We start from the raw sequence: 56137 nt of genomic DNA on the forward strand, positions 1-56137 counted from the left end.
CAGCTGAAAGCGGTCCGGGAAGCGGTCCTTCAGATCGGCGACCTCATCCAGGAACATCGTGGACGCCGCGGTGCGGTCGCTTCGTATCAGACAGAACTGCGCCTCCGGCTCCCGCGCCAGCAGCGTCGCCGCCATCGACAGCACCGGGGTGATGCCGCTGCCGCCGACGACCGCGGCGAAGTGCCCGGGACGCGGCGCGAGGAGGAACCTGCCCATCGGGGGCATCACCTCGACGGTGTCGCCCACGACGAGCTCCTTGAGCGCATACGTCGAGAACTCGCCGCCGTCGACCAGCCGGATGCCCACGCGCAGTACCGGATCACTGCCGGCCGTGGCGGCCGGAGCGCAGATGGAATACGTACGACGGATCTCCTGGCCCTGCACGAGCCTGCGCAGAGCGAGATGCTGACCGGGGGTGTGGCGGAAGGTCTCCCGCAGCTCGGGCGGCACCTGGAGAGTGACAGCGACCGAGTCGTCCGTGAGCTGTTCGACCTCGCTGACCCGGAGCGGATGGAACATCTACAACTCCTTGAAGTGGTCGAAGGGTTCGCGGCAGGCGACACAGCGGCGCAGTGCCTTGCAGGCGGTGGAGGAGAACCTGCTGAGCAGCTCGGTGTCGGTCGATCCGCAGTGCGGGCAGCGCACGGAGAGAGTGAGCGGCACCGGTCCCTCCGCCGCGTGTGAGCGGGGTGGGGCTATCCCGAACTCGGCGAGCTTGCGCCGTCCTTCCGCGCTGATGTCATCCGTGGACCAGGCCGGGGAGAGGACCTTGATCACCGAAACGTCCGGTATCCCGTGGCTGTGCAGCACCTGCTCGATGTCCGAAGTCATGGCCTCGATCGCCGGGCAGCCGGTGTACGTGGGGGTCAGCTCGACCTCCACCCTGCCGGGTCCGAGGATCTGGACTCCGCGGAGCACGCCGAGCTCCTCCAGTGTCAGCACCGGCAGCTCCGGGTCGGGCACGGAGCCGGCGAGCCTGCGCAGCTCGGCCTCGAGCCGGGTATCGGTCCCGGTGGGGGTCCTGGTTGTGGTCCCGGTCGAGGTTGCGGTTGTGGCCCCTGTCGCGGTCCCGGTCTCAGCGGCGGTCATCTCGGTCATCTCGGTCACCTCGGTCACCATGACGCCCCCGGATGGCTGCGATGCAGATGCTGCATCTCGGCAAGCATCCGCCCGAAGGACTCGGTGTGCAGACCCTGCCGTCCCGCGCCCGCCGACCATCCGCCGGACCGCGGCCCGTCGGGCACGGTCAGTGTCGCGCGCTCCAGGACCGTGGTGACGGTCTCGAGCCAGCTGTCCTGCAGCGACTGCCAGTCGATGTCCAGCCCGTCGACCGGCTGGAACATCTCGCCGGTGAACCGCCACAGCGCGTCGCACGCCCGCTGCATCCGCTCATGGCTCTCGTCGGTGCCGTCACCGAGCCGCTCGGTCCAGTGCTCGGCGTGGTCCTGGTGGTACGCGACCTCCTTGACCGCCTTCGCCGCGAGCCCGGCGAACTCACCGTCCCCGGTCGCCAGCCGTCCGTACAGCAGGCGCTGGTAGACGGAGAAGTAGAGCTGGCGGGCGATGGTGTGTGCGAAGTCGCCGTTCGGCTGCTCGACCAGCTGGAGATTGCGGAAGGCCCGCTCCTCGCGCAGATACGCCAGCTCGTCCTCGTCCCCGACGAGGGAGAGCAGCACCCGCGCCTGGCCCAGCAGGTCCAGCGCGATATTGGCGAGGGCGACGTCCTCCTCCAGCACGGGCGCATGGCCCGCCCACTCCCCCAGCCGGTGCGAGAGCACCAGCGCGTCGTCGCCGAGAGCGAGTGCCGCGGCATTCACCGTCGTGGTCACAGGTGCTTCACCCCTTCCGGGATCTCGTAGAAGGTCGGGTGCCGGTAGGGCTTGTCGCCGGCCGGCTCGAAGAACGAGTCCTTCTCGTCCGGCGAGGAGGCCGTGATCTCCGTGGACGGCACCACCCAGATCGAGACGCCTTCGTTCCGCCGGGTGTAGAGATCGCGGGCGTTGCGCAGGGCCATCTCCGCGTCCGGAGCGTGCAGGCTTCCCGCGTGGGTGTGGGACAGCCCTCTGCGTGAGCGGACAAAGACCTCCCACAGCGGCCAGTCGGTCGAGCTGCTCATGCCGTCGCCTCCCCGGGCTTCACGTGCTGTGCTTGGTGCTTCGTGGCGTACGCCGCGGCCGCGTCCCGGACCCAGGTGCCCTCTTCGTGCGCCTGGCGGCGCTGGGTGATCCGCTGTTCGTTGCAGGGCCCGTTGCCCTTGAGGACTTCCTGGAACTCGGCCCAGTCGATCGCGCCGAAGTCGTGGTGCCCCCGCTCCTCGTTCCACCGCAGATCGGGGTCAGGGAGGGTGAGGCCCAAGGCTTCGGCCTGCGGGACGCAGATGTCGACGAAGCGCTGGCGCAGCTCGTCGTTGGAATGCCGTTTGATCTTCCACGCCATGGACTGTGTCGAATGCGCCGACTCGTCGTCCGGCGGGCCGAACATCATCAGCGACGGCCACCACCAGCGGTCCACCGCGTCCTGCGCCATCTCGTGCTGTGCGGGCGTCCCGCGGGAGAGGGTGAGCAGCAGCTCGTACCCCTGCCGCTGGTGGAAGGACTCCTCCTTGCAGATCCGGACCATGGCGCGGGCGTACGGGCCGTAGGAGCAGCGGCAGAGCGGCACCTGGTTGGTGATCGCCGCGCCGTCCACCAGCCAGCCGATCGCGCCGACATCGGCCCAGGTCAGCGTGGGGTAATTGAAGATCGAGGAGTATCTCTGGCGGCCTGCGTGGAGCTTGTCGAGCAGCTCCTCGCGGCTCGTGCCCAGGGTCTCGGCGGCGCTGTACAGGTACAGCCCGTGGCCCGCTTCGTCCTGCACCTTGGCCATCAGGATCGCCTTGCGACGAAGCGAGGGCGCCCGGGTGATCCAGTTCGCCTCGGGCTGCATTCCGATGATCTCGGAGTGGGCGTGCTGCGCCATCTGGCGCACCAGCGTGGCCCGGTACGCGTCCGGCATCCAGTCGCGTGGCTCGATGCGCTCGTCGGCGGCCACGGCGGCGTCAAAAACCGCCTCGCACGTATCCGCAGTCACTGCCGTCATCCGGGCCCCCTACCGACCGATCGTTCGGTTCATTGACTTCAATGGTGAGTCGACGGCCCGTAGGGTGTCAACCCTGTGGATAACTGAGGTGGACCGATGGAGATCGGGGCGGGATGGACTCCCACGAGGACGAGGACGTCAAACGCGCCAGGAGCCTGAGCTCTGGGCCGCCGCCCGGAGACGCTCCCGAGCCCGCTGACCAGCCCGAATCCCCGACCGAGTCGGAGTCTGAGCCCGAGTCGGAGTCCGAGCCCGGGCCGCAGCCCCTGTACGAGTCCCAGCCCCAGTTCGAGTCCCAGCTCCAGTTCGAGTCCGAGTCCGCCCCCACGCGTGGCATGGCGGCGCTCTCCCTCCCCTACCAGGTGGCCGCCGCCGTCTCGCTCGCGATTATCGGGGCCCTCGCCTGCGTCCACCTGGCCATGGTGTTTCTGCACGTCGCCCCTTCCAACACCGTGACCAAGGAGTACGGCGAGGCGGTCGACGGCTGGATCTATCCCGAGTTCGAGCAGAACTGGAAGCTCTTCGCCCCCAATCCACTCCAGCAGAACGTCGCCGTGCAGGTCAGAGCCGAGTTCACCGTTTCCGACGGCAGCCGCAGGAGCAGCGACTGGATCGACCTCACCGACGAGGACGGCGAGGCGATCCGCGGCAACCTCCTCCCCAGCCATGTCCAGCAGAACGAGCTGCGCCGGGCCTGGGACTTCTACGTCAATGCTCACGACAGCGAGAACCGCCCCAACGGTCTGCGCGGCCAGCTCTCCGAGAGCTATGTCCGCCGCATCGTGATGCAGCGACTGGATGCGCACGATCTGGGCGGCCCCGTCGAGCGGATCCAGCTCAGGTCCTCGACCCGCTCGGTCAAGGCCCCGGAGTGGAGCGACGAGAAGATGGACACCCGCCCCGCCCACCGGGTCCTGCCCTGGTGGACGGTGACTGCCGCTGATCTCCCCGGGGGAGTTCGTAACGGTCGTACGGAGGCGGGCACGTGAACAAAACCGTCGACGGCCGGCTCGCCCGCAGCGTCCAGCGCGTCACCTCCACCGCCCTCGGTCCGTACCAGAGCGCGACCATACGGATCGGCTTCGCCGCCGGCTGGCTGCTCTTCCTTCTGCGCGAGCTGCCCAACCGCCATGAGATGTACGGGCCCAACGGTCCGTGGAGCTGGGAGATGTCGCGGCAGCTCATCGCGGGCAATGAAGCCTTTACCGCGCTCATGTGGTCGGACAACACCCTCTGGTTCGAGATCGTGTACGGCGTCGCTGTGCTGTCCAGCGTGCTGCTGATGCTCGGCTGGCGTACCCGCACCATGTCCGTGCTCTTCATGATCGGCGTACTGTCACTGCAGAACCGTTCCATCTTCATGGGCGACGGCGGCGACAACGTCATCCATCTGATGGCGATCTATCTTGTCCTGACGCGCTGCGGGCAGGTCTGGTCCCTGGACGCACGCCGAGCCGCCCGGGCAGCAGCGGCGGCAGTCCCGGGCCTGCCGCCCCGCGACCGGGTCGGCCCCGCGCTCTGGGTGGTGCTGGGATTCGGCCTGGTCATCGCCACCTTCCTGAACCAGACCGGCTCCTTGGTACTGCTGCTTCTCTGGGGACTGTGGGTGGTGCAGGGGCTCTGGTGGATGGTGAGCCGGTACGCCCCGTCCAGCGAGCCACGAACCCTGCTGGATGTTCTCGCCAACCTCGCGCACAACGCCGCGCTCGTCGTGATCATGGCCGAGGTCTGTCTGATCTATGCGACGGCCGGCTGGTACAAGATCCAGGGCTCGCGCTGGCAGGACGGCACCGCGCTCTACTACCCGCTCAAGCTCGACTACTTCACGCCGTGGCCGGCCCTGTCCGACCTCCTGGCCTCCAGTGGCGTGATGGTGATGGCGCTGACGTACGGCACAGTCATCGTGCAGGTCGCCTTCCCCTTCACGCTCTTCAACCGGCGCGTCAAGAACGTCCTGCTGGCGGCCATGATGATGGAGCACGCCGCGATCGCCGTGCTGCTCGGACTGCCGTTCTTCTCGCTCGCGATGATCGCCGCCGACGCGGTCTTCCTGCCGACCGCCTTCCTGGTCTGGCTCGGCGGCCGGGCCGTGCGAGGGCGGGACCGGCTGTTCTCTCGGGTGGACGTGACGCCGCGGCAGCGGCAGGGAAGCCAGGAGCAGCCCCGTACGCTCGTTGGGTGAGTACCACCGAAGAACCGATTCAGTACGACGAGGCCGCCTTCTTCCCGGGCAAGCAGAGCGTCCCGGAAGAGGTCGGCGTCGGGCCGCACCCGAGGCCGTGGCCGCAGGACGCGCGGTATGACCCCGAGCTACTGGCCGAGGGCGACCGGCGCAACGTTGTCGACGAGTACCGGTACTGGACGCGCGAGGCAATCGTCGCCGAGCTGGACACACGGCGGCACGACTTCCATGTGGCCGTGGAGAACTGGGGTCACGACTTCAACATCGGTTCTGTGGTGCGCACCGCCAACGCTTTCCTGGCGAAGGAGATCCACATCGTCGGCCGGCGACGCTGGAACCGGCGCGGGGCCATGGTCACCGACCGGTACCAGCATGTGCGGCACCACCCGGACACCGAGTCGCTGACCGCCTGGGCGGCGGCCAAGGGTCTGCCGATCATCGGGATCGACAATCTGCCGGGGTCGGTCCCGCTGGAGCGGACCGAGCTGCCAAGGCGGTGTGTGCTGCTCTTCGGACAGGAGGGGCCCGGGCTGACGGAGGAGGCGCGCAAGCACGCGGCGATGGTGTGCTCGATCGCGCAGTTCGGCTCGACCCGCTCGATCAACGCGGGCGCGGCGGCGGCGATCGCGATGCATGCGTGGGTGCAGCGGTACGCGGAGATCCCGGCACCGTAGGGGTATGTGTGAGCGGACGCGAGGCGGTGACCCGTACCCGTCCTACGGGTCACCGCCTGTCCTGCCGTCATGCTCGCCGCTACGCCCGTCGTCACGCCTGGCGGCGGACCTCCACCACACGGAATCGGTTCGAGACGAACGCTCCGTCGCACAGTGCCGCGTTCGCCGCCGGGTTGCCGCCCGAGCCGTGGAAGTCGGAGAACGCCGCGGTCTGGTTGACGTACACCCCGCCCGTCAGATTCAACGAGAGCTGAGCCGACTCCTCCAGGCAGACGTCCTCGATCGCGCGCTCCGTCTCCGCCGAGGTGGTGTACGCGCCGACCGTCATCGCGCCCTTGTCGCGGACCGTGCGCCGCAGCAGCTCCAGCGCGTCCGCCGTCGAGTCCACGGCGACCGCGAACGACACCGGGCCGAAGCACTCCGACAGATACACCGATTCGGCGTCTGGCTTGGCGCCGTCGAGCTTGACCACGACCGGCGTACGGACGACGGCATCCGGGAAGTCGGGGTTGGTGATCTTCCGTGAGGGCAGAGCCACTTCGCCCAGTCCGGAGGCCGCCTCCAGGCGCCCCTTCACATCAGGGTTGACCAGCGCACCCAGCAGGGCATTCGCCCGGGCGTCGTCGCCGAGCAGGCCGCCCACCGAGGCCGCGATATCGGCGACCACCTCGTCGTACGACTTGGGTCCGACGTCCGTCGTGATGCCGTCCCTCGGGATGAGGAGGTTCTGCGGGGTGGTGCACATCTGGCCGCTGTACAGCGACAGCGAGAAGGCCAGGTTGGAGAGCATCCCCTTGTAGTTGTCGGTGGAGTCGATGACGACGGTGTTGACGCCGGCCTTCTCGGTGTAGACCTGCGCCTGGCGGGCATTGGCCTCCAGCCAGTCGCCGAACCCGGTCGACCCCGTGTAGTCGATGATCTTGATCTCGGGGCGTACCGCGAGGGTCTTGGCGATCCCCTCGCCCGGACGCTCGGCGGCCAGGCAGACCAGGTTCGGATCGAACCCCGCTTCGGAGAGCACTTCGCGGGCCACGCGCACCGTGAGCGCGAGCGGCAGCACCGCGCGGGGGTGCGGCTTGACCAGGACAGGGTTGCCGGTGGCCAGGGAGGCGAACAGCCCCGGGTAGCCGTTCCACGTCGGGAAGGTGTTGCAGCCGATCAGCAGGGCGATGCCGCGCCCGGCGGTGGTGAAGGTCTTCCGCAGCTCCAGGGGGTCGCGCTTGCCCTGCGGCTTGGACCACTCGGCGGCGGCCGGCGTGCGGGTCTGCTCCGCGTAGGCGTAGGCGACGGCCTCCAGGCCGCGGTCCTGGGCGTGCGGGCCGCCCGCCTGGAAGGCCATCATGAAGGCCTGGCCGCTGGTGTGCATCACCGCGTGCGCGAATTCATGGGTGCGGGCGCTGATGCGGGACAGGATCTCCACGCAGACCAGAGCCCGCGTTTCGGGGCCGGCCTCGCGCCAGGCGCCCATGCCCGCGCGCATCGCGGGCAGCAGTACATCCAGGTCCGGGTGCGGATACTCGATGCCCAACTCCGGTCCGTACGGCGAGACTTCGCCGCCCGTCCAGTCGTCCGTGCCCGGCTGGTCCAGCTCGAAGCGGGAGCCGCGCATGGCCTCGAAGGCCGCGAGCCCGTCGGCCGGCGCGCTGTCGCCGTACGCCTTGGGGTGCTCGGGATGCGGGGACCAGTACGCGCGGGTGCGGATCGCTTCGAGGGCCTGGTCGAGCGTGGGCCGGTGGGTCTCGGTCAGCTGCATGAAGGACCAACTCCTCGTCGAGCTGGGCAGGGAAGGAATGACAGAGTTAGAGTAACCGAACGATCGGTCGGTACAAGGGGGCCTGTCAAACCTGTGGACAACTCATCGGGGAGGATCACTCCCATGACCGCCATCGAGCCCATCGACGCCATCGACGAGAGCCGTACCGTCGCCGTCGTCGGCACCGGCACCATGGGGCAGGGCATTGCCCAGGTCGCCCTTGTCGCCGGCCATCCCGTACGTCTCTACGACGCCGTTCCCGGACGGGCGGGCCAGGCCGCGGAAGCCATCGGCGCTCGTCTCGACCGACTGGTCGAGAAGGGCCGGATGGACGCCGTCGAGCGCGACGCCGCCCGCGGGCGGCTGCAGCCGGCCGCCGATCTTGCCGAGCTCGCCGACGCGGCGCTCGTCGTCGAGGCGGTCCTCGAGCAACTTGCGGTCAAGCAGGAGCTGTTCACGGCGCTGGAGAAGATCGTCGCGGACGACTGCCTGCTCGCCACCAACACCTCCTCGCTCTCCGTTACGGCCGTCGCGGGCGCTCTGGAGCGCCCCGGCCGCTTCGTCGGACTGCACTTCTTCAATCCGGCGCCCCTGCTCCCCCTCGTCGAGGTCGTCAGCGGCCATGCGACCGACGAGGAGGCGGCCACGCGCGCGTGGGCGACGGCAGCGGCCTGGGGCAAGACTCCGGTGCGCTGTGCCGACACCCCCGGTTTCATCGTCAACCGCGTCGCCCGCCCCTTCTACGCGGAAGCCTTCGCGGTGTACGAGGAGCAGGGCGCCGATCCGGCCACCATCGACGCGGTGCTCAGAGAGTCCGGCGGCTTCAGAATGGGCCCCTTCGAGCTCACCGATCTGATCGGCCAGGACGTCAACGAGGCCGTCACACGTTCCGTCTGGGAGTCCTTCTTCCACAGTCCCAAGTTCCTCCCTTCCCTCGCGCAGCGCCGTCTTGTCGAGTCGCGCCGCCTGGGCCGGAAGTCCGGCCAGGGCTGGTTCTCGCACGCGCAAGAGGCGACGAAGCCCGCGCCGCACACCGCGGAGCCGGCGGACGCCCCCGAGTCCGTCGTGATCGAGGGTGATCTGGGGCCCGCCGGGGAGCTGATCGCGATGATCAGGGAAGCGGGCATCACGGTGCGGCACGAGAACGACGACAAGGGGACGCGGCTGGTCCTGCCCAGCGGAGGTCAGCTGGTACTCGCCGACGGCCAGACGTCCGCCGAATTCCGCGATGTCGTCTACTTCGATCTGGCACTCGACTACCGGTCCGCGACCCGGATCGCCCTGTCCGCCGCCGACAGCGTCGAGGAGCAAACGCTCAAACAGGCGACCGGTCTCTTCCAGGCGCTCGGCAAGCAGGTCAGCGTCATCGGTGACATACCGGGCATGATCGTCGCCCGTACCGTCGCGATGCTCGGCGACCTGGCGCTGGACGCGGTCGCCAAGGGGGTCGCGACCAGGGAGGACATCGACACGGCGATGCGCCTCGGGGTCAGCTACCCCCTGGGGCCGGTCGAATGGAACGAAAGACTCGGACGTGGCTGGGCGTGGGAACTGCTCGGCAACCTTCATGAGAGCGTGCCGACCGGACGCTACGCCCGGTCCCTCGCGCTCCATCAGTGGTCCTACGAGACCTCACAGGAGGACGCCTCATGACCACCGCCAAGCGCGATACGTACACCCCTGAGACGCTGCTGACCGTCGCCGTCCGGATCTTCAACGAGCGCGGGTACGACGGCACGTCCATGGAGCACCTCTCCAAGGCGGCCGGCATCTCCAAGTCCTCGATCTATCACCATGTCGCGGGCAAGGAGGAACTGCTGCGCCGTGCGGTCAGCCGGGCGCTCGACTCGCTCTTCGCGATCCTTGACGAGCCGGGCGCCGTACGGGGACGGACCATTGAGCGGGTCGAGTATGTGACCCGGCGCACCGTGGAGGTGCTGATGGCCGAGCTGCCCTATGTGACGCTCCTGCTGCGCGTACGGGGCAACACAAAGACCGAGCGGTGGGCGATGGAGCGGCGCCGCGAGTTCGACCAGCGGGTTGCCGATCTGCTCAAGGCTGCCGCGGCGGACGGTGATCTCCGCGCGGACATGGACATCCGGCTGGCGACCCGGCTGCTCTTCGGCATGGTGAACTCCCTGGTGGAGTGGTACCGGCCGCATGCGGGTGGCGGCTACGACGGCGATCAGGTCGCCGAGGCGGTCGTACGACTGGCCTTCGACGGGCTGCGGACGGGCTCCTAGAGCCGACTGAGCCGACTGAGCCGCCGCGGGGCCGACGGGGCCGACGGGGTCGACTAGGCCGACTGGAGCCACGGCTCATTGAGCCGACCGGGCCCACTGAACCGACCGATCCCCAGCCGGGCCTACAGGAGCGGCTCTGCGTCCCGGGGCGGCTCCGCGATCTGCCCCGGGCCCGGATCGAGATCCGTCTCCTCGAAGACCAGCAGCGTGCGCGTGGACAGCACTTCCGGGATGGACTGGAGCCTGGTCAGGACGAGCTCGCGCAGCGTGCGGTTGTCCGGGGTGTGTACCAACAGGAGTACGTCGAAGTCTCCGCTGACCAGCGCGATATGGGTGGCGCCGGGCAGCGCCTGCAGCTGCTCGCGCACCGTGCGCCAGGAGTTCTGCACGATCTTGAGCGTGATGTAGGCGGAGGCACCCTGACCTGCCCGCTCATGGTTGACGCGCGCGCTGAAGCCGCGGATCACACCGTCATCGATGAGCCTGTTGATACGGGCGTAGGCATTCGCGCGGGAGACATGGACCCGTTCAGCCACGGAGCGGATCGAGGCGCGACCGTCCGATTGCAGGATGCGCAGGATGTCTCGGTCGATGGCGTCGAGCGGTCGCGCTGGAGGGGCCTGCTCCGCGCGGTCACCACCCTCGGCCATTTGTTCAGCTGCCATATCCCCCCGCCTCCCTGGCATGGACGACCTGTCTCCATCACAGGCTGTGGAGAACCGTTTGTCCACAGGCTGAAGGCGCCTGTAGCCAAAATGCGTCCACGACCGAACAATCGGTAGGTGAGGCGCGACACACTCGCGCCACTTCGTCATTGCTTTCGTCGTCGCTCCCACGAGGAGGTGCTCGCGTTGAGAAAGAGCAGCATGACGGTCCAAGAGCTGCCCGGTGCCGCTGACGCCTACCGGCCCACCCCGCCCCCGGCGTGGAAGCCCCGGACCGACCCCGCACCACTGCTCCCGGACCCGGAGCCGTACCGCGTGCTCGGCACAGATGCCGCAGCCGGTGCCGACCCCGAGCTGCTGCTGCGGCTGTACGCGCAGCTGGTGCGCGGCCGCAGGTACAACGTCCAGGCGACCGCCCTGACCAAGCAGGGCCGGCTGGCCGTCTACCCGTCGAGCACCGGGCAGGAGGCGTGCGAGGTGGCGGCTGCGCTGGCGCTGGAGGAGCGGGACTGGCTCTTCCCCAGCTACCGCGACACCCTCGCGGCCGTGGCGCGCGGCCTCGACCCCGTACAGGCGCTGACGCTGCTGCGCGGCGACTGGCACACCGGATACGACCCGCGTGAGCACCGCATAGCGCCCCTGTGCACGCCCCTCGCCACGCAGCTGCCGCACGCCGTGGGCCTGGCGCACGCCGCCCGGCTCAAGGGCGACGACGTCGTCGCGCTCGCCATGGTCGGCGACGGCGGCACCAGCGAGGGCGACTTCCACGAGGCGCTGAACTTCGCCGCCGTATGGCGGGCCCCCGTCGTCTTCCTCGTCCAGAACAACGGCTTCGCCATCTCGGTCCCGCTGGCCAAGCAGACCGCGGCCCCTTCGCTGGCCCACAAGGCCGTGGGGTACGGAATGCCCGGCCGGCTCGTCGACGGCAACGACGCGGCGGCGGTGCACGAGGTGCTCGGTGAGGCCGTGGCGCGGGCCAGGCGTGGTGGCGGTCCGACGCTGATCGAGGCCGTGACGTACCGCATCGACGCACATACGAACGCCGACGACGCGACCCGCTACCGGGGCGAGAGCGAGGTCGAGACCTGGCGTGCACACGATCCGATCCGGCTGCTGGAGCGGGAGTTGACGGAGCGAGGGCTGCTCGACGAGGACGGCATACGGGCGGCTGCCGAGGCGGCCGAGACGATGGCCGCGGATCTGCGCGAGCGGATGAACGCAGACCCGGTGCTCGACCCGATGGACCTTTTCGAGCATGTCTACGCCGAGCAGACGAGCCAGCTGCGGGAGCAGTCGGCACAGCTGCGGGCCGAGCTGGACGCGGAGGGAGAGGCGCGATGACCACGGCCGCGGTGAAGCCCGCTTCCATGGCTCAGGCCCTGCAGCGCGCGATGCGCGACGCGATGGCCGAGGACCCGGCCGTTCATGTGCTGGGGGAGGACGTCGGCACGCTCGGCGGGGTCTTCCGGGTGACGGACGGGCTCTCCAAAGAGTTCGGCGAGGACCGCTGTACCGACACCCCGCTCGCGGAGGCGGGCATCCTTGGCACCGCTGTCGGCATGGCGATGTACGGGCTGCGGCCGGTCGTCGAGATGCAGTTCGACGCCTTCGCCTATCCGGCGTTCGAGCAGCTGATCAGCCATGTGGCGCGGATGCGGAACCGCACCCGGAGCGGGATGCCGCTGCCGATCACCGTGCGCGTGCCCTACGGCGGCGGAATCGGCGGCGTCGAGCACCACAGCGACTCGTCCGAGGCGTACTACATGGCGACTCCGGGGCTCCATGTCGTCACGCCGTCCACGGTCGACGACGCATACGGGCTGCTGCGGGCCGCGATCGCCTCCGACGACCCGGTGGTCTTCCTGGAGCCGAAGCGGCTGTACTGGTCGAAGGCGCAGTGGTCGCCGGAAGCGCCGTCCGTGGTCGAACCGATAGGCCGGGCCGTCGTCCGGCGTCCCGGGCGCAGCGCCACGCTCATCACGTACGGGCCGTCCGTGCCGGTCTGCATGGAGGCGGCGGAGGCCGCCGCGGCCGAGGGCTGGGACCTGGAAGTCGTCGATCTGCGCTCGCTGGTGCCCTTCGACGACGAGACTGTCTGCGCGTCCGTGCGGCGCACGGGCCGGGCGGTCGTCGTCCACGAGTCCACCGGCTTCGGCGGTCCCGGAGGAGAGATCGCCGCGCGGGTGACGGAGCGCTGCTTCCACCATCTGGAGGCGCCGGTGCTGCGGGTCGCAGGGTTCGACATTCCGTATCCGCCGCCGATGCTCGAACGGCATCATCTGCCGGGAGTGGACCGAGTGCTGGACGCGGTGGCGCGGCTGCAGTGGGAGGCGGGGAGCTGATGGCCCAGGTGCTCGAATTCAAGCTCCCCGACCTCGGGGAGGGGCTGACCGAGGCGGAGATCGTCCGCTGGCTGGTGGCCGTGGGCGATGTCGTCGCGATCGACCAGCCGGTCGTCGAGGTCGAGACGGCCAAGGCGATGGTGGAGGTGCCGTGCCCGTATGGGGGTGTGGTGACCGCGCGCTTCGGCGAGGAGGGCACGGAACTGCCGGTCGGGGCGCCCCTGCTGACGGTCGCGGTCGGTGCCATGGAATCGGACGGATCCGCGGGAGCTTCGGGCTCGTCCGACTCCTCGGGATCCGCCGGCGAATCGTCCGGCAATGTGCTGGTCGGCTATGGGACGGGGGCGCCGGCTGCGCGCAGGCGCCGTATCCGGCCTGCCGCGCCGACTGCCGCCGCGCCTGTCACAGCTTCGGCGGCCGCCTCGGCTCCGGCGCCTGTTGAGGCGCCCGTCGAGGCTCCGGTGCCCGTTGCGGACGTGATGCAGGGCGGGCCCGTGCCCGTCATCTCGCCGCTCGTCCGCAGGCTCGCCCGTGAACACGGTCTCGATCTGCGCCGGTTGACCGGGTCGGGGCCGGACGGTCTGATCCTGCGTGCCGATGTCGAGCACGCCATGCGGGCCGCCGAGACGACTGCCGCGCCGGAGCCCGCCGTGGCCGCCACCGCGGCCGCCTCCGGAACGCGCGGTGAGCGTGTACCGCTGCGTGGCATCCGCGGGGTCGTGGCCGACAAGCTGTCCCGCAGCCGGCGCGAGATACCGGACGCCACCTGCTGGGTCGACGCTGACGCGACCGAGCTGATGGCCGCGCGAGCCTCGATGAACGCCGCGGGCGGTCCGAAGATCTCGCTGCTGGCGCTGCTCGCCCGGATCTGTACCGCCGCGCTCGCCCGCCACCCGGAGCTCAACTCCACAGTGGACATGGAGGCCAGGGAGATTGTGCGCCTGCCCGAGGTGCACCTCGGGTTCGCGGCTCAGACCGAGCGAGGCTTGGTCGTCCCCGTCGTACGGGATGCGCACAGCCGCTCGGCCGAGTCGCTGACCGTGGAGTTCGGGCGTCTGACGGATGCTGCCAGGGACGGGACGCTGACTCCGGCGGATCTGACCGGCGGGACGTTCACACTGAACAACTACGGGGTCTTCGGCGTCGACGGCTCCACGCCGATCATCAATCACCCGGAGGCGGCCATGCTCGGCGTCGGCCGGATCGTGCCGAAGCCATGGGTGCACCAGGGCGAGCTGGCTGTCCGCCAGGTCGTCCAGCTGTCGCTGACCTTCGACCACCGGGTCTGCGACGGCGGCACGGCAGGCGGTTTCCTGCGGTTTGTGGCCGACTGCGTGGAGCATCCGGCGGTGCTGCTGCGCAGCCTGTAGATCCACCGGACGGTCCACCCCGTCCACATGCCAAGAGAGATCCAAACGGGGCTCCCCGCCCAAGCGATCGCGGCCCATACTTCAGGGATGACCGCGTATGACGCCATCGTGCTCGCCGGAGGTGCCGCAAAGCGGCTGGGCGGGGCCGACAAGCCTGCGGTGAGCGTGGGCGGGCGGGCCCTGCTCGACCGTGTGCTCGGGGTGTGCCGCGACGCCGGGCGCACCGTTGTCGTCGGGGGACGGCGGGTCACCGCGCGCCCCGTGGTCTGGGCGCGCGAGGAGCCCCCGGGCGGTGGGCCGCTCGCCGCGCTGGACGCCGGCGTGCGGCAGATCGGGGCACCGGCCGTCCTGGTGCTCTCCGCCGATCTGCCGTTCCTGGGGGAGCGGACGGTGCGGCAGCTGATCCACGCCCTCGACACGAGCGGGCGGGAGGCGGCCCTGCTCACCGATCCCGGCGGTCGTGACCAGCCCCTCGTGGCGGCGTACCGCACCGAACCGCTGCGCCGTGAACTCGCGCTCCTCGCCACCGAGCACGGGAGTCTGGCCGGGCTGCCATTGCGTCTGCTGACGCAGGAATTGGACCTCGCCCGGATCGCCGCGGAGCCGCTCGCCTCCTTTGATTGCGACACCTGGGAGGACATCTCCGCAGCCCGGGCCCGTATCAGGGAGCATGGGAACGTGCTGGACGAATGGATCACCGCAGTCAAGGACGAACTCGGCATCGAACTCGACGTCGACACCGGCGTCCTGCTCGACCTCGCCCGGGACGCCGCGCATGGCGTAGCGCGTCCCGCCGCACCGCTCACCACCTTCCTGGTGGGCTACGCAGCCGCCAGGGCGGGCGGCGGCCCGGAGGCGGTCGCCCAGGCCTCCCGCAAGGCCGCCGCGCTGGCCGCGCGCTGGGCCGACGAGGCCGATCAGGCCACCCCTGGCACCGCGGCCGGTCCGGCCGCCTCCGGCGGGAAGCCCGACAAGCCCCCCAAGACCGACGAGGCCGACGCCGGATGACCGGTCAGGACCACGAGGCCGACGCCGCCGACGGAACCGTGGACGAGTCCGATGCGGACGGCGTCGAGGAGGCCCTCGCGCTGGTCGGCCGCCGGACCCGGCAGACGCCGGCGCCCGTCCCCGGCACGGCCCGGCACCGTGCCGCCCCCTGGCCCGACGCCCGCGCTCTCGCCGCCCGCCTCGGACGGGCCGCTCCGCCGCGCACCCAGCGCGTGCCTCTCGATCAGGCCCTCGGCCGGGTTCTCGCCGAGCCGCTCACCGCGCTCTGCGATCTGCCCCCCTTCGACACCTGCGCAATGGACGGCTGGGCCGTCGCGGGGCCCGGTCCATGGACCGTTCAGGGCGACGGCTCGATCCTCGCCGGGCACGCCGACGCCCCGCCGCTCCCCGATGGAGCGGCCGTACGGATCGCCACCGGCGCCCGTATTCCGCCCGAGGCCACCGCGGTGATCCGCACCGAGCACTCCCGTACCGACACGGACAAGGGCCAGCTGTACGCCGAGCGCGAGGTGGTCCCCGGTCAGGACATCCGGCCGCGTGGACAGGAGTGCCGCTCCGGCGACCAACTGCTGCCTGCCGCATCCCTGGTGACCCCGGCGGTACTCGGCCTTGCCGCGGCCGCCGGCTACGACGAGCTGCTCACGGTCCCCCGGCCCCGCGTCGAGGTCCTTGTCCTCGGCGATGAGCTCCTCACCGCCGGACTCCCCCACGATGGCCTGATCCGCGATGCCCTGGGGCCGATGATCGGTCCCTGGCTGCGCGCTCTCGGTGTCGAGGTCATCGCCACGCGCCGCCTCGGTGACGACGCCGAAGCCCTCCATGAGGCCGTCACCACCTCCGATGCCGACCTCCTCCTGACCACCGGTGGCACGGCTGCGGGTCCGGTCGACCATGTCCACCCGGTGCTGCGGAAGGCGGGTGCGGAGCTGCTGGTCGACGGAGTCGCCGTACGCCCAGGTCATCCGATGCTGCTGGCCCGGCTCGCGCCCGACCCGCACCGGCCGGACGGATCCCGGGACAGATATCTGGTGGGGCTGCCCGGCAATCCACTCGCTGCCGTCTCCGGGCTCCTCACCCTCGCCGAGCCGCTGTTGCGTGCGCTCGCGGCCCGGTCCGCCCCTGCCCCGTATCGCGCCCCCGTACGTGACGAGGTGCACGGGCACCCGTACGACACCCGCCTTGTGCCCTTCGTCCACCGCGCCGACCAGCTGGTCCCGCTGCACTACAACGGACCGGCCATGCTGCGCGGTATCGCCGCCGCCGATGGTCTTGCCGTCGTGCCGCCGGGCGGCGCGCGTGCCGGTGACGAGCTGGAGGTTCTCGATCTGCCCTGGGCGCCATCGAACGCCCAGGATGGGTGTTTCACGTGAAACTTCCCGGTCGTGACGCCATTGCCCGCGATGCCGACGAGCGCCTGGTCACCAGCCGGGTGAAACTCCCCGCCGTATCGTCGAGCGCCCGCTCCGCCAGGTCGCCAAGCGGGTGATGATGGCGCTGGGGTGCTGGCGCTGACGATGCTGCTCGTCTGGTCCGACCGGGCCGGCTACCAAAACAACTCCGACGGCTCCGTCGACTTCCTCGACTCCGTCTACTACGCGACGGTCACCCTCTCCACGACGGGACACGGCGACATAGTCCCGTACAGCGACGGAGCCAGGCTCACCAATGTGCTGGTGGTGACGCCGCTGCGTGTGCTCCTTCTGATCATCCTGGTCGGTACCACTCTCGAGGTCCTCACGGAGCGGACCCGGGAGGAGTGGCGGCTGAACCGCTGGAGTCAACGGTTCGCCGGATGCGCCACAAGTAGAGCCTGGTCAGCCGTGTGACTTCGCCCGCGTCACCGTGATCAGCCGATCGCCGGGCCTGAGCGTCGCGGCGTCCGGGTGGTCGTAGCCCAGAATCTCGCGCCTGCGCACGACAGCGACGACCAGGTCTGTGCACACGCGGGCTGATCGGCCCACTTCCTCGTCCGTCACCGGCCGCTCAGACAAATCAAGCCCGCTGCCATAAGTCATCAACTCGTCCAACACCGTGCCCACATAAGGCTTGGTGGTGGAGAGCCCGAGCAGCCGTCCGGCCGAACTGGAGCTGGTTACTACGGCATCGGCTCCACTCTGCTTGATCAGCGGTACGTTCTCCTCTTCCCGGACAGCCGCGACGATGGAGGCCCGCCTGTTGAGCTGTCTCGCGGTGAGCGTGACCAAAGTGGCTGTGTCGTCCCGCTGGGGGGCGATGATCACTCGTGCGGCGCGCGGCAACTCTGCTCGAAGCAGTGTTTCGGAGCGGGTTGCGTCCCCGTGGACAGCCACGAAGCCGTCACTACTGGCGGCATCCACTGCCTTCCTTTGTGGATCGATGACAACGACCTTGTCCTTGGGGGTTCCCTGGCCGAGCAGCGTTGCGATGGCGTGACGACCCTTGGTTCCGTAGCCGACGACGACCACGTGATCTCGGGTGCGGCTCTTCCAACGGTGAACACGAGCCTGCTGCCGCGTTCGTTCGGTGAGGACTTCGAGTGTGGTGCCCACCAAGATGATCAGGAAGAGCACACGCAACGGGGTGATCAGAAGGATGTTGGTCAGGCGTGCGCTGTCGCTGTGCGGAACGATGTCGCCGTATCCGGTGGTGGAGAGGGTGACCGTCGCGTAGTAGAACGCGTCGAGGAGATCGACCGAGTTGTTGGCATTGTCGTGGTAGCCGTCGCGATCGACGTAGACGACAGCCACTGTCGCCAGCAGTACGCCCAGGGCCATGGTGACGCGTCGTAGGACTTGCTGAAGTGGAGGCACCACGCCCATGACCGGCATGACGACGGTACGGGCAGTGTCGGCGTCGACCTGGCCGGCAGTCCGCGTGCCGGACCAGAGAGACCGGAAAACCGAGGGTCTTGCTGTCCCGGCCGACTGCGTCTCGTCTTTCATGACCGGCCCTCGCGTGCAGTGATCCGTTCATTCAGCATGCCGACCATGCTTGCGTACCGGACCGGGGAATGGTGTGTATCCGGGAGGCTTGATCTCGGCTCGCCATGGCTTTGGCCCGGTAAGGGTGAGAGGACGGTTGTCGCCAATCGACGGGCCACTCCACGCGGTTTCCCCAGCCGAGGTACGGCCGCTCTCGGTGCTCCGGAAAGTGCTGGATGCGCAGCCGCTGTGTGTGGTGCATGGGCAGAGTGTCGAGCTCCTCCGGCGATACGAACCGTAGTTCCGTGGACTCGTCAGGGATGGCAAGTTGACCGCCGAGTACGCGTGCTGTGAAGCAGACGTTGAATTGACGGCGTACCTCGCCGTCCGTGTAGGCGTCGACGGTGACGGCGGCGCCTCGGATGCCGTACTCACGTTCCGGTCTCGACCATGGCTGCGGGGTGTGGCATCAGTACCGCAATGCGTTGCGGACCTCGGCGGTCACCGTGCTGTTCAGGTCCCGGTTACTCCGGGCGGTGGCGTGGGCCGTGCCGCCCGCGGTGACCTGGGGGACCTCGAGGACGACCACATCGACCAGGTTGCCTGACTGGTCCTTGAAATTGACCACGATGGTGTAGCGCCTCGGCTTCGAGTCGTGGTTGGCGACGTTCACCGGGACATCCGCCCGGCCGTTGGAGCCGGTCGCGATGCTGCCGAGGGTGACGTCCGCCTTGGCGTCCAATCCGCCCTTCACCTTTGCCAACGCAGACGACGCAGCCGCCTCGGCGGAAGCGACCGCAGAGGCCACCGCCGACGCTGCCGTGGTTCTGGCCGCGGAGGCAAGGGCGGACGCCTTCGACCTCGCGGCAGAGGCCGCCGACGACGCGGGGGAACTTGGAGACTCGTTCGACGAACAGCCGGTCAGTCCGGCCCAGCTGAGCATGACGGCCACCCAAGCAGCAGTGCATCGGTTGACCTGGCGTTCCATGGCTTCTCCCGACTCGACGGCACTTTCCCGTCCACCGTCGGCTGTCCCGGCCCGCCGCACCAGCCACGCGTGGCACCCGGGTGACGTCGACAGACAGTCGACAGGATCGCCGCCAGTAACGGCCCCCTGCCGAGTGAGGCCCGGACCGCCCCAGCGTGGCCTTCCGCTGGGCGGCCTCCTCTTGATGCTTGGCGATCACCATCGTCGAAAGTGCCTTGTCCGCCTCCGGACCCGCGATCTTCGTTCCGCCGCACCCGGCGGGGACACTGCCGGTGCGGGCACGTGTAGTAGAAGTACCCCTCCGGCTTGCTTCGGCTCTTCGCAGCCTTCGTCACCCGCAAGGGCGCTCCGCACCCGTCGCGGTCGCAGCGGAGCGTGCCGTGCAACAGGTACTTGCGAGTGTTGTGCGCACCGTCAACGCGGTCGCCGTTCGGGGTTACGCCGCGCTTGAGATCTTCCAACGCGCCTTCGAAGACGGGGCGGATGACGCGATATCCGATCTCACCGTTTGACAGACGGACCCGCTTGCGCTTCCAGGCGCTGATGTCCGGCTCCTCGTACGTGTGGACGTACCGCCCGCCTCGCTGCTCCCCGAACTTGCGGCTGTCCTTCTCCTGCTCGTCCCGGTTCTTGATGTCGCGCCCGGTCAAGGGGCGGAATTCCTTCCTGGCGTGTGTGGTGTCGGTACCGTCGCTCCCATCGGCACCGGGGCCATCGTCGGGCTCGAAGGAAAGCCGGACGAGACCGGTCCAGTTCCGGACTTCAAGATCGCCCCAGCGTGCCCGCTTCACGAGATCATCGGTCCTGCTCATAGGTTACTTTCGGAAATCCGCTGGAGGCTTCGCTTGCGTGAGCACACGGTCATCGTCGGCTTCGGCACCAAGGGGCGGTCCGCGATGCAGACGCTGACCGCGACAGGCCTGAAGAAGGCCCAGATCATCGTCGTCGACCCCAGCGCCAAGGTGATCGAGGCCGCCGACGCCGAGGGCTTTGTGGGGGTGATCGGCGATGCGACCCGCAGCGATGTGCTGATCCGCGCCGAGGTTCACAAGGCCCGCCAGATCGTCATCGCGACACAGCGCGACGACACTGCGGTTCTGGTCGCGCTGACTGCGCGCCAGCTCAATCGGGGCGCGAAGATCGTCGCCGCGGTCCGCGAGGAGGAGAATGCGCCGTTGCTGCGCCAGTCCGGCGCGGATGCGGTGATCACCAGCGCGAGCGCGGCCGGTCGGCTGCTGGGCCTGTCCGTGCTCAGCCCCAGCGCGGGCACGGTGATGGAGGACCTGATCAAGCAGGGCAGCGGCCTCGACCTCATCGAACGGCCGGTGATAAAGGCCGAGGTGGGCCGCAGTGTGCGGGAGACCGACGATCTGGTGGTGAGCGTGCTGCGCGGGCACCGGCTGATCGGCTACGACGACCCGGCGGCGAGTCCGCTGCAGCTGACGGATCGCCTGATCACGATCGTGCGTGCGTCGAAGGTCCAGCCCCTCAACCCGCCTGAGTAGGCCCACTCCGGAGTAGCCTCGCGGCCATGCATGCGATCACGATTCCCGAACCTGGCGGTCCCGAGGCGCTTGTGTGGGCCGAGGTGCCCGATCCCGTACCCGGCGAGGGAGAAGTCCTCGTCGAGGTCGTCGCGAGCGCCGTCAACCGTGCCGATCTGCTGCAGCGGCAGGGCTTCTACGACCCGCCGCCCGGCTCGTCCCCGTACCCCGGCCTCGAGTGCTCGGGCCGGATCTCGGCGCTCGGGCCGGGTGTCTCGGGGTGGGCTGTGGGCGACGAGGTGTGTGCCTTGCTGGCAGGCGGCGGTTACGCGGAGAAGGTCGCCGTGCCGGCGGGGCAGCTGTTGCCGGTGCCGGAGGGGCTGGATCTTGTCACGGCCGCGGCGCTGCCCGAAGTGACGGCCACGGTGTGGTCGAACGTGTTCATGATCGCGCACCTGCGGCCGGGTGAGACGCTGCTGGTCCATGGTGGTGCGAGCGGTATCGGCACGATGGCGATCCAGCTCGCGAAGGCGGTGGGCGCGCGGGTGGCGGTCACCGCGGGCGGGCCCGAGAAGCTGGCGCGCTGTGCGGAGCTGGGCGCGGACATCCTGATCGACTACCGCGAGCAGGACTTCGTGGAGGAGCTGCGGAAGGCGACGGACGGGGCGGGCGCGGACGTCATCCTCGACATCGTCGGCGCGAAGTATCTGGACCGGAATGTGAAGGCGCTGGCGGTCAACGGCCGCCTTGCCGTGATCGGCCTGCAGGGTGGCGTCAAGGGCGAGCTGAACCTGGCGATGCTGCTCGGCAAGCGGGCCGCCATCGCGGCGACGTCGCTGCGGGGCCGCCCGCTCGGTGAGAAGGCGTCGATCATGGCGGCTGTACGGGAGCATGTGTGGCCGCTGATCGAGGGGGGCCTGGTCCATCCGGTGGTGGACCGCATGGTTCCGCTGCCGGACGCGGCGGAGGCGCATCGGGTGCTGGAGTCGGGCGCGAATGTCGGCAAGGTGCTGCTGGTGGCGCCTACGGCGGGCTGACCTGACTCGCCCCTGGGTGTGGGGGACCGAAGCACCCCCACACCCCTGAGCGTCATGCAACAGCAGCCTCAGACCCCGTCAGGCTGGGCGACTACAAATACGGCCCCGAGCGGATTGCGCCGTGGGGGCCCTCTTCGTCGGCTTCGTGAGAGGCGCCGGGCGGGAGGGCGCGGCGCATCTGTTCGAGTTGGGCGCGGGCCGCCATCTGCTGGGCGAACAGCGCCGTCTGGATTCCGTGGAAGAGACCCTCCAGCCAGCCCACCAACTGGGCCTGCGCAATGCGCAGTTCGGCCTCGGACGGGATCGCCTCGTCGGTGAAGGGGAGGCTGAGGCGTTCGAGTTCCTCAACAAGCTCCGGAGCCAGGCCGTCCTCCAGCTCCTTCACCGAGCTGGCGTGGATCTCCTTGAGCCGGACCCGGCTCGCCTCGTCCAGAGGTGCTGCCCTGACTTCCTCCAGCAGCTGCTTGATCATGCTTCCGATGCGCATGACCTTCGCAGGCTGTTCGACCATCTCTGTCACCGGGACCTCGCGCGACTCGTCGTCACCGTCACCGCCGCCGAGTGCCATCCCGTCCTGTCCCACAACAAGGACGTGGGGGCTCTCCTGCGACCGTTCATTCCTCGGCATCTCCATGCCGCCATTCTCTCGCATCGGTGCCTCACCACACGGTGTGCCCCCGTACGAGGGTGATCCACCCTCGTACGGGGGCACAAAACCCCAGGTTGTACCGGTCAGGTCGCCTCGCGGCGGGACAGCGCCCCGCGGGAGCGGGTGACCACTGCCGCCAGGAGCGCGGCGCCCAGCGGAACGGCGATGAGCAGCGCGGCCAGGGTCGCCCAGGGCACGATGATCGGTACATACGGTGTCGAATTGAACGAGCCGAAGCCCTGGTCCAGCGCCTGCTCGTAGAACTTCATCTGCTGGCGCTTCTCGGTGAGCCGCAGCCCGACCGCCGGGAGCACGCCCGCCGCCGAGCCCAGCAGCACACCCATCGCAGCCACCACGCCGCACTGGAACCCGCTGAGCGTCCTGCGGACCCGCGGCGGCGCGCCGACCGCGGCGAGCGTCTTCAGATCGGCCTCGGCATCCGCCTGGGCGAGGCCCGTGGCGATACCGGCCGCACCGATGGTGATCAGTCCGGCGAAGACGGTCAGCGCCAGCAGGATGATGCTGTTCTCGCTGGTGTAGCCCTCTTCGACATACAGGTTGATGTCGGAGCCGGTCTTGTCGAGCTCTCCGTCCAGCCGCTGGCGCTGCTCACTGCTCGGCATCTTGTCGGTGGAGTAGTACGCGCCGAGCGGGACGGTGTTCATACCGGAGGCCTTGGCCGCGGCAGTCGGCACGATCATCGAGACACCGTACGAGGTGGGCTCACCGGCGACCTGGTGCGCGGTGAACGTCTTGATCTCGCCGGGTGCCTCCTTGCCCTTCTCCGAGGCCGCGTCGGCCTTCTTGGTGTCGGTGACCAGACGGATGCTGATCTTTCCCTTGGTGTCGAGGTTGCGCTTGTCGAACGAGAGGATCTGTCCGGCAGCCAGTGCCTTCCCGGCCGCCGCGTCCTCGATTCCGAGCACCTTCAGCAGCTTGGCGTCGCCGACCAGCACACCGCTGTCGGCGTACGCGGAGCCCCCGCCCGAGTTCTCCATGCAGCGCCAGTCCTGGCTGAGCTTGCGGCGTTCGGCCTTGCTGAACTTCGTCGAAGGGTCCTCGTTCGGCTTGGCCGGGTCGGTCATCCACAACGGGCACTGGTTGGCCTTGGGCACGACGACCTCGTAGCGGCCGCAGCCCTCTGCACCGCCGTACATCGAGCAGTTGGACTTCCCGACGGAGATACGGTCCACATCGGCCCGTACGTCGATCGGCAGCATCTTCTGCACGGTGGCGCGCACCGCAGGCACGTCCCGCCCGCCGGCCTCGTCGAGCATCACGGCGACCACGCCGTGGGGCAGGCGCGCCTCGTACTCGGCCCTGCCCTGGGCGTCGCTGCTCGCGGCGTAGGTCGCCACGGCCACCGTGCCCGCGACGGCGGCCAGCACCGCGGCCACGGCGGGAGCCGTACGGCCCCGGTTGCGTACCGCGTCACGCAGCGCGAGGCGCGGCGAGAGCGGAAGGATGCGTCCGGTCCGGCCGAACAGGCCCACCAGGGCGGGGGTCAGCGCGACCACGCCCAGCTCGGCGATGGCGCTGCCGCCCGCGACGACGATGGACTCGTCGGTCATCGTCGACCCGTAGAGCGCGATCGCAGCGCCCAGACCGACCGCGATCAGCCCGATCACCGGGAGCACCCGGCTGCTCTTGCGTACACCGCGACGGCCGGTGAGCGAGGCGAGCACGCTCTGCCGGGAGGAGGTGACGGCCGGGACGATCGCGGCCATCAGGCCCGTGAACACGGCGAGCAGCCCGATGCCGAGCAGCTCCAGCGGCCGTACGTCGAAGCTGCCGAAGCGCTTGCCCAGGTAGTCCTCGAGCAGCGGCTGCAGCGCGAAGGTGAGGAGCAGACCGAGGATGGTGCCGACGACGGCCGCGGCGAAACCGATCACCAGACCGCCGGCGAGGACGATGGCACGGATATGGCGCCGGTCACCGCCGTTGGCGCCGACCAGACCGAGCTGGCGGCGCGAGCGCCGGGCGCCGACCGCGAAGGCGGGCCCTGCCAGCAGACAGATCTCCAGCATCGCGAGGCCGACGACGGTGCCGACGGCCGCGAGGGCCGCGGCCTTGGCGGCCGTGCTCTCCTCGTAGTTGCCCCAGCCGTCTTGCTCGTAGATCGGGATCTCGGACCTGGCCGGCGGGTCGAGGGCGACGGCGCGTGAATTGACCGTCACGCCCTTGGCGTTGGCCTGCTTGACCATGTTCCACGTGAAACCACCGGAGATGCGCACCAGCTGCGTAGTGCTCGCTTCGGTGCCGGGCAGTCCGGACTTTTCGAGAGCCTTGTCGAGCGGGGTGAGCAGCGCGCCGGGCAGCGCGTTGACCTGGTCGGTTTCCAGCGCGTCGGGGAGTTCGTATGCACCGACGATCTTGTACTCGCGGTCGAGCCCGCGCGCTGTGAGCGTGGAGCCCACCTTCAGACCGCTGGACTCCAGGAAGTGCGTGGTCGCGGCGACCTCGTCGGCCTTCTGCGGGAGCCGGCCGTGGTCGACGACCATGATGCCCTTGGCCATCGGGTCGGAGGACTTCAACTCGCGGATCTCGGTGTTCAGCAGACCGTGCGTGGTGCGGAGCTTGCCCGAACCCTGCGAGTCCGTCAGGGACTTGGCGCCGGCAGGCAGTGCCTTGTTGATATCGGTCTTGCCGTCGGGCCACGGCTTGTTGTCGAAGTTCCCCACCGGCGTGGAGCTGTTGGCGTCCGGTGTCTGCATGATGGGCACACCGCCCATGCCTGGATCTGTCAGCCGTGCGTCGGCCGCCCCCAGCGAACGCTCAAGGCTCTGCTCGGTGGAGAGCTCGGCGCTGCGCAGGGTCAGATCCGCGGCGCTCACGCCGAGGATGGGAAGGGCGATCATCGCCAGGACGAGGAAGCTCCGGCCCTTGGAGCGCCAGGCGTCTCGGCGGGCGATACGGATCGCGGCCCGCCAGGAGTGATACCAGGTCATCACAGTTCTGCCGCCTGGCCGGAGAGCAGCGAGTCGGCCTGGCTGCGGATGGTCTGGTCGACTACGGCGCCGTCGCGCAGGAAGACCACGCGGTCCGCCCAGGCCGCGAAGCGCGGTTCGTGGGTCACGAGAATGCCGGCCGCGCCACCGTCGCAGCGCGAGCGCAGCAGGGCGAGAACGGACTCGCCGGTCTCGGAGTCCAGTGCGCCGGTCGGCTCGTCGGCGAGGACGAGACGCCGCTCGCCGACCAGGGCGCGAGCGATGGCCACCCGCTGCTGCTGACCGCCCGACATCTCGTCCGGGAAGCGGTCGGCGAGATGGCCGAGGTCCATCTCCTCCAGGGCGGCGACGGCCTCGGTACGGGCCCTGCGTGCGGAGATCCCGTCGAGTTCGCGCGGCAGGGCGACATTCTCGGCGGCGGTGAGGGCCGGGATGAGGTTGTAGTCCTGGAAGACATAGCCGATGCTGCGGCGGCGCAGGGCGGCGAGCGTCTTGCGGTCGGCGGTGGTGATGTCGGTGTTCTCCACGATCACCCGTCCCGAGGTGGGCGCGTCGAGGCCGCCCGCGATGGTGAGCAGCGTGGACTTGCCGGAGCCCGACGGGCCCATGACGGCGACGAGTTCGCCCGGAAAGACATCGAGGTTGATGCCGCGCAGGGCATGCACCTCGGTGGCGCCGCTGCCGTGGACGCGGGTCAGTTGCTGGAGTTGCAGCACTGGTTGCTGTGACGGCTGTGACTGGTGGTCGGACATGAAGGGTCCCCCCTTGGACGGATGGCGTTCGTACGAGCGGATGTACGGAGACTGGGTGGCCGGTGGCCGGTGGCCGGTGGCCCGGAGATGAGCGGGAAGCCGCGGGAAGCTCGGGTGGGCTACGTCGGCGGTGCGGGCGGCGCGTGCGCCGGAGACGTGGACTGCGTCGAGGACGCGGGGGGCGGCGGAGATGCGGAATGCGGCGGAGGTTCGGGGTGCGGCGGGGGCGAGATCAGGGAAGCGGTCGTCGCGTGCCCGGCTGCCCGCTCGGCCGCCGCTGAGAGGCGGATCAACCGCACCTCGCAATGGTCGAGCCAGCGCGCCTCGGCTTCGGTCTGGAAGATCAGCTGCTCCAGGACGAGCAGCCAGGCCACGTCGTCACGCTCCTGCGAGCCCCCGCTCTCGATGGCGGCGAGGGCCTGCGCCTTGAGCCGGGTGTAGTCCTGCATCGCCTTCACGGTGTGGTGGCGCTGGGACTGGATGACGGCACGGATGTCCACGCCGGGCGCACCGACCGCCATCGCGAGCTTGATGGCCAGCTCGTCACGGGGCGGACTGCTGCGGTCCACGGGCGTCTCGAACCAGCTCTTCAGCTCGGCGCGCCCTGCATCGGTGATGACGTACAGCGCATGGCCGGCGTCGTCCTCGCCGTCCTGCGCGACCATGCCGTCGCGCTCCAGGCGGTTGAGGGTCGTATAGACCTGCCCGACGTTGAGCGGCCAGGTGGCACCGGTGCGCGACTCGAACTCCGTACGGAGCTGGGAGCCGTAGCGAGGACCGGGCTCCAGAAGGGCGAGAAGCCCGTGGCGGATCGACATACTCAGTATGTATACCGAGTATGGCGGACTCGGCAACCATCGAGAGACGGAGTCTGTGCGTCCGTCTTGAGGGGGACATGATGATCAACGGCGCCTCAGTCGCACGCCCAGGAAGCCGATTCCGAGCCCCATGAGCGTCATCCCGGCCCCCAGTGACAGCGGCGAGATCTGGTGCCCGACGACCTCGGGGACGGCCTGAGGGGCCTGCTGATGTGCGGCGGCGGGGACGGAAGGGGTCGGAGTGGGGATCGGGGAGTCCTGGGGATCCTCCTGCTCCTCCGTCTGGAGTTCCTCATCCTCCGTGGGAGGGGGCTCGGACGCGGACAGTCGCGTGTCGGACGGAGCGGAATGAGACGCGGACGCTGCGTCGGACGGCGTACGGTGCGGCCGGTCGGGGTGGTCCTGGCGGTCGGGATGGTCGGGATGGTCGGGATGGTCGGGGCGGACCGGCCGGTCCGGGCTCTCTGACTCACTCGGGCTCGTGCTCCTGGGAGACCGCCCGGGCCGCGGACGCCCTTCCCCGGCATGCCGCCCCGCAAGGGACGCCGAGACGTTGGGCCTGGCCGTCGGAGTGCGGTCGGAGGTCTCGGACTCCTCGTCGGCGTACGCGTGGGGCGTGGCCAGCAGCAGGAGTGACGCGACCGTGATCGCGCACTGTGTGCGGAGCCTTGGAGTCACCGGGTGACCCCCCTCCCGTGCCGAGTCGCCGAGATATCGGACTCAGCGTCACATGGCATGACACTTCCGGCATCTCGGGGCGGGAGAACGGGGAACGGCCCGGCACGCGGAGCGCGTGCCGGGCCGTTCCCCGGAAACGGGCCGTTCCCGAAAGCGGTGCGGGTCGGGCTAGCCGGCCTTGCCCGTGGAGATCGTGATCTCGAACTCCTGGCTCTTCGGTACGACAGCCTCGCCGGAGCTCGGGTACTGCAGGATGACGGCGTCCTTGGCGTACTGAGGGTTGTTCTCCTCGGTCACCTTCCAGGTCCAGCCGGCTGCCCGCAGGCAGTCCTTGACCGAGAGGAGGTCCTTGTAGAGGAGATTGGGAGCCTGGACCTTCGCCGGGTCATTGCCGTCTTCCGTGGCGTCCGAGCACTCCGTCGCCTCGATGGTCCGCGTACGGTCCGGGGCCAGGGCCCCGGCCTCCGCCGACTGGCTCGCGCTCGGGTCGTCGCCCGCGTTGTCGCCGCCACCCGGGTCGTCCTTGTTCAGCGCGAGCGCCGTGATCAGACCGCCGATCGCCAGCAGTGCCACCACGATGGCGCCCACGATGACCGGCATGTTCCGCTTGCCACCACCGCCGCCCGAAGCCGTCGTCGGCTGCGGCGACATGGTGTACGGAGGCGGCGTCGAGGACATCGGGGCAGGCGCCTGGTACGCCGACGCCGGAGGGGGCGTCTGATACCCCGGTGCCGGGGCGGGCGTCTGCGGGTACCCGTACTGAGGCGTGGGAGCCGACGTCGGCGTAGGAGTCGGCGGCCCGTACGGACCCGGCTGGTACGGCGTCTGCACGCTCTGCGGCGCCGGAGTCGACTGGTCCAGCGGCGGGAAGACCGCGGAGCCGACGCCCGCGCCACTGCTCGCCGGCGCGCCACCGATGATCACCGGTGCGCCCGTCTGCCCGGCACTCGCCACCCGCGCGCACTCGTCGCGCATCGCCGCGGCGCTCGGGAAACGCTCGTTCGGGTTCTTCTTCAGCGCCCGTGCGACCAGCGCGTCCATCGCCGGAGTGACGGAGCGGTTGATCGTCGACGGGGCGACCGGCTCTTCCTGTACATGCGCGTACGCGATCGCCAGCGGTGAGTCCGCGTCGAACGGGATTCGCCCGGTCAGCAGCTGGAACAGCATGATGCCGACCGAGTACAGGTCGGACCGCGCGTCGACGCCGCGTCCCAGCGCCTGCTCCGGCGACAGATACTGCGGCGTTCCGACCACCATCCCGGTCTGCGTCATCGAGGTGACGCCCGACTGCATGGCGCGCGCGATGCCGAAGTCCATCACCTTGACGATGCCGCGCTTGGTCATCATCACGTTGCCGGGCTTGATGTCGCGGTGGACCAGGCCCATTTCATGGCTGGTCTCCAGCGCGGCCAGCACATCGGCCGTCACCTTCAGCGCCTTGTCCGCCGGCATCGCGCCGTACTGCTGGATGTCCGCCTGCAGTACGGATCCCAGCGGCTGGCCCTCGACGTACTCCATGACGATGTACGGCATCAGCGCGCCGTCGAGCTCGTCCTCGCCGGTGTCGAAGACCGACACGATATTGGTGTGCGACAGCTTGGCGACGGCCTGCGCCTCGCGCCGGAAGCGTTCGCGGAAGGACTGCTCGCGACCCAGCTCCGTGTGCAGCGTCTTGATGGCGACCTGGCGGTCCAGCGCGGAGTCGTACGCCAGATAAACGGAGGCCATGCCGCCTTCGCCGAGCAGGTCGCGTAGCTGATACCGGCCGTTCGCTACGGAACCACCCGCGTAGCGGCCCTGTGCGCCGTCCTGGCTCATGACTGTGCATCCCCCTCGGCGCGAAGGCGCGGTGGCACGCGATGGTTCGCGTCGCTCGCTGATCTCTGCGCTGTGCTGTGTGATTTATGCCGCGTGATCCATGTCCCGGATCGGTTTTCCGTGATCCGTATTACGGGGCAAGTCTGCCCGAGGGGCCCGGCACGTCAAGCCAGGTGCCCGTTCCGTGACCGTACGCACAAGAAGCGTCTCGGAAGCGTTACAGGAAGAGCATGGAATTTGCCTGCCCGCAGGGGCAGCAGGTTTGATGGCCGGTCCATCTCGAATCAGGCCCGTCGCGCAAAGGCTGTAGCGTGACGTCGCACAGCACCCCGAGGACCACAGCGAACCCCCGCACGCAGAGTACGCACGCGGACAGATACGACGGCGAGGACTGATGGCACCCGAACCCGAAGCAGGCGGCGGCGGAGTGCCGGATGCGGCGGACTCCTGGGGCATCGGCGGAGTGGTCGGCGACGGCCGCTACCGCCTGACGCACCGTCTCGGACGCGGCGGTATGGCCGAGGTTTTCGCGGCGGAGGACGTGAGGCTGGGTCGCACTGTCGCGGTCAAGCTGCTCCGCTCCGACCTCGCCGAGGACCCGGTTTCCAAGGCCCGCTTCACGCGCGAGGCGCAGTCGGTCGCCGGCCTCAACCACCATGCGGTGGTTGCCGTGTACGACTCCGGCGAGGACGCGGTGGGCGGTCAGACCGTCCCGTACATCGTGATGGAGCTGGTCGAGGGGCGCACCATCCGCGATCTGCTCCTCAACGCCGAGGCTCCGCCGCCCGAGCAGGCGCTGATCATAGTCTCCGGAGTACTCGAGGCGCTCGCGTACTCGCACCAGCACGGCATCGTGCACCGCGACATCAAGCCGGCCAACGTCATCATCACCAACTCCGGTGCGGTGAAGGTGATGGACTTCGGTATCGCGCGAGCCCTGCACGGCGCTCAGTCGACGATGACCCAGACCGGCATGGTCATGGGTACGCCGCAGTACCTCTCCCCCGAGCAGGCGCTGGGCAAGGCTGTCGACCACCGCTCCGATCTGTACGCCACGGGCTGTCTGCTCTACGAACTGCTCGCGCTGCGACCCCCGTTCACCGGCGAGACCCCGCTCTCGGTGGTCTACCAGCACGTCCAGGACATCCCGTTGCCGCCGTCCGAGGTCTCGGACGTGGTGCCGCCGGAGCTCGACGGACTGGTCATGCGCTCGCTCGCGAAGGACCCGGACGACCGGTTCCAGAGCGCGGAAGAGATGCGCGGCATGGTCCAGTACGGACTGCAGATGCTGGAGCAGCAGGGCAGCCACACGGGCAGCTGGAACACCGGTCCGGTCGATATGCACGACGGCGCCATCACCCCGGCGATGGGGATGACGGGGCCGACGGTGATCGGCCATCCCGTGCACGGCGAGACGTCGCAGAGCCCGATCCTGCCGCCGATGAACCCGAACGACGGCGGATACGACGGCGGTCGCCGGGACGGTCGCGGCGGCAAGCGCGGCGGCCGCGCAAAGGCGTGGCTGTTCGCCGTGCTCGCGGTGCTGGCGATCGCGGGGGGCATTGCCTTCGCGGTGGACAAGGCGAACCACAGCACCGGCGACCAGAAGCCCGGCACGACGGTCACCCCGACCCCGTCCGAGTCGCAGGACTCGCCGACCCCGTCCGATGAGCAGACCGAGCAGAGCGAGGAGCCGGACACCTCCACGGGCGGCAATCAGGAGCCGAGCTGGCAGCCCTCCTACAGCGATTCGTTCACGCCGACCGATCCGGGGACGCCGACCGACGATCCGACGACGGCCGATCCGACCGAGCCGACCGGCGAGCCGACCGATGAGCCGACCGAGCCGACGGACGAGCCGAGCTCGCCCGGCAGCACAACGGGCAGCGGCGGCGATCCGGGTGGGACGCCGGGCGGCCAGGCAGGCGCCCCGGGCGGCATCGGCGGCTGACACGGCCCAAGGCGCCACGCGGTACGCCCCGTTGAACCTGCTCGCCCCGTCGACGTCGTTCACGTCCGCGACCTCGTTCACGCCGTTCACGCCGCTCATCCCGCGAAGGCTTCGCACACCGCCTCGTACTCTCTCGTCCACCACACCGCCAGGGCCGACGCCGCAGGAAACTGCGGGTCGGCCCTTCGGTCGTGCAGCTGGTAGCGCCAGCGCAGTATCCAGAAGTCGTTGAGCCGTTCCCACCACACCCGGTGCACCGCGGCCGCGAGCTCCGCCGCGTCCGCCCCGGCCGCTCGCCGGTAGGCCCGTGCATACGCCCGTACCTTCGTCAGTTCCAGCTCCCCCGCCGGTTGGACGAAGAAGATGGCTGCGGCCCGTACCGCCTCCTCGGCGCGCGGCTGCACCCCCAGCCGGTCCCAGTCGACGATCGCGGCCGGCTCGCCGCCCCGGTAGAGCAGATTCAGCGGGTGGAAGTCGCCGTGCACCCAGCCCCCGGCGGACGCCGGCGGCGGCCTGCGGTCGGCATGGAGCTCCAGCAGCGCCCGCCGCTCGAGGAGCCGCCGCTCGGCGAGCGTGTCGAACGCGTCCCGGGGCCGGGCCGCGCGCGCCAGCGCCAACAGCTCGTCGATCAGCGTGAAGGTCTCCTCGGGATCGGCGCTCTCGTACTCCCGCCGCTCTGTGGCGTCCACCGCCATGACCTGTTCCAGACAGGTGTGGACGAGCCCGAGGAGCGAGCCGAGCCGCGTCGACTGGACGGCCGTCAGCTGCGTCCCGTCGCGGTGTCGTCCGTCGATCCAGGGGTGCAGGGCGTAACACCGTCCGCCGATCACCGCGACCGTGTCGCCGTACGCGTCCTCGACGGGCGGTGCGACCGGTACGCCGAGGGCCTCGAGCCGCTGGGTGGCGCGGTGCTGGCGGGCGATGGACTCGCGGTCGCCGTCGAGGTGGTGCTTGAGGAAGTAGGAGCCACGGGTGGTGGCGAGCCGGTAGCCGCGGTTGAGCAGGCCCTGGGTGACGGGCTCGCAGGAGAGCGGTTCGCCCGTGTCCCGGTAGCGACGCAGAAGTGCACCGACGGGTGGGGCAGTTGCAGATGAGCGCGGCACCCGCCAGATGGTAGATCACGCAGCGTGGCCGAGTGACGGCTCTTCGGGATAATCCCGCCTACGTACGATCGCGAACTGCAGTTCGAGCTGCAGCCGCCCTCGACGACTTCGTAGCTATCGAGCGCAAATAGGGTGATTTTTCCAGCTTCGCGAGCGAAAGAGGACTCATCCATCTACTCTTCCCGTGCCCGGGGTCTGCGGGATAACGTGCCGGTGTTCCGGCGGCCTGCAAGGCTGTGACCAGTGGTTGTTCCCGCATTTCTCGATTTACTTGGAAATCCAAGCAAAATCGCAGGTCAAATGGGGTTTCGCAGTAATGCGACACACTGGGTAACGTGCCTTTGGCAGGGCGCTCGCCGGGGCACCTGTCACGCCTGATCCCGGCCGAGCGGCACCCACCCCGTGCACGGGTACGGATACCAGGCGAGCCGCACTGGCTCCCGGCGGACCCCGGGGGCCGGACCGACGGAGGAGCACGCACGTGACCGTGGAGAGCACTGCCGCGCGCAAACCGCGACGCAGCACCAAGCGCGTCAGCGCCGCGAAAAAGCCGCAGAGTTCCGAGCCTCAGCTCGTACAGCTGCTGACGCCCGAGGGTGAGCGCGTCGAGCACCCCGAGTACGAGATCGACCTGACCCCGGACGAGCTGCGCGGGCTGTACCGGGACATGGTCCTGACCCGTCGCTTCGACGCCGAGGCCACCGCTCTTCAGCGCCAGGGCGAGCTCGGACTGTGGGCGTCGCTGCTGGGCCAGGAGGCCGCACAGATCGGCTCCGGCCGGGCGCTGCGCGACGACGACTATGTCTTCCCGACCTACCGCGAGCACGGCGTCGCCTGGTGCCGCGGGGTCGACCCGACCAATCTGCTCGGCATGTTCCGCGGGGTGAACCACGGCGGCTGGGATCCGAACACCAACAACTTCCACCTGTATACGATCGTGATCGGCTCGCAGACGCTGCACGCCACCGGCTACGCGATGGGCGTGGCCAAGGACGGCGCGGACTCCGCCGTCATCGCCTACTTCGGCGACGGCGCGTCCAGCCAGGGCGATGTCGCCGAATCGTTCACCTTCTCGGCGGTCTACAACGCCCCGGTCGTGTTCTTCTGCCAGAACAACCAGTGGGCGATCTCCGAGCCGACGGAGAAGCAGACCCGTGTGCCGCTCTACCAGCGCGCGCAGGGCTACGGCTTCCCCGGCGTCCGTGTCGACGGCAATGACGTACTCGCCTGCCTGGCCGTGACCCGCTCCGCGCTGGAGCGGGCCCGCCGGGGCGAGGGCCCGACCCTGGTCGAGGCGTTCACCTACCGGATGGGCGCGCACACCACCTCGGACGACCCGACGAAGTACCGGGCGGACGAGGAGCGTCAGGCCTGGGAGGCCAAGGACCCGATCCTGCGGCTGCGTACGTATCTGGAGAACGCCGGCCATGCCGACGAGGCGTTCTTCACGTCCCTGGACGAGGAGAGCGAGACCCTCGGCAAGCGGGTGCGTGAGGCGGTGCGGGCCATGCCCGACCCCGACCACTTGGCGATCTTCGAGAACGTCTACGCCGACGGGCACGCGCTCGTCGACGAGGAGCGCGCCCAGTTCATCGCGTACCAGGCGTCCTTCGCCGAGGAGGGCAACTAATCATGGCCGTACAGAAGCTCCCGCTCGCGAAGGCGCTCAACGAGTCGCTGCGCAAGGCCCTGGAGACCGACCCCAAGGTCCTGATCATGGGTGAGGACGTCGGCAAGCTCGGCGGCGTCTTCCGGGTCACCGACGGACTGCAGAAGGACTTCGGCGAGGACCGGGTCCTCGACACCCCGCTCGCCGAGTCCGGCATCGTCGGCACGGCGATCGGTCTGGCCCTGCGTGGCTACCGGCCCGTCGTGGAGATCCAGTTCGACGGCTTCGTCTTCCCCGCGTACGACCAGATCGTCACGCAGCTGGCGAAGATGCACGCGCGCTCGCTCGGCAAGATCAAACTGCCGATCGTCATCCGTATTCCGTACGGCGGCGGCATCGGCGCGGTCGAGCACCACAGCGAGTCCCCCGAGGCGCTCTTCGCGCATGTCGCGGGCCTCAAGGTGATCTCGCCGTCCAACTCCTCCGACGCGTACTGGATGCTCCAGCAGGCGATCCAGAGCGACGACCCGGTCATCTTCTTCGAGCCGAAGCGGCGCTACTGGGACAAGGGCGAGGTCGATGTCGACGCGATCCCCGGTCCCCTGCACAAGGCCCGCGTCATCCGGACCGGATCGGACATCACGCTTGCCGCGTACGGGCCGATGGTGAAGGTCTGTGCCGAGGCGGCCGCCGCGGCTGCCGAGGAGGGCAAGTCGGTGGAGGTCCTCGACCTGCGCTCGATGTCCCCGATCGACTTCGACACCGTCCAGACGTCGGTGGAGAAGACGGGCCGGCTCGTCGTGGTGCACGAGGCCCCGGTCTTCTACGGCTCCGGTGCGGAGATCGCCGCTCGTATCACCGAGCGGTGCTTCTACCACCTGGAGGCCCCGGTGCTGAGGGTCGGCGGCTACCACGCCCCGTATCCACCGGCGCGCCTCGAGGAGGAGTACCTCCCGGGACTTGACCGGGTGCTGGACGCCGTCGACCGCTCGCTCGCGTACTGAGGAGTGCCGTGACCATGACTCAAGACACTTCACTTCGCTTCCGTGAGTTCAAGATGCCCGACGTGGGCGAGGGACTCACCGAGGCCGAGATCCTCAAGTGGTACGTCCAGCCCGGTGACACGGTGACGGACGGCCAGGTCGTGTGCGAGGTCGAGACGGCGAAGGCGGCCGTCGAGCTGCCGATCCCGTACGACGGCGTAGTGCACGAGCTGCGCTTCGAGGAGGGCACGACCGTCGACGTCGGCACCTCGATCATCACCATCGATGTGGCGCCGGGCAGCGGTGACGCACCTGCCGAGGCCGTGGTGGAGACGCCTGTAGCGCCCGCCGCCGAGGAGGAGGCCGAGCCCAAGGGCCGCCAGCCGGTCCTCGTCGGCTACGGCGTCGCCGAGACGTCCACCAAGCGCCGGCCGCGCAAGCCGGCCGCCGGGCAGGCCGTTCCGGCACAGCCGGCCGCCGAGGCTGCGAGCACGTACTACCCGCAGCCGGCCGCGGCCGCTGCGGTGCAGGGCGAGCTGAACGGCCACGGCGGCACGGCCACCGCGGCCCGCCCGCTCGCCAAGCCGCCGGTCCGCAAGCTCGCCAAGGACCTGGGCATCGACCTGACGACGGTCACTCCGACCGGTCCCGACGGCATCATCACCCGGGAGGACGTCCACGCGGCGGCCGCTCCGGCCGCCGCTCCGGCGCCCGCGCCCGTACAGGCACAACCCGAGCCGGTCCAGCCGGTGGCGGTCGTGCCTGTCGAGGCCGGTGCCCGGGAGACCCGTATCCCGATCAAGGGCGTACGGAAGGCCATCGCTCAGGCGATGGTCGGCAGCGCCTTCACCGCGCCGCATGTCACGGAGTTCATCACGCTCGACGTGACGCGGACGATGAAGCTCGTCGAGGAGCTCAAGGCCGACAAGGACATGGCGGGGCTGCGGGTCAATCCGCTGCTGCTGATCGCCAAGGCGCTGCTGGTCGCCATCAAACGCAATCCGCAGGTCAACGCCGCCTGGGACGAGGCCAACCAGGAGATCGTGCTCAAGGAGTACGTCAACCTGGGCATCGCGGCCGCCACACCGCGCGGTCTGATCGTCCCGAACATCAAGGACGCGCACGCCAAGACGCTGCCCGAACTTGCTGCCGCGCTGGGCGAGTTGGTCTCCACGGCCCGCGAGGGCAAGACGACGCCGGCGGCGATGCAGGGCGGCACGGTGACCATCACCAACGTCGGCGTCTTCGGCGTCGACACCGGTACGCCGATCCTGAACCCCGGCGAGTCCGCGATCCTCGCGGTAGGTGCGATCAAGCTCCAGCCGTGGGTCCACAAGGGCAAGGTCAAGCCGCGCCAGGTCACCACGCTCGCGCTCTCCTTCGACCACCGCCTGGTCGACGGCGAGTTGGGCTCCAGGGTGCTGGCCGACGTCGCCGCGATCCTGGAGAACCCGAAGCGGCTGATCACCTGGGCCTGATCCGTCAGGTCTGATCCACAGGCACGATCCCCAGGTCTGATTCGTCAGGTCTGCTCCGCAGGTCACAAGGCCCGGGTGCGCGACGCCCGGGCCTTTGCCGTGATCGTTCGGGGTGCTCGAAAGAGCAGCCCGAACGGTCCTTGTCGGCGCCCACGTGACTGGGCAGGCTCGGTCGGGGCCGCACACGATGACTGGGGATGGGGGAGCGCCATGACTTCTGCGCGCCGTTCGGCGTTCTTCGATGCCGACGAGACCGTGATCACGGCCAAGAGCATGTTCGCCTTTCTGCGCCACTGGATGGCTCAGAACGGAGATTCCGGTTCCGGATACGACAGGGTCATGGCGGACATCAGGTCGCTGGCCGCGGACAACGTCGACCGCAGCGAGATCAATCGCACCTACTACCGGCTCTTCAAAGGCGTATCGCAGCAGGAACTGGTCGCGGCGGGCCGCGATTGGTACGACGGGTACCGGAACGGGCCCACTGCATTCGTCGGAGCCACGCTCGACGCCCTGGACGGGCATCGCGCGGCCGGGGATCTGATCTGCCTTGTCTCCGGTTCGTTCCGTGCCGTTCTCGAGCCGCTCGCCGAGGAGATCGCGGCGGAAATCATTCTGTGCACCGAGCCCGTGGTCGGCGAGGACGGGCTGCTCACCGGTGAGGTGCGCCAGCCGATGATCGGCGTGGCGAAGACCGCCGCGGTGGCCGACGCGATCGCCGCCCACCGCCTCTCACCTGCGGATTGCTATGGATACGGCGATCATCTGTCCGACCTGGGCCTGCTGGAACAGGTCGGTAACCCGCATGTCGTGGATGTCGACCCGGCGCTGGTGGCCCTCGCGAAGGAGCGGGGCTGGCCGGTGCTGCCGTCCGCTCCCACGGCTCTGCGGCAACGCGACTGACCGCTGACCGTACCGCGGCAATTCATTTTGAATTAACCCCCGGAATTTTCGCGCCGGGGGTTCTTTCGCTTTCTTTCCGGTTGTGTTGCTGATTTATTACCGGAATCACCGGACGAGTCATTCGGGTATGCGCATTCGGCCCGATGGTCATGTGGTAAACCTTTTTAGTATCCCTTTCAAATTATCCATGGTGAGCTATATCACATGGGATGGCTGAATCTCGTCGGTATCCTTGACTTGTGCGCGGAGTCGGATGACCGCCGGCGCGCATCAAAGCAACAGGGGGTAGTCTTGTTGGGCGTCTCGGAAATCAAGGAAAGAGAGATCTGTGTACGACGCGTCGTCGTGGCGATCGGGAATGGTCTGCTGCGTTACGGCGTCGAGAGGATGCTTCAACTGCCATCGGAAGTCGAGATCCGCTCCTTGCCCGGGATCGTCGAAGCGCTTACTGACGGTCTCGACGAGGGCGACATACTCATCGCCCTGCTGGGTGAGGTGGACGACGCGATGGCTGCGGAGTTACGCAGGAACGAGGAGCGCGGTGTACGCATCATGCTGCTCATAGAGGACGACGATCTCGTCGACCTGCCCAAGGTGACCGGCATCAGGGCCGGTTTCGTGAAGATCAACGGGATCAATGAGGACACCCTCAACAAGGCTCTGGCTGCTGTTGCCAGGGGTAACGTCCCCATCCCGCCCGAGCTCGCTCAGGATCTGCTGCTGCTCGCGACCCGGCGCAACGACGCCCCGCGGGGTCAGCTGAGGCTGACCCCGCGGGAGCAGGAGGCGCTTGTTCTCATGGTCGAGGGGCTGAGCAACAGGCAAATCGCCCGCAGGCTTCAGATATCCGAGCACGGCGCCAAGCGCCTGGTTGCCAATATTTTGGCAAAGATGGACTGCAACAATCGCACACTCGCTGTTTCAAGGGCACCCCGGGAAGGCCTCTACGAGCGCTATGTGAAATCCAGGGGAATGAACTGACAAGGCCCGCTACGAGGGAATAGCATAGAAGGCTGAATCGCCCCAGGTCGCTGTCGCCAGGTGGCCCTCGGTGTCAATGCCGAGGGCCACTGGCGAGCTCAGACCGGTCATGATGGATGCGGCAGAGCCATCCGCATCCACCCGCTTGATCTCGCCGACGGCACGATCGGTGACATAAACGGAACCTGCCTTGTCGGCTACGATTCCCACGCCCAGCCCGTCGAAGTCGCTGGAGTGGGTTTCCACCGTCCCGTCACGCTTGACGCGGGACAGCACACCACCCTCGTAATTCGACACATAGATCGTGCCGTCGGCAGTCTCGACCACACCCACCGGCGTGCGCAGCCCGTCGGCCACCTTGCTGCTCTTCCCGTCCGGGGAGACGCTCATGAGCTCATTGGTCGCCCGGTTGGTGACCAGCAGGTTCTGCCGGGAGTCGAGGCTGATGCCGGTCGGCGTGTGGAAGCCGGAGGCGAACCTCTCCTTCCTTCCCGCGGCCGCGGCGCGGTAGACGACATCAGCGTTGTAGTCGGCGATGTAGAGCGCGCCCTGCCGGTCGACGGCGAGACCGGCAGGGGCTTCCAGCCCGTCGGCGTAGACGGAGCGCTTTCCGTCGCGGGTGATCCGCTCGACGGTGCCGGCGGACCAGTTGGACACAAACACCGAGCCGTCCCGGCCGTAGGCCAGACCGGTCGGCGACGAGAAGCCGGTGTACTTCGCCTTCCCGGCCTTCGCCGCCTTCCCGGCAGGCTTGCCCTTGCCGCCGGTGCCGCTGCCACCGGTGTTGCCCGTGCCGCCGGCCCCGGTCGGAGGACCGGAGGACACGGAGGACCCCGGTGTCCGCGACGCGCCGCCGGAACCCGCATCGTCTTCGCTTCCACAGGCTGCCACGGAGGACATCAGCAGGCCGCCCACGAGAAGCTTCGGGAGGAGTGAGGAACGCATGACCACCTCTTGGGGGGGAGTGGATGAGTGCGCCGCAGACAACCTACGAGTTGGAGCGCACTTCATCGCAAGTGCCGACCGGAGTACGGACGGTCAACGCCCCTTGCTGCGCACGAAATCGGTCACGGACTGAGCCATGTAGTCGATCTTCTCGTCGGTGAGGCCGGGGTGCACGCCGATCCAGAAGCTGTGCTCCGTGATGATGTCGCTGTTGGTCAGATCGCCTGCCACGCGGTAGTTGGTGCCCTGGTACGCCGGGTGCCGGGTCAGATTGCCCGCGAAGACCTGACGCGTGCCGATGCTCCTCGCCTCGAGGAAGGCCACCAGCTCACGGCGGGTGAAGGGTGCGTCCGGCAGCACGGTGAGCACAAAGCCGAACCAGCTCGGCTCGCTGTTCGGCGTGGCGCTCGGCAGCAGCAGACCGGGGACATCCGCCAGCGCGTCGTGCAGCCGCTGCCAGTTGCGCCGGCGGGCCTCGATGAAGACGGGCAGTTTGGCCAGCTGGGTGAGGCCCAGCGCGGCCTGGCTGTCGGTCGCCTTGAGGTTGTAACCCACGTGCGAGTAGATGTACTTGTGGTCATAGCCCTCGGGCAGGGTGCCGAGCTGCCAGCGGAACCGCTTGGCGCATTTGTTGTCCTCGCCGGGCGCGCACCAGCAGTCCCGGCCCCAGTCGCGCAGTGACTCGACGATGCGCGCCAGATGCAGGTCGCTCGTGGAGACCACCCCGCCCTCGCCCATGGTGATGTGGTGCGCGGGATAGCAGCTGAGCGTCGACAGATCGCCGAACGTGCCGGTCAGCCGGCCGTCGTAACGAGCGCCCAGCGCATCGCAGTTGTCCTCGACGAGCCACATCTCGTGCTCCTGGGCCAGCTCGGCGATCTCGCGGGCCGCGTAAGGATTTCCCAGCGTGTGGGCGAGGGAGATCGCCTTGGTCTTCGGGCCGATCGCCGCGGCGATCGTGTCCACGCTCGCGTTGTAGGTACCGAGTTCGGTGTCCACGAACACCGGCACCAGACCGTTCTGCAGCACCGGGTTGACGGTGGTCGGGAAGCCCGCGGCGACCGTGATCACCTCGTCGCCCGGAACCAGCCGCCGGTCGGCGAGCTGCGGTGACGTCAGTGCGCTGATCGCCAGCAGATTGGCGGACGAACCGGAGTTCACCAGGTGCGACTTGCGTACGCCGATGGTCTTGGAGAAGCGGCTCTCGAATTCCTGCGCGGACCTGGCCGCGACGATCCGCATCTCGAGCGCGGCCTCGACGAGCGCGACACGGTCCTCGTCGTCGAAGACCGGCCCGGAGGAGTACAGCGGAGTGACACCGGGCACGAACGGCCGGTCCGACTCTTCTGACTGGTGGAACTTGCGTACGACGTCGAGGAGTTGGGCCTTGGCTTCTTCGCGGCTGTCCGAGCCAGGCGCCGGGCTCTGTACGGGTGCGCTGGTCACACTGGACCCCTTGTCTTCGTCGGGAGGGGGAGAGAAAGCAGGGCCGATCGCGGTCAGCGGCCCTCGGTGTCGAAGGCCGTCCCGAGCAGGCGGACCGTCTCGTCGAGACCGGTGCGCGCGGCGTTCTCGTGCCGCAGCCGCCCCGCGACCTCCCGCAGGCCGGGGTCCTCGAGCACGCCGTGCACGGACTCCCTGATGGCCTCGACCGAGGCCTCCTCCGGGTGCAGTACGTGCGCGGCGCCGACCGCCGCGATCCGGTCCGCGTGCTGGTACTGGACGCACATCTGCGGCAGTCCGAGCTGAGGAATGCCGGCGACGGTCGCGGCCATCGCGCTGCCCGCGCCGCCGTGGTGGATGACGGCGGTGCAGGACGGCAGCACCTGCGAGAGCGGCAGAGTGTGGATCCGCCGGGTGCGTGCCGGGCGGTCGCCCAGCTGGTCCAGCTTGATGTGGTCGCCGACCGCGATGATCACATCGACGTCGAAGGCGGTCAGCGCCTGGACCGTGCGCTGGAGCACATTCGCGTGGTCACCGCCGATCGGCGCGTTGCCGAGGGTGACCAGCACCCGCGGCGCCTCGGGCTCCTCGAACAGCCAGTCCGGCATCAGGCCGGCCCCGTTGAAGGGGACGTACCGGCTGGGGACGGCGTTGGCCGGCGCGATCCGCCACTGCAGTTCCGGCGGGCAGTTGTCGATGATCTTCCAGTGGGTGTGCGCCTCCTCGCCGAGACCCCACTTGCGCCGGACCGGCCGCAGCGCCTCGGCGATCGGCTCGTCGACCGCGGTGTCCGCCAGCAGTCCCCAGCCGTGCAGGACCGTCGGCACGCCGATCAGGTCGGCCGCCAGGGGGGCCGCGTACTCCCAGTCGGTGCACACGATCAGATCGGGCCGCCAGGACTTCGCCAGCGCCACGGTCCGGTCCACGGTGCGCTCGGTGGCCGGCACGTAGTAGTCGACGATGTGGTCGGTCAGCTCCTCGATCGACGAGCCCTGCTGGGCCCTTCGGGTACCGAGGTCGCCGAGCCGGAAGTCCTCGGCGACCGCCACGGACGAGATTCCCGCCTCGGCGGTGAGCCGCGCGAACCTGTCGGGCAGCGCGGCCAGTACCTCGTGACCGGCGTTCCGCAATGCCCACAGCGTCGAAATCATTGGATAGAGATGCCCCTGGTTGGGAGCACTGGTCGCCAGAATTCGCATTGCTCGAACATAAGGAATCAATTTTCCTTCGGTCAACGCCCGCCAATTATCAGTCCCTTGGGTGTAGCCATCTGGTGCATGCCTCACGGGCAGCCCAGAAGCGCCTTGTCGGGCGGATGGTGGCGCTGGCAGGGTCGTCGGCAATCGTCCTCGAATGCTGGACAGGTGAATTCCATGCGCATTCTGGTTACCGGCGGGGCAGGTTTCATTGGTTCGCACTATGTGCGCAGCCTCCTCGGCAACGATCTGCTCGGCCGCGCGGTGGAACGGCTCACCGTGCTCGACAACCTGACCTACGCCGGAGACAAGAGCAATATCGCGCCACATCTGGCCGATCCGCGCCTGACGTTCGTGCACGGCGACATCAGCGATCCGGAAGTGGTCGGCGCCGTCATGGCCGGCCAGGACGTCGTGGTGCACTTCGCCGCCGAATCGCACGTCGACCGGTCCATCGCCGAAGCGTCGGTCTTCGTCCGTACGAACGTGCTCGGCACAGAGGTGCTGCTCAGCGCGGCCCGACGGCATGAGGTCGGCACCTTTGTGCATGTCTCGACCGACGAGGTCTACGGCTCGCTGGAGCGGGGCTCATGGCCCGAGACCGACCCGGTGAACCCCAACTCGCCCTACGCGGCCAGCAAGGCGTCCTCGGACCTCCTGGCCCTCGCGTACCACCGTACGTACGGAATGGACGTACGGATCACGCGCTGCTCCAACAACTACGGCGCTTACCAATTCCCCGAGAAGGTCATCCCGTTGTTCGTGACCAATCTCCTCGAAGGGAAGAAGGTACCGCTCTACGGCGACGGAACGAACGTGCGCGACTGGCTGCATGTCGACGACCACTGCCGCGGTATCCAGCTGGTTGTGGAGAAGGGGCAGCCGGGTGAGATCTACAACATCGGCGGTGGACAGGAGTTGGCCAACATTGAGCTGGCCGATCTGCTCCTCGATGCCCTGGGTCACAGCCGGGAAATGATCGAGTACGTCGAGGACCGCAAAGGACACGACCGCCGCTACTCCGTGGACTGGTCGAAGGCGCGCGCGGAAATCGGCTATGAGCCCCGGCACGACTTCTCATCCGGACTCGCCGACACCATCGACTGGTACCGGGAAAACCGCGACTGGTGGACAGCACTGAAGAAAAGGTGAATCGCTGATGCGTGGAATCATCCTGGCGGGCGGCGCCGGCACCCGGCTTCGGCCGCTGACCTCGGTGACATCGAAACAGCTGCTCCCGGTCGGTCAGTGGCCTCGCGGAGATCGCCGAGCGCGATGCGGCCCAGCGGGAGCTGGCGGCCACCATCGCGCCCGCTCTGGCCGGCGACTTCCGCCGCCAGGTCGTCGAGTTCGTCGAGGCGCCGAAGGACACCGACGAGCCGCTGCCGGCGACTCCGTACATCCAGCTGAGGCATGTCGAGGTCAAGCCGCCGGTGCACGACGCCTACCGGGAGTGGCGGGACCGCACGATCTTCGACGTCGTACGCACACACGACGAGGTCGAGGTCTTCCTCGCCTACCACTCCCTGCTGAGCACCGAGCCCGGAGTGCTGTTCGTATCCGGATTCTCCGTCGAACCCGACGTCTATCAGGCGGTGTTCACCTCTCCCCGGTACCAGGACATCGTCAAGCAGGCCGGGGACACGTACATCACCGACCGGGGTCTCTACACCCGGATCTACGCCCGCGTCGAGAACTGAGAGGCCGCAACGATGACTGAGCTGAAGGAGACGGACCGCGATGTGGCCGTCGTCAGCGGCGCCACCGGCGGAATCGGCGGCGCGATCGTGGAGCGGCTGGCCGCGGACGGGGCGCGCGTGGTGCTGCTCGGCCGTGACGCGGCCCGGCTGGAAGCGGCCCGCAAGCGCATCGCCGAGCGGCTCGGCGAGAGTGGCGACGGAACGCACGAGCTCACCGCCGTGGTCCTCGACATCAACGAGACCGCGTCGGTCGAAGAGGGCATCGCCTGGGTGGTGGGGCGCTTCGGCCGGATCGACGTGCTGGTGAACGCCGCGGGCGACGGCCCGGTGGCTCCCCTGCTCGAGTCCACCGACGAGCAGTGGAACACCACGGTCAACAGCAAGCTGTTCGGCGCGATACGGCTCACCAGGGCCGTCGCCCGGGCCATGGTGGAGCGCGGAGCGGGCCGGATCGTCTTCATCAACGGCTCGTTCCGCCGCGAGCCCGATCCGCTCTTTGTGATCAACGGAGTCACCAACGCAGGGCTCGGCGGCTTCGCCAAGGCGATCTCCCGCGACCTGGGCAGGAGCGGACTGCGGGTCAACACCGTGGACCCGGGAGCGACCGACACCGATCTGTGGACGCAGACCCTCGCGGACCTCGGCCGGCGCTTCGGCATCAGCCCCGAGCAGGTGGGCGAGGACTTCCTCGGCAAGACGCCGTACGGATCGCTGCCGACGCCCGCGGATGTCGCCGAGGCGGTGGCTTATCTCGTGTCGCCCGGCGCCGCGCAGGTCAACGGTGCCTCGATCACCGTCGACGGCGGCGCCTCGGTGGCGCTGTAGGTGGAGGAAGCCGAGATGGTCACCACGGCCCAGACATCCCCCTCCGCTGCCGAGCGTTCCAGGGCGGCGGCCTGGCGCGCGGCCGTCGTCGCCGCGGCCGCGACCTGCTGCGCGGTCTCCACCATCTATATGACGCAGCCGGTCTTCCCCGAGATCGCCGCATCACTGAAGGTCGGCCCGGAGGACGCCCGGTTCGTCTTCACCGTGGCGAGCTTCGCGTACGCCCTGTCGTTCTTTCTCTTCGGGCCGCTCTCCGACCGGTTCAGCAGCAAGGTGCTGGGCGGCAGCGGAGCGCTGACAGTCGCCGCGCTGATCTCCCTTGCGGCGGTGGTGCCCGACTTCAGCGTGTTCGCGCTGCTGCTCGCCGTGGCCGGGATCGCGGCCGCCGCGGTACCGGCCGCGATGATCGCGCTGATGCCAAGGATCGCTCCCGACGGCCTGGTCGGTGTCTTCTTCGGACTGATCATCGGGGCCACGGTCGCCGGCATCACCCTCGGGCGCTCCTTCACCGGCGTCGTCGCAGGGTGGGCCGACTGGCACAAGGCGGTGCTGCTGCTCGCGGCGCTCAATGTGCTGACCGCGGTGCTGCTGCGCCTGCTGCCGACACCGCGCGCGAGTGACCAACGGGCCCGCAAGCCGGTGGGGCAGGCGTATCTGGCGGCGCTGCGGATGTTCGGACAGGGGCCCGTGATGCGGCTGTTCGGGGTCGGGGCGCTGCTGTTCTTCGGCTATCTCGGGCTCGTCACGTTTCTGACGTACCGGCTGCAGGGCGACCCCTTCCACTACAGCGCCGGTGCGATCGGCACGGTGAGTCTGATCGGTCTGACCGGTGTGCTGGGCGCACCGCTGGCCGGACGGCTGAGCAGCCGGATCGCGCCGCGCCAGGTGGTGCTGCTGGGCCTCGGCCTCGTGCTGGCCGGTGTCGCCGCGCTCGGGGCGGCGTCGGGCACCGCGCTGCTGGTCGTCGGGATGCTGCTGCTCTTCCTGGGCGTCTTCTCGTGCCAGCCGGCCGTGCTGGTGCTGCTGGCTCGGTCCGTGCCCCAGGAACAGCGACGCGGCGCCGCCTCGTCCATGTACATGCTCGTCTGTCTGCTCGCGGGCAGCGCCGCCAGCGCCGCGCTCGGCCCGGTGTGGACCGGCGGCGGCTGGGGTGCCGTGGTGGCCACCGGTGCGGGTTCCGTGGGACTCGCGGCCGCACTCGCGGCGCTCGGCTTCCGGGACAACACAGCAGAAGGGAGTGGTTCGCGATGAGCCGTTCGCAGAGCTACCGGCTCAGCCCCACCACCCAGGGACCGTCGTATCCGCCCAGTGAAATCGTCGACGCCGACGGCGACTTCGTGGTGATCGGAATGATCAACCGGGAGGGGCCCTCGGGCAGTGTCGAACGGTCCTGGGGGTCTGCGATCGTCAGCCCCAAGAGCGATCTGCCGGCGTTCGGCGAGCAGCTCCCGTACACCGTCGTACGCGAGCTGAGCAGCGAACTCGCCCCGGCGGACCGGGACATGGTGCTGTATACGCTTCCGCTTCCACTGCCGTGCAACAACTACCCGATGGTCTTCGCACCCGAGCAGCGGCCCGACGCGAACGAGATCGTACGGCCGAGCTATCCGCTCCATCAGGCGCCGATCCCCGATCTGCGGCCGGAGGACGGGCCCAAGGTGACCGAGCCGATCACGCTCGGCCGGTGGGTCCAGGCGGAGGGGGTGCTGGAGGTGGAACTCACCCCCGACGGCCGTGGCGCCGTATTCCGGATGGAGTTCGGCGGGCTGGTCCCGAGCAGCCTCTACACCGTGATGTCCCTGCGTCAGCACGACCTGGACCCGGCAGGGCCCACCAGGCCCGGTCCGTTGGGTGTGCCCAATGTCTTCGTCACCGACGAGGACGGCAGCGCGAGTTACCGCGCGACCATGCCGCATCCCTTTCCGGCGCCCGGCACACCGGGAGCGAACCGGATCATCAATGTCGTGGTGCTGTGGATGAGTTATCAGCAGAACTACGGCGGTGCCATCGGCTGGTTCGGCCTGGGCGGCGATATTCATGCCCAGTTGAAACTTCAGAAGCCGGAATTTCACGAATTCGTAACGACGGAATGAATTGAGGTTGGTGGCTGTGCCGTTCATCACTGTGACCACGTGGCCGAATCAGTCGGATGAGAAGAGTCAGGAGCTGATCGAGGAGATCACCAAGGCCACACACAAGGTCACCGGAGCGCCGCTCGACAAGATAGCGGTGGTCATTCAGGAGATTCCCCAGAATCGCTGGGGCGAGGGTGGGATCATGGCTACGAACCCGGAATTTCCGGAGTTGAGCCGGCGCCGGAACTGAGCCGGCGCAGGTCCTGAACCATGGAACAAGGAGTCATCCAGGCATGGCAGTTGAGTCTCACGACGATGGGAAGGACCGCTACAGCAGGGGGTTGGCAATCCTGCAGCAGCTCGCCGCCGAGGAACGCCCTTCGGTGCTCGACAGCTTCTCCGACATCGCCCCCGACCTCGGTCGGTTCACGGTCGAGTTCCCTTACGGCGATATCTACGCACGGTCCTCACTCACCCTGCGGCAGAGGCAGCTCGCAACGGTGGGCGCCCTGACTGCTCTCGGGCATGCCGCACCGCAGCTGAAGTTCCATATTCACGGAGCGCTCAATATCGGTGTGACCCGGCGCGAGATTGTCGAGGCGATCCTTCATGTCGTGGTGTACGCGGGATTCCCGGCGGCCATCAACGGTCTGAATGTTGCCAAGGCGGTGTTCGCGGAGCGTACGGACGACCGTGACGAGGCCCCGCACGCCGTCAGCGAGAACGACGAGGCGCCGCGCTATGACCGGGGCTGGGACGCGCTCGCCGAGATCGACGGCCACGCGGGCGAGGCGGTGATCGAGAGCCTCAAGGACATCGCTCCCGATCTCGCCCGCTACATCGTGGAGTTCTCGTTCGGGGACATCTACACACGCGGCGGTCTCGACCTGCATGCCCGTGAGGTGGTGACGATCGCCGCTTGCACCGCGCTGGGTACGGCCCGTCCCCAGCTCAAGGTGCATGTGAACGGGCTGCTCAATGTCGGCGGCACCCAGGACGAGGTCGTGGAGACCATCCTGCAGATGGCTGTCTACGCGGGCTTCCCCGCCGCGATCAACGGCATCACGGCCGCCCGCGAGGTCTTCGCGGAGCGGGCGGCGCATTCGGACCCGTCCGGCGATTGAGGACACACCGGTTGCCGGACGGGCCCGTCACCGACTAGCTCCGCAGGTTCGGGAACGCGCGGGCGGCCCGCGGCGGTACGGCAAAGGTCGCCCGGCTCCGTACCTCCATCACGGAGTTGATGCCGTTGTTGCGGCGGACCCCGATGTCGCCGTGATGGCCGCGCGCATCGGCCGCGTTCATCACCGCGCGGGTGGCGTTGAAGTCCTCCATGGTGCGCTGCAGGGACACGAAATGTGTCCCGGGCGCACCACGGTCGAGCGTCGCGAAGTCGCGCCGGTTGATGCGGGGGCGACCGTACAGCCGGGCGCGGCCGGTGGCCTGCGCATGGCCCACCTGTCCGTGCGCGACGGCCAGCGCCGGCAGCCGGTCCGCGTCGCTCTCCGCGTCGTCCACCAGCTTCTCGGCCTCGTCGGCGCCGATGCCGGGCGCGTACATCCGGGCACTGCGGGTGTCGCGGTCCTGCTCGTACCAGCTGTCGAGGTCGAGCTCGATATGGCTCACATGCATGGTGGTGCCGCCGGCCAGCGGGCCTTCGGGGACGGTGATGCTCTCCTCGGTCGCCTGGTTGCCGCGCAGCCCCGAGTGGAAGCCGAGCAGCAGCGGCGCCTTCGGGGAGAGCCCGCGCTCGGGCAGCCGCTCGGCGGGCAGCCCGCTCCCGACGAAACCGGTGCGTACCTCGCGTATCCGCAGCCGGGCGCGCTGGTCGAGCGGGCCGGGTCCGAAGAGCGCGTCGGTGACCTCCGCGAGGCGGTCCTCGTCGTCGGACGCAAGATGCAGACAGGCGGCGATGTCCTCCAGCTTCGGATTCTCCCAGCGGGCCATGGGTATGGCGCGGGGCACAGGGGAGCGAATGGCGGTGTGCTGCGCGTACCAGCCGAATCCCCAGCCCAGGCAGGTGAGCAGTCCGTCGGGTCCGTGCGGGAAACGCTCCTCCAGGGCGGCGAGCGCACCCTCGAGGCGCTCGGCGTCCGCGGCGGTGGGGTGGTCCACGACGTCGAGCATGAGCAGCCGGTGGAAGCGCGGGGCGAGCGGACGGCCCTCCTCGTCGGTGAGAAAGGTCGATTCCCATGCGTGCTGGGCCTCGGGCAGCTTCATACGAGTTCCTTGTCGGGATCGGGTCCGGTGTACGCATCGGGCTGGAGGTGGGCGTATGCGGCTGCCCAGCCGGCAGGCGGCGTGCCCGGCTCGCTGAACAGCCCGAAGGTCGTACGGACGGCGCTCCCGCTCTCGATGGCCGCGATCAGTGCCACCGCAATGTCCGCTCGGGAGACCATGCCGTCGGCGTGCGGATCCTGGGTGAGGGTGATGGCGTGCGCACCGGGTGGATCGTCGGTGAGCCAGGTGGGGCGGACGATCGTGTACGGCAGCCCACTGGCGCGCAGATCCTCTTCGGAGGCGATCCTGGCGGGCAGCTGCGTGGCATCGACCCGGCTCAGCGGGTGAGCCCTGCCATGGCCGACGACGAACGAGCTGACCAGCATGATGCGCGGGGGCGTGGGCAGTTCGGCGGCAGCGGTGAGCAGGGTACGCATGGCCTGCTGGGCGTGCAGCCGGGCATCGCCGCGCTTGGGGACGAGGACGGCGGCGTCGGCGCCGGTGAGCGCCCGGCGGACCGGCCCGACCTCGTCATAGGTGCCGAGTCGGCTTACGTCGTGACCCCTGGCGCCTGTGAGTTCCGCGAAGTGCACCGCGGTGGTGCCGGGCGACATGGTCCCGGCGATGACGAGTCTCATGTCAGCACGGTAGGAGCGGGAAACGGCGGAGGGGAAAGACCGCACTGGTCTCAACTCATAGGCAACGGTTATGAATTCACCACGATCCGTATGCTGGCTCCATGATTCCGGAGGCCAGGCTGCTGCGCTATTTCCTGGCCGTCGCCGAGGAACGGAACTTCACCCGCGCGGCCGAGCAACTGCACATCGCGCAACCGGCGTTGAGCGCGCAGATCCGCCGCCTGGAGTCCCAGCTGGGTGTACGGCTGCTGGAGCGGACCACCCGCGTGGTGCGGCTGACCGAAGCGGGCCGCGCGGTCCAGGAACGTGGCCCGGCCGCGCTGGCGGCGCTCGCCGAGGTCTGGGACGCCGCGCGCCGCGCGGGCCGCGGCGAGCTGGGCCGGATCCGTATCGTCTACAGCGCGAGCACCGGGTACGGCACCGTCCCCTACCTGGTGGAGTCCCTGCACCGGCGCCACCCCGACATCGAGGTGAGCGCCGAGATGCTCCGCACGCCCGATATCGGTCGGGCCGTGCTGGAGGGCCGTGCCGATGTCGGTATCGCGCGTACTCCGGAGCCGGCCGAGGGGGTGCGCGTGCGGCCGCTGCGCTGGGAGCGCAGAGGGATCCTGGTCGCCTCGGGCCATCCGCTCGCGGCCGCCGCACCGGTCGTCGACCCGGCGGCCATCGCCGCGTTCCCGGTGCTGGCGCATCCGCGCGAGGCCAACCCGGCCCACTACGACGAGCTGGTCGAGCTGTTCCGCCGGGCCGGCGTACGGCCCCGGCTGGTCGAACGGCCGGTGGCCTTCGATCCCACCCAGCGCGTACTGCGCGACGCGGAGACCGTCGCCCTGGTCGGCGAGGCCTCCGCGGACGGACTCGCCCCGTGGCTGCGGTGGCTGCCGCTGGCCGAGCCCCACGACCGGCTGCTGGTCGCGCTCGTGCTGCCGGACCTCGCGCCCCCGTCGGCCGAGCGTTTCGAGCGGGTGGCGCTCGAGGCGGCGGCAGAGGCGGGCTGGCTGCCCGGCTGACACGGACCACCGGCCGCCCGGATCCACCGGCTGCCGTCACAACGAGACGCCGACGCGGATCGCGTCGGCGTCTCGGGCGCTGCGTGGCCGGATCAGTCGCGCTGGGTGCCCTTCGGCAGGGTCCGCAGCTCCATGGTCCGCGCGGTGCTGGAACCGAAGCCGAAGTCCAGCAGCTTGCCCGCGTCGGTGAATCGGACGTTGGGGTCGGCTTCGCCGAGAAGGACTCCGACGTAGGTCTGGGTGCCGCGGGTGGCCGCGAAGACCAGGCAGTAGCCCGCCGCCGAGCCGGAGCCGGTCTTGACGCCGACGGCGCCGCTGTAGGAGCCGAGCAGCTTGTTGGTGTTGTACCAGGTGTACGTGCGGGTGCCGCCGGTGCTCGTCGTGGCGGTCGTCTTGTACTGCGTCGCCTTGACGACATCGCGGAGCGTGGCACTGCTGAAGGCGTGCCGGGCCATCTTCGCGAGGTCGGCCGGGGTCGTGTAGTTGCTGCCGGCCGAGGAGATGCCGTCGAACGAGTCGTACTTGGTGTTCTTCAGACCGAGCTGGGTGGCCTTCGCGTTCATCTTCCCGATGAACGACTTGGTGCGCGCGGCGGTCGTCGTGCCGGTGCCGAAGGTGTCGGCCAGCGCGTACGCGGCATCACAGCCGGAGGGCAGCATCAGCGCGGACAGCAGCTGACGGACGGTCACCTTGTCGCCGGTCTTCAGGTCCGCGGTGCTCGCGCCCTCCCGGACGACGTAGTCGCGGTACGCCTGCTTGATGGTCACCTTGCGGTTGAGGTCGACACCGGGGGTGGTGAGGACCACGATCGCCGTCGTGACCTTCGTCGTGCTGGCCATCTGGCGGCGGATGTCGTTGGCCTTGCCGTAGACCGCCTTGCCCGTCGCCTGGTCCAGCAGGAAGCCGCCCTTGGCGTTTATGGCCGGGATCGGCTGCGCCGCCTGGGCGGGCGCGGCGAGGGGTGAGGCCGTCAGTAGCAGGCCTCCCGCAAGGACGACCGTGGCGGCTCTGCGCAGGCCGGTGTGACTGGACATCAAAGGGAACGCTCCGAATATGCGAATGGGTTGAAAAGGGACCAAAAGAACCCGGGGTGCAAGGAGGGTCTCGATAGGAGACACATGAGTACGCCAAAGGGATGTACGCGGCGGCGCGGCAGTTGTGCCCGCTCTTCGTCCGCCCGGACTCCGTCCTGCATCGTGGACCCGGCTTTCTGATGCACCTGTGTTGTATCTAAGCTGTGCGCATGCCCGCCGCCGCTCCCGCCGCAGAACGCGTCTACACCCACATCAAGCAAGCAGTCCTCGACCGCCGTTACGAGGGCGGCACCCTCCTCACCGAGGGCGAGCTGGCCGACGCGGTCGGCGTTTCGCGCACCCCCGTCCGTGAGGCGCTGCTCAAGCTCGAGGTCGAGGGCCTGATCAAGCTCTATCCGAAGAAGGGCGCACTCGTGCTCGCCGTCTCCGCGCAGGAGATCGCGGATGTGGTGGAGACCCGCCTGCTGGTCGAGGAGCACGCGGCCCGCAAGGCCGTACCGGCGTCGCCGCGGCTGCTCGCCCGGCTCGAAGAGCTCCTTGAGCAGCAGAAGCGGCAGGGCGAGGCGGGCGACCTGGCGGCCGTCGCCGTCACCGACCGCTGTTTCCACGCCGAGATCGTACGCAGTGGAGGCAACGAGATCCTCTCCCGCCTCTACGACCAACTGCGCGACCGCCAGCTGCGGATGGGCGTCGCCGTGATGCACTCCCACCCCGACCGGATCGCCAAGAACGTCGCCGAACACAGCGAGATCCTCGAAGCCCTGCGCGCCGGCGACCCGGACGCGGCAGCCGCGCTCGTGCACCGGCACGTCGGCTGGTTCAGCAATCTGGCGCGGGGCGAGGTCCGATGAGCGCCTCCGCAGTCGCGCTGCCCGGCGATCCACCCGGCGGCCGCCGCGCCGCCGCGGTGTGGGGCATCGGCGTCGCCGTCTACTTCGTCGCTGTCATCTTCCGTACGTCGCTGGGCGTCGCCGGCCTCGACGCCGCCGACCGTTTCGACGTCAATGCCTCCGCACTCTCCACCTTCTCCATCCTTCAGCTGCTGGTCTACGCCGGGATGCAGATACCCGTCGGTCTGATGGTCGACCGCCTGGGCACAAAGAAGGTCCTCACCCTCGGTGTGGTGCTGTTCACCGTCGGGCAGCTGGGCTTCGCGCTCTCACCGTCGTACGGGACGGCACTCGCCTCGCGCGCGCTGCTCGGCTGCGGCGACGCCATGACCTTCATCAGCGTGCTGCGGCTCGGCTCGCGCTGGTTCCCGGCCCGGCGCGGACCGCTGATCGGGCAGGTCGCCGCGCTCTTCGGGATGGCGGGCAACCTTGTCTCGACCGTCGTCATCGCGCGCATGCTGCACGGCCTCGGCTGGACCGCCACCTTCGCGGGCAGCGCGGCGGCCGGACTGGTCGTGCTGGTGCTGCTGTCGCTCTTCCTCAAGGACCACCCGGAGGGCCACGAGCCACCGCCCGCCCAGCACGCGGGATCCGCGTTCGTACGGAAGCAGATCGCCGAGTCCTGGCGGGAACCCGGCACCCGTCTCGGCATGTGGGTGCACTTCACCACCCAGTTCCCCGCCATGGTGTTCCTGCTGCTGTGGGGGATGCCGTTCCTGGTCGAGGCACAGGGACTCTCCCGGGAGACCGCCGGTGAGCTGCTGACGCTGGTGGTGCTCTCCAACATGATGGTCGGGCTGGTGTACGGGCAGGTGATCGCCCGGCACCACGCGGCACGGGTCCCGCTGGCCCTCGGCACGGTCGGCGCGACCGCGCTGCTGTGGGCGGCCACCATCGCGTACCCCGGTGACCGGGCCCCGATGTGGCTGCTGATCACCCTGTGCACGGTGCTCGGGGCATGCGGGCCCGCGTCGATGATCGGGTTCGACTTCGCCCGGCCGGCCAATCCGCCTCAGCGGCAGGGGACGGCGTCGGGAATCGTCAACATGGGTGGTTTCGTGGCCTCGATGACGACGTTGCTGGCGGTCGGGGTGCTGCTGGACGCGACCGGCGACAACTACCGGATCGCGTTCTCGTCGGTGTTCGTGCTGGAGACGCTGGGCATCGCGCAGATTCTGCGGCTGCGGGCGCGCACGGTACGGCGGGAGCGGGAGCGGCTGGTGGCGAGCCGGGTGGAGGCCGTGCACGTACCGGTGTGAGCGTGTGCGGGGTCCCCGGCGGACGACGGTGCCCCGCCGACCGCCGACCGGTGAAACCCGACCCTGAAACTCAACCGATGAAAACCGACCGGTGACTGCCGACCGATGAAAACCGACCGGTGAATCCCGACCGGTGGAGGTCGCCCCCCGGGCGACCCGCCCGGCGCGCCTACGGGGTGACCGCGAACTCCCGCAGGATCGCCGCCGCCAGTTCGGCGTCACCGTCCACCTTGACCCGGTCCGACACCGCGGTCGCCCGCACCCGGCCGCAGGCCAGCCGGTAGAAGGTCTCCCAGTCCAGCGCGAGGGTCACCACGGGGCCGAGCGAGGGCGCGCCGTCGACCGTGCCGCGGCCGTCCGCGTCCACCCGCACCGTACGGAGGAATTCGAGCGGGCCGTGCACATCGAAGACGACGGCCGAGTTGGCCGGGGCGCCCGCGTCCTTGGCCACCACCTTGGGCAGGGCTTCCAGAAGGCAGTCGCGGGCGATGTAGGCGCCGGGGGAGTCGAGGTTGCCCGGCTGGCCCAGCGCCGACCGCAGATCCTGCTCATGCACCCAGGCGTCGAATGCGCGCATCCGGATGGCCAGTTCGAGAGTCTGCTCGGCGCCCAGCGGGGCGCGGACCATGGTGTCGGGGGTGCGGCTCTCATTGCGCAGCTGACGGGCCCGGCGGATGATCGTGTACTCCAGCTCGGAGGTCATCTCCGGCGCCGTGTGGTGCCGGCGCACATCGACCTGCATCTCCATGTAGCGGGCGAACTCGCTCTGCACATGGTAGAGATCACGCGGCAGTGTGTGGATGGGCCGCGGATCGCCGAGCATCTCGCACTCCATGCCGATGACATGCGAGACCAGGTCGCGCACGGACCAGCCGGGGCACGGCGTGGGCCGGTTCCACTCGCCCTCGACGAGCGGCTGCACCAGCTCGGCTATCGATTCAATGGAGTGGGTCCAGGCATCGGCGTAGGTCTGGAGGCTGGGATGGACGGTCACGGGACCCCTCGGCGGTTCTGCGGTACGCGGGCTGGTCTGCTGACTGCTGGGCTGCGTGGGAGGCTCGGCAGTTAAGTTACGCTGCCGGACGGCAGCCCGGCAGTGCTTTCGTGTGACGATCGTAGGCCCGTGATGACGGCTCGAATGCCAGGACGGTGGTAGTGTGCGCGCCTCCCTCATCCAGATCGCAGTAGACCAGGACGAATCGGTCAATTCCCGCAGATGGCGCGTCGCCTCGCTCGTACGCGACCAGCGGGGCGCCGACCTGGTGGTGCTTCCAGAGTTGTGGCCCGTCGGGGCGTTCGCCTATGAGTCGTTCGCTGACGAGGCCGAATCGCCGGCCGGTGCGACGTACGAGGTGATGGCGAAGGCCGCGAGCGACGCCGGAGTGTGGCTGCACGCGGGCTCCGTCGTCGAGCGCGCCCCGGACGGCACCCTCTACAACACCTCCCTCGTCATCTCCCCCACGGGCGAGCTGGTCCGCACATACCGGAAGATCCACCGCTTCGGCTTCGACAAGGGCGAGGCGGTGATGATGGGCGCGGGCGACGAGCTCGTGACCGTCGCGCTGCCCGGGACCGAGTCGTCGCCGGGGCTCACGCTGGGCCTCGCGACCTGCTACGACCTGCGTTTCCCGGAGCTGTTCCGGGGTCTGGTGGACGCCGGGGCGCAGGCGTTCGTCGTCCCGGCGGGCTGGCCGGCCCGCCGCCGCGAGCACTGGCGGCTGCTGGCCCGCGCCCGCGCCGTGGAGAACCAGGCGTACGTCCTGGCCTGCGGCACCGCAGGCACCCACGCCGGCGTCGAGCAGGCCGGACACAGCATCGTGGTCGACCCCTGGGGCGAGATCCTCGCCGAGGCGGGCCCGGACGAAGAGGTCCTGAGCGTCGAGCTGGACCCGGCCAAGGTCGGGACGACACGGGAGCAGTTCCCCGTACTCAAGGACCGCCGGCTGGGGCTCGCGGAACCCCGCCGCCCCTAGGCACCTGTGGCGGGGGTGTTCCCCTGTCCGCCGCTTCCCGCAACTGGGGCTTCGCCCCGGACCCCGCGCCTCAATCGCCGGCGGGGCCGAAGGTTCAGCCCCGCCGGCGATTGCGGCGCGGCCCGCACCCCTAGTCGTCGTCGCCCGCTCGCTCCTTCTCCGCCATATGGATCACGCAGACCGCGACCGCGATCATGAGCGCCGCGTCCGCGTCCTCCCGTACGACGTTCACGGCGTGCGTCTCCCGCACCCGGAACCACTGCCGGGAGATGTGCGCCAGCAGCTCGCCGTCGTACTCGACCGTGAACTCCCGGTCCAGGATCCGTCCGCTCACATCGAGCTCGGTGCCCTCGACGAGCGTCACGCGGTAGTGATTGCGCAGCAGCGACAACCGCTTCTTACGGATGGTGGCGAGCGGCTTGTCGTCGCGCTCGATGGTCATCGTGTCCCGCAGGCTGAGCAGCTTCTTGCGCAGCGTGATCAGGACCAGCCCGGTCGGATCCTTGAGCTCCAGGGTGTCCCGCAGGCTCAGCG

At 69.1% G+C, this 56137-nt stretch carries 53 protein-coding genes and 4 pseudogenes (2 of these 57 only partly in view); 32 read left to right on the top strand and 25 right to left on the bottom strand.

The window, feature by feature from the left end; genetic code table 11:
• The 5 genes in view from AB0D12_RS05785 to paaA are tightly spaced (at most 5 nt apart) and all read right to left on the bottom strand, a layout consistent with a single transcriptional unit that may run on beyond the window.
• A protein-coding gene (locus tag AB0D12_RS05785; protein ID WP_362677458.1) for a 2Fe-2S iron-sulfur cluster-binding protein crosses the window boundary here: on the bottom strand, positions 1–519 show its start. 537 nt of this gene lie to the left of the window's left edge; only the first 519 of its 1056 coding nucleotides appear in the window; the start codon lies at positions 517–519; the stop codon falls past the left edge of the window.
• On the bottom strand, positions 520–1107 hold the full coding sequence (paaD, locus tag AB0D12_RS05790) for a 1,2-phenylacetyl-CoA epoxidase subunit PaaD (protein ID WP_362677460.1): 588 nt from the start codon (positions 1105–1107) through the stop codon (positions 520–522). It lies immediately after the preceding gene.
• Positions 1108–1112: 5 nt separating this feature from the next.
• Positions 1113–1829 carry a 1,2-phenylacetyl-CoA epoxidase subunit PaaC gene (gene paaC, locus AB0D12_RS05795; RefSeq protein ID WP_362677462.1) on the bottom strand — a complete coding sequence of 239 codons (717 nt, stop codon included), beginning with the start codon at positions 1827–1829 and terminating at the stop codon, positions 1113–1115.
• Positions 1826–2116, bottom strand: a complete 291-nt coding sequence (gene paaB / locus AB0D12_RS05800; protein ID WP_326651202.1) for a 1,2-phenylacetyl-CoA epoxidase subunit PaaB — start codon at positions 2114–2116, stop codon at positions 1826–1828. Before paaB ends, paaC begins: the two co-directional genes overlap by 4 nt.
• The gene (gene paaA / locus AB0D12_RS05805; RefSeq protein ID WP_362677464.1) at positions 2113–3078 is read right to left on the bottom strand and encodes a 1,2-phenylacetyl-CoA epoxidase subunit PaaA; all 966 of its coding nucleotides are present in this window, start codon (positions 3076–3078) and stop codon (positions 2113–2115) included. The genes paaB and paaA overlap by 4 nt, the downstream gene beginning before the upstream one ends.
• Positions 3079–3191: 113 nt before the next feature.
• On the opposite strand from paaA, the gene AB0D12_RS05810 reads away from it, so the two are divergent.
• The 3 genes from AB0D12_RS05810 to AB0D12_RS05820 are packed head-to-tail and all read left to right on the top strand — an operon-like array spanning position 3192 to position 5934.
• Positions 3192–4067, top strand: coding sequence for a DUF5819 family protein (locus AB0D12_RS05810; RefSeq protein WP_362677466.1), 876 nt, complete (start codon positions 3192–3194; stop codon positions 4065–4067).
• Complete coding sequence (locus AB0D12_RS05815) at positions 4064–5260, top strand: HTTM domain-containing protein (protein WP_362677467.1); 1197 nt, start codon at positions 4064–4066, stop codon at positions 5258–5260. The genes AB0D12_RS05810 and AB0D12_RS05815 overlap by 4 nt, the downstream gene beginning before the upstream one ends.
• Before the next feature lie 17 nt (positions 5261–5277).
• The gene (locus tag AB0D12_RS05820) at positions 5278–5934 is read left to right on the top strand and encodes a TrmH family RNA methyltransferase (protein ID WP_362677997.1); all 657 of its coding nucleotides are present in this window, start codon (positions 5278–5280) and stop codon (positions 5932–5934) included.
• A gap of 91 nt (positions 5935–6025) precedes the next feature.
• Here AB0D12_RS05820 and paaN read toward each other — a convergent pair whose 3' ends face one another.
• Entirely contained in the window at positions 6026–7687 is a 1662-nt protein-coding gene (gene paaN / locus AB0D12_RS05825; RefSeq protein ID WP_362677469.1) for a phenylacetic acid degradation protein PaaN, read from the bottom strand.
• A 141-nt stretch (positions 7688–7828) separates the two neighbouring features.
• Between paaN and AB0D12_RS05830 the strand changes: the two genes are divergently transcribed.
• Both AB0D12_RS05830 and AB0D12_RS05835 read left to right on the top strand, forming a co-directional pair.
• Positions 7829–9340 carry a 3-hydroxyacyl-CoA dehydrogenase gene (locus AB0D12_RS05830; protein ID WP_362677999.1) on the top strand — a complete coding sequence of 504 codons (1512 nt, stop codon included), beginning with the start codon at positions 7829–7831 and terminating at the stop codon, positions 9338–9340.
• Positions 9337–9930: a TetR/AcrR family transcriptional regulator gene (locus AB0D12_RS05835; protein ID WP_362677471.1), complete on the top strand. Its 594-nt coding sequence runs from the start codon at positions 9337–9339 to the stop codon at positions 9928–9930. Before AB0D12_RS05830 ends, AB0D12_RS05835 begins: the two co-directional genes overlap by 4 nt.
• Positions 9931–10052: 122 nt before the next feature.
• Here the strand turns inward: AB0D12_RS05835 and AB0D12_RS05840 are convergent, their stop codons facing one another.
• Positions 10053–10580, bottom strand: coding sequence for an Lrp/AsnC family transcriptional regulator (locus AB0D12_RS05840; RefSeq protein ID WP_362678001.1), 528 nt, complete (start codon positions 10578–10580; stop codon positions 10053–10055).
• A gap of 216 nt (positions 10581–10796) precedes the next feature.
• Between AB0D12_RS05840 and pdhA (AB0D12_RS05845) the strand changes: the two genes are divergently transcribed.
• The 6 genes and pseudogenes from pdhA (AB0D12_RS05845) to AB0D12_RS05870 all read left to right on the top strand — a co-directional run.
• Positions 10797–11936, top strand: coding sequence for a pyruvate dehydrogenase (acetyl-transferring) E1 component subunit alpha (pdhA, locus tag AB0D12_RS05845; protein WP_327324857.1), 1140 nt, complete (start codon positions 10797–10799; stop codon positions 11934–11936).
• Positions 11933–12937: an alpha-ketoacid dehydrogenase subunit beta gene (locus AB0D12_RS05850; protein ID WP_362677473.1), complete on the top strand. Its 1005-nt coding sequence runs from the start codon at positions 11933–11935 to the stop codon at positions 12935–12937. The genes pdhA (AB0D12_RS05845) and AB0D12_RS05850 overlap by 4 nt, the downstream gene beginning before the upstream one ends.
• Positions 12937–14307 carry a dihydrolipoamide acetyltransferase family protein gene (locus AB0D12_RS05855; RefSeq protein WP_362677475.1) on the top strand — a complete coding sequence of 457 codons (1371 nt, stop codon included), beginning with the start codon at positions 12937–12939 and terminating at the stop codon, positions 14305–14307. Before AB0D12_RS05850 ends, AB0D12_RS05855 begins: the two co-directional genes overlap by 1 nt.
• An 87-nt stretch (positions 14308–14394) precedes the next feature.
• Entirely contained in the window at positions 14395–15315 is a 921-nt protein-coding gene (locus tag AB0D12_RS05860; RefSeq protein WP_362677477.1) for an NTP transferase domain-containing protein, read from the top strand.
• Entirely contained in the window at positions 15312–16685 is a 1374-nt protein-coding gene (locus AB0D12_RS05865) for a molybdopterin molybdotransferase MoeA (protein WP_362677479.1), read from the top strand. Before AB0D12_RS05860 ends, AB0D12_RS05865 begins: the two co-directional genes overlap by 4 nt.
• Positions 16673–17090: pseudogene (locus AB0D12_RS05870) on the top strand (potassium channel family protein); the annotation flags it as partial. The gene AB0D12_RS05865 and the pseudogene AB0D12_RS05870, both read left to right, overlap by 13 nt.
• Positions 17091–17129: 39 nt before the next feature.
• On the opposite strand, the gene AB0D12_RS05875 reads toward AB0D12_RS05870, so the two are convergent.
• From AB0D12_RS05875 to AB0D12_RS05885, 3 genes and pseudogenes are all read right to left on the bottom strand, one after another.
• Entirely contained in the window at positions 17130–18236 is a 1107-nt protein-coding gene (locus AB0D12_RS05875) for a potassium channel family protein (protein WP_362677481.1), read from the bottom strand.
• Between the two features lie 175 nt (positions 18237–18411).
• A pseudogene (locus tag AB0D12_RS05880) lies at positions 18412–18612 on the bottom strand (DNA mismatch repair protein MutT); the annotation flags it as partial.
• Between the two features lie 72 nt (positions 18613–18684).
• Positions 18685–18957, bottom strand: a complete 273-nt coding sequence (locus AB0D12_RS05885; protein ID WP_362677483.1) for a hypothetical protein — start codon at positions 18955–18957, stop codon at positions 18685–18687.
• A gap of 626 nt (positions 18958–19583) precedes the next feature.
• Here AB0D12_RS05885 and AB0D12_RS05890 point away from each other — a divergent pair.
• The 3 genes and pseudogenes from AB0D12_RS05890 to AB0D12_RS05900 all read left to right on the top strand — a co-directional run bounded on the left by AB0D12_RS05890 (position 19584) and on the right by AB0D12_RS05900 (position 21724).
• Positions 19584–19715, top strand: coding sequence for a hypothetical protein (locus AB0D12_RS05890; RefSeq protein ID WP_362677485.1), 132 nt, complete (start codon positions 19584–19586; stop codon positions 19713–19715).
• Between the two features lie 318 nt (positions 19716–20033).
• A pseudogene (locus tag AB0D12_RS05895) lies at positions 20034–20708 on the top strand (NAD(P)-binding protein); the annotation flags it as partial.
• A 26-nt stretch (positions 20709–20734) separates the two neighbouring features.
• The gene (locus AB0D12_RS05900; RefSeq protein ID WP_362677487.1) at positions 20735–21724 is read left to right on the top strand and encodes an NAD(P)H-quinone oxidoreductase; all 990 of its coding nucleotides are present in this window, start codon (positions 20735–20737) and stop codon (positions 21722–21724) included.
• A gap of 91 nt (positions 21725–21815) precedes the next feature.
• Here the strand turns inward: AB0D12_RS05900 and AB0D12_RS05905 are convergent, their stop codons facing one another.
• The 6 genes from AB0D12_RS05905 to AB0D12_RS05930 all read right to left on the bottom strand — a co-directional run bounded on the left by AB0D12_RS05905 (position 21816) and on the right by AB0D12_RS05930 (position 29387).
• Entirely contained in the window at positions 21816–22358 is a 543-nt protein-coding gene (locus AB0D12_RS05905; RefSeq protein WP_327324866.1) for a bacterial proteasome activator family protein, read from the bottom strand.
• 98 nt (positions 22359–22456) lie between these two features.
• Positions 22457–25324, bottom strand: a complete 2868-nt coding sequence (locus AB0D12_RS05910) for an ABC transporter permease (RefSeq protein WP_362677489.1) — start codon at positions 25322–25324, stop codon at positions 22457–22459.
• Entirely contained in the window at positions 25321–26073 is a 753-nt protein-coding gene (locus AB0D12_RS05915; RefSeq protein ID WP_362677491.1) for an ABC transporter ATP-binding protein, read from the bottom strand. The genes AB0D12_RS05910 and AB0D12_RS05915 overlap by 4 nt, the downstream gene beginning before the upstream one ends.
• 119 nt (positions 26074–26192) lie before the next feature.
• The gene (locus AB0D12_RS05920) at positions 26193–26891 is read right to left on the bottom strand and encodes a PadR family transcriptional regulator (protein WP_362677493.1); all 699 of its coding nucleotides are present in this window, start codon (positions 26889–26891) and stop codon (positions 26193–26195) included.
• Between the two features lie 84 nt (positions 26892–26975).
• Positions 26976–27569, bottom strand: a complete 594-nt coding sequence (locus AB0D12_RS05925) for a hypothetical protein (RefSeq protein ID WP_362677494.1) — start codon at positions 27567–27569, stop codon at positions 26976–26978.
• 168 nt (positions 27570–27737) lie between these two features.
• Positions 27738–29387: a protein kinase gene (locus tag AB0D12_RS05930; protein WP_362677496.1), complete on the bottom strand. Its 1650-nt coding sequence runs from the start codon at positions 29385–29387 to the stop codon at positions 27738–27740.
• Between the two features lie 394 nt (positions 29388–29781).
• Between AB0D12_RS05930 and AB0D12_RS05935 the strand changes: the two genes are divergently transcribed.
• Positions 29782–31338, top strand: a complete 1557-nt coding sequence (locus AB0D12_RS05935; protein WP_362677498.1) for a protein kinase — start codon at positions 29782–29784, stop codon at positions 31336–31338.
• Between the two features lie 95 nt (positions 31339–31433).
• Here AB0D12_RS05935 and AB0D12_RS05940 read toward each other — a convergent pair whose 3' ends face one another.
• On the bottom strand, positions 31434–32441 hold the full coding sequence (locus AB0D12_RS05940; RefSeq protein ID WP_362677500.1) for a phosphotransferase: 1008 nt from the start codon (positions 32439–32441) through the stop codon (positions 31434–31436).
• A gap of 481 nt (positions 32442–32922) precedes the next feature.
• On the opposite strand from AB0D12_RS05940, the gene pdhA (AB0D12_RS05945) reads away from it, so the two are divergent.
• The 5 genes from pdhA (AB0D12_RS05945) to AB0D12_RS05965 all read left to right on the top strand — a co-directional run bounded on the left by pdhA (AB0D12_RS05945) (position 32923) and on the right by AB0D12_RS05965 (position 38395).
• Positions 32923–34071, top strand: coding sequence for a pyruvate dehydrogenase (acetyl-transferring) E1 component subunit alpha (pdhA, locus tag AB0D12_RS05945; RefSeq protein WP_327324874.1), 1149 nt, complete (start codon positions 32923–32925; stop codon positions 34069–34071).
• A 2-nt stretch (positions 34072–34073) separates the two neighbouring features.
• Positions 34074–35054, top strand: coding sequence for an alpha-ketoacid dehydrogenase subunit beta (locus AB0D12_RS05950; RefSeq protein ID WP_362677501.1), 981 nt, complete (start codon positions 34074–34076; stop codon positions 35052–35054).
• 14 nt (positions 35055–35068) lie between these two features.
• On the top strand, positions 35069–36511 hold the full coding sequence (locus AB0D12_RS05955; protein ID WP_362677503.1) for a dihydrolipoamide acetyltransferase family protein: 1443 nt from the start codon (positions 35069–35071) through the stop codon (positions 36509–36511).
• A 210-nt stretch (positions 36512–36721) separates the two neighbouring features.
• Positions 36722–37414 carry an HAD-IB family hydrolase gene (locus tag AB0D12_RS05960; protein WP_362677505.1) on the top strand — a complete coding sequence of 231 codons (693 nt, stop codon included), beginning with the start codon at positions 36722–36724 and terminating at the stop codon, positions 37412–37414.
• A gap of 204 nt (positions 37415–37618) precedes the next feature.
• Positions 37619–38395 (top strand): response regulator transcription factor, encoded by a 777-nt coding sequence (locus AB0D12_RS05965; RefSeq protein ID WP_362677507.1) that lies wholly within the window; start codon positions 37619–37621, stop codon positions 38393–38395.
• Between the two features lie 9 nt (positions 38396–38404).
• On the opposite strand, the gene AB0D12_RS05970 is transcribed toward AB0D12_RS05965, so the two are convergent.
• The 3 genes from AB0D12_RS05970 to AB0D12_RS05980 all read right to left on the bottom strand — a co-directional run bounded on the left by AB0D12_RS05970 (position 38405) and on the right by AB0D12_RS05980 (position 41982).
• Positions 38405–39220: a serine/threonine protein kinase gene (locus tag AB0D12_RS05970; RefSeq protein WP_362677509.1), complete on the bottom strand. Its 816-nt coding sequence runs from the start codon at positions 39218–39220 to the stop codon at positions 38405–38407.
• Positions 39221–39433: 213 nt separating this feature from the next.
• Positions 39434–40786 (bottom strand): lipopolysaccharide biosynthesis protein RfbH, encoded by a 1353-nt coding sequence (rfbH, locus tag AB0D12_RS05975; protein ID WP_362677511.1) that lies wholly within the window; start codon positions 40784–40786, stop codon positions 39434–39436.
• 53 nt (positions 40787–40839) lie between these two features.
• Positions 40840–41982, bottom strand: a complete 1143-nt coding sequence (locus AB0D12_RS05980; RefSeq protein ID WP_362677513.1) for a nucleotide disphospho-sugar-binding domain-containing protein — start codon at positions 41980–41982, stop codon at positions 40840–40842.
• A gap of 174 nt (positions 41983–42156) precedes the next feature.
• On the opposite strand from AB0D12_RS05980, the gene rfbB reads away from it, so the two are divergent.
• From rfbB to AB0D12_RS06020, 8 genes and pseudogenes are all read left to right on the top strand, one after another.
• On the top strand, positions 42157–43131 hold the full coding sequence (rfbB, locus tag AB0D12_RS05985; RefSeq protein ID WP_362677515.1) for a dTDP-glucose 4,6-dehydratase: 975 nt from the start codon (positions 42157–42159) through the stop codon (positions 43129–43131).
• A 7-nt stretch (positions 43132–43138) separates the two neighbouring features.
• Positions 43139–43222: pseudogene (locus AB0D12_RS05990) on the top strand (sugar phosphate nucleotidyltransferase); the annotation flags it as partial.
• A 190-nt stretch (positions 43223–43412) separates the two neighbouring features.
• Positions 43413–43679 (top strand): hypothetical protein, encoded by a 267-nt coding sequence (locus AB0D12_RS05995; protein WP_362677517.1) that lies wholly within the window; start codon positions 43413–43415, stop codon positions 43677–43679.
• Positions 43680–43691: 12 nt separating this feature from the next.
• Positions 43692–44504, top strand: a complete 813-nt coding sequence (locus AB0D12_RS06000; protein ID WP_362677519.1) for an SDR family oxidoreductase — start codon at positions 43692–43694, stop codon at positions 44502–44504.
• Positions 44505–44519: 15 nt separating this feature from the next.
• Positions 44520–45755: an MFS transporter gene (locus AB0D12_RS06005; protein ID WP_362677521.1), complete on the top strand. Its 1236-nt coding sequence runs from the start codon at positions 44520–44522 to the stop codon at positions 45753–45755.
• Positions 45752–46597 (top strand): hypothetical protein, encoded by an 846-nt coding sequence (locus AB0D12_RS06010; RefSeq protein ID WP_362677523.1) that lies wholly within the window; start codon positions 45752–45754, stop codon positions 46595–46597. Before AB0D12_RS06005 ends, AB0D12_RS06010 begins: the two co-directional genes overlap by 4 nt.
• A gap of 10 nt (positions 46598–46607) precedes the next feature.
• Positions 46608–46829: a tautomerase family protein gene (locus tag AB0D12_RS06015; RefSeq protein ID WP_362677525.1), complete on the top strand. Its 222-nt coding sequence runs from the start codon at positions 46608–46610 to the stop codon at positions 46827–46829.
• A 43-nt stretch (positions 46830–46872) separates the two neighbouring features.
• Entirely contained in the window at positions 46873–47703 is an 831-nt protein-coding gene (locus AB0D12_RS06020; protein ID WP_362677527.1) for a carboxymuconolactone decarboxylase family protein, read from the top strand.
• Between the two features lie 34 nt (positions 47704–47737).
• Here the strand turns inward: AB0D12_RS06020 and AB0D12_RS06025 are convergent, their stop codons facing one another.
• The gene (locus tag AB0D12_RS06025; RefSeq protein WP_362677529.1) at positions 47738–48799 is read right to left on the bottom strand and encodes a hypothetical protein; all 1062 of its coding nucleotides are present in this window, start codon (positions 48797–48799) and stop codon (positions 47738–47740) included.
• Entirely contained in the window at positions 48796–49437 is a 642-nt protein-coding gene (locus tag AB0D12_RS06030; protein ID WP_362677531.1) for an NAD(P)-binding oxidoreductase, read from the bottom strand. The genes AB0D12_RS06025 and AB0D12_RS06030 overlap by 4 nt, the downstream gene beginning before the upstream one ends.
• A 101-nt stretch (positions 49438–49538) precedes the next feature.
• Between AB0D12_RS06030 and AB0D12_RS06035 the strand changes: the two genes are divergently transcribed.
• Entirely contained in the window at positions 49539–50447 is a 909-nt protein-coding gene (locus tag AB0D12_RS06035) for a LysR family transcriptional regulator (RefSeq protein ID WP_362677533.1), read from the top strand.
• A gap of 92 nt (positions 50448–50539) precedes the next feature.
• On the opposite strand, the gene AB0D12_RS06040 is transcribed toward AB0D12_RS06035, so the two are convergent.
• Positions 50540–51481: a serine hydrolase gene (locus AB0D12_RS06040; protein ID WP_362677535.1), complete on the bottom strand. Its 942-nt coding sequence runs from the start codon at positions 51479–51481 to the stop codon at positions 50540–50542.
• 209 nt (positions 51482–51690) lie between these two features.
• On the opposite strand from AB0D12_RS06040, the gene AB0D12_RS06045 reads away from it, so the two are divergent.
• Together AB0D12_RS06045 and AB0D12_RS06050 are read left to right on the top strand one after the other, a co-directional pair.
• Positions 51691–52332 carry a GntR family transcriptional regulator gene (locus tag AB0D12_RS06045; protein WP_327324897.1) on the top strand — a complete coding sequence of 214 codons (642 nt, stop codon included), beginning with the start codon at positions 51691–51693 and terminating at the stop codon, positions 52330–52332.
• Positions 52329–53630, top strand: a complete 1302-nt coding sequence (locus AB0D12_RS06050) for an MFS transporter (RefSeq protein WP_362677537.1) — start codon at positions 52329–52331, stop codon at positions 53628–53630. The genes AB0D12_RS06045 and AB0D12_RS06050 overlap by 4 nt, the downstream gene beginning before the upstream one ends.
• 169 nt (positions 53631–53799) lie before the next feature.
• Here AB0D12_RS06050 and AB0D12_RS06055 read toward each other — a convergent pair whose 3' ends face one another.
• The gene (locus tag AB0D12_RS06055) at positions 53800–54624 is read right to left on the bottom strand and encodes a maleylpyruvate isomerase family mycothiol-dependent enzyme (protein WP_362677539.1); all 825 of its coding nucleotides are present in this window, start codon (positions 54622–54624) and stop codon (positions 53800–53802) included.
• Positions 54625–54787: 163 nt separating this feature from the next.
• On the opposite strand from AB0D12_RS06055, the gene AB0D12_RS06060 reads away from it, so the two are divergent.
• Positions 54788–55603 carry a carbon-nitrogen family hydrolase gene (locus AB0D12_RS06060; RefSeq protein WP_362677541.1) on the top strand — a complete coding sequence of 272 codons (816 nt, stop codon included), beginning with the start codon at positions 54788–54790 and terminating at the stop codon, positions 55601–55603.
• 130 nt (positions 55604–55733) lie between these two features.
• Here the strand turns inward: AB0D12_RS06060 and AB0D12_RS06065 are convergent, their stop codons facing one another.
• Positions 55734–56137 carry the 3' portion of an LURP-one-related family protein gene (locus tag AB0D12_RS06065; RefSeq protein ID WP_362677543.1) on the bottom strand. Its footprint extends 97 nt past the window's final position, so only the last 404 of its 501 coding nucleotides appear in the window; its start codon lies off the right edge, out of view — the gene reads right to left on this strand; the stop codon is at positions 55734–55736.

It is taken from the genome of Streptomyces sp. NPDC048479, assembly GCF_040651435.1.
Lineage (GTDB): Bacteria > Actinomycetota > Actinomycetes > Streptomycetales > Streptomycetaceae > Streptomyces.

Bases quoted from the DNA above. Each gene is read 5' to 3' on its own strand.
- paaB (WP_326651202.1), bottom strand. From the start codon at position 2,116: ATGAGCAGCTCGACCGACTGGCCGCTGTGGGAGGTCTTTGTCCGCTCA.
- paaA (WP_362677464.1), bottom strand. From the start codon at position 3,078: ATGACGGCAGTGACTGCGGATACGTGCGAGGCGGTTTTTGACGCCGCC.
- AB0D12_RS05810 (WP_362677466.1), top strand. From the start codon at position 3,192: ATGGACTCCCACGAGGACGAGGACGTCAAACGCGCCAGGAGCCTGAGC.
- paaN (WP_362677469.1), bottom strand. From the start codon at position 7,687: ATGCAGCTGACCGAGACCCACCGGCCCACGCTCGACCAGGCCCTCGAA.
- AB0D12_RS05835 (WP_362677471.1), top strand. From the start codon at position 9,337: ATGACCACCGCCAAGCGCGATACGTACACCCCTGAGACGCTGCTGACC.
- AB0D12_RS05840 (WP_362678001.1), bottom strand. From the start codon at position 10,580: ATGGCCGAGGGTGGTGACCGCGCGGAGCAGGCCCCTCCAGCGCGACCG.
- pdhA (WP_327324857.1), top strand. From the start codon at position 10,797: ATGACGGTCCAAGAGCTGCCCGGTGCCGCTGACGCCTACCGGCCCACC.
- AB0D12_RS05850 (WP_362677473.1), top strand. From the start codon at position 11,933: ATGACCACGGCCGCGGTGAAGCCCGCTTCCATGGCTCAGGCCCTGCAG.
- AB0D12_RS05855 (WP_362677475.1), top strand. From the start codon at position 12,937: ATGGCCCAGGTGCTCGAATTCAAGCTCCCCGACCTCGGGGAGGGGCTG.
- AB0D12_RS05860 (WP_362677477.1), top strand. From the start codon at position 14,395: ATGACCGCGTATGACGCCATCGTGCTCGCCGGAGGTGCCGCAAAGCGG.
- AB0D12_RS05865 (WP_362677479.1), top strand. From the start codon at position 15,312: ATGACCGGTCAGGACCACGAGGCCGACGCCGCCGACGGAACCGTGGAC.
- AB0D12_RS05875 (WP_362677481.1), bottom strand. From the start codon at position 18,236: ATGAAAGACGAGACGCAGTCGGCCGGGACAGCAAGACCCTCGGTTTTC.
- AB0D12_RS05900 (WP_362677487.1), top strand. From the start codon at position 20,735: ATGCATGCGATCACGATTCCCGAACCTGGCGGTCCCGAGGCGCTTGTG.
- AB0D12_RS05905 (WP_327324866.1), bottom strand. From the start codon at position 22,358: ATGGAGATGCCGAGGAATGAACGGTCGCAGGAGAGCCCCCACGTCCTT.
- AB0D12_RS05915 (WP_362677491.1), bottom strand. From the start codon at position 26,073: ATGTCCGACCACCAGTCACAGCCGTCACAGCAACCAGTGCTGCAACTC.
- AB0D12_RS05920 (WP_362677493.1), bottom strand. From the start codon at position 26,891: ATGTCGATCCGCCACGGGCTTCTCGCCCTTCTGGAGCCCGGTCCTCGC.
- AB0D12_RS05930 (WP_362677496.1), bottom strand. From the start codon at position 29,387: ATGAGCCAGGACGGCGCACAGGGCCGCTACGCGGGTGGTTCCGTAGCG.
- AB0D12_RS05935 (WP_362677498.1), top strand. From the start codon at position 29,782: ATGGCACCCGAACCCGAAGCAGGCGGCGGCGGAGTGCCGGATGCGGCG.
- AB0D12_RS05950 (WP_362677501.1), top strand. From the start codon at position 34,074: ATGGCCGTACAGAAGCTCCCGCTCGCGAAGGCGCTCAACGAGTCGCTG.
- AB0D12_RS05955 (WP_362677503.1), top strand. From the start codon at position 35,069: ATGACTCAAGACACTTCACTTCGCTTCCGTGAGTTCAAGATGCCCGAC.
- AB0D12_RS05960 (WP_362677505.1), top strand. From the start codon at position 36,722: ATGACTTCTGCGCGCCGTTCGGCGTTCTTCGATGCCGACGAGACCGTG.
- AB0D12_RS05965 (WP_362677507.1), top strand. From the start codon at position 37,619: ATGGGATGGCTGAATCTCGTCGGTATCCTTGACTTGTGCGCGGAGTCG.
- AB0D12_RS05980 (WP_362677513.1), bottom strand. From the start codon at position 41,982: ATGCGAATTCTGGCGACCAGTGCTCCCAACCAGGGGCATCTCTATCCA.
- rfbB (WP_362677515.1), top strand. From the start codon at position 42,157: ATGCGCATTCTGGTTACCGGCGGGGCAGGTTTCATTGGTTCGCACTAT.
- AB0D12_RS06000 (WP_362677519.1), top strand. From the start codon at position 43,692: ATGACTGAGCTGAAGGAGACGGACCGCGATGTGGCCGTCGTCAGCGGC.
- AB0D12_RS06005 (WP_362677521.1), top strand. From the start codon at position 44,520: ATGGTCACCACGGCCCAGACATCCCCCTCCGCTGCCGAGCGTTCCAGG.
- AB0D12_RS06010 (WP_362677523.1), top strand. From the start codon at position 45,752: ATGAGCCGTTCGCAGAGCTACCGGCTCAGCCCCACCACCCAGGGACCG.
- AB0D12_RS06020 (WP_362677527.1), top strand. From the start codon at position 46,873: ATGGCAGTTGAGTCTCACGACGATGGGAAGGACCGCTACAGCAGGGGG.
- AB0D12_RS06025 (WP_362677529.1), bottom strand. From the start codon at position 48,799: ATGAAGCTGCCCGAGGCCCAGCACGCATGGGAATCGACCTTTCTCACC.
- AB0D12_RS06030 (WP_362677531.1), bottom strand. From the start codon at position 49,437: ATGAGACTCGTCATCGCCGGGACCATGTCGCCCGGCACCACCGCGGTG.
- AB0D12_RS06035 (WP_362677533.1), top strand. From the start codon at position 49,539: ATGATTCCGGAGGCCAGGCTGCTGCGCTATTTCCTGGCCGTCGCCGAG.
- AB0D12_RS06040 (WP_362677535.1), bottom strand. From the start codon at position 51,481: ATGTCCAGTCACACCGGCCTGCGCAGAGCCGCCACGGTCGTCCTTGCG.
- AB0D12_RS06045 (WP_327324897.1), top strand. From the start codon at position 51,691: ATGCCCGCCGCCGCTCCCGCCGCAGAACGCGTCTACACCCACATCAAG.
- AB0D12_RS06050 (WP_362677537.1), top strand. From the start codon at position 52,329: ATGAGCGCCTCCGCAGTCGCGCTGCCCGGCGATCCACCCGGCGGCCGC.